Below are 50,173 nucleotides of genomic sequence, written 5' to 3'. Positions count from 1 at the left end.
GGCGGCCTGCGCGGCGGCGTCGGCGCTGTTGCTGCGTTCCGGCTGCGGCGCGGCGCTCGGCGCCGGCTTCTGGCCGGCCTGGGCCGTGGTGGCGGTGCTGCTGTTCTTGCTGCTGGTGCTGCTGTTCCTGGCACTGTTGGCGCTGTCGTTGTTGCTGCCGCTGCCGTTCGCCGGCTTGGCGGACGTGGCCGTGCTCTTGCCGCTGTTGGCGGCAACGGCGGACGCCGTCGTGTTGGCGGCCACCGGTGCGGTGAGTTCGGCTTGCGCGGCCTTGGCCGCGGCCGTAGCGCTGGAAAGTGTCATGGTCATGCTTGGATTCCGGTTATGCGTATTCGCTCTCGAGGGCGTAAGCCAGCCAGCCCTCTTGGTTTGCCTGCATTTGCTGCAACTTCTGCGCCAGCTCATCGGTGGCGAGGTTGCAGCGCTTGACGGCTTCTTCGTGCATCTGGCGCAGCGCCGCCAGGGCAGCCCATTCCGCGCTGTTCCATTTGCCCTGCGCCGCCATCTGCGGCAGCGCGGTGGCCAATAAAGTGTTAATCGCCGTCAGCGCCTGCCAGTCTGCGGCGGCGATGGCGGCGCTCATCTTCTGCGTCAGTTGCAGCAGGGTGCGGTGCCTATCCATTTTTTGCCTGGATCTCCTGGACGCCGAGCCAGCCTTTCTTGATCGTCGTCAGCAGGGTGGTGACCTCGTCGATGATGCTCGGGTCCAGGCTGACGCCGGCCGTGTACAGGCGGCCGGCGCAGTATTCGTAGAGGCGGCCGAGGTTCTGCACCACCTCGCCGCCGTTGTCGAAGTCCAGCGAGCTGGACAGACCGTTGATGATGTCGGTGCACTTGTTCAGGCTGTTGGCCTTGAGCTCGTAGCGCTTGCCGACGATATGGCCGCGTGCGCGCGCCAGCTCTTCGAGCAAGCCGTCGGTGAGCACCAGCACCAGCTCAATCGGCGAGGCCCGGGCAACCTGGGTGTCGAGATTGGTGGAGTGGTAACTGCTGTAGGCTTCCTGGTTCATCATGGTGTGCACCGCATTGTGTCAAAGTTGCTTGGTTATTAGCTGCTGCTGTCCGACGAGAACATCGCCGTGAACATATTCGAGGTGCTGGTCATCGACGATTGCAATTGCTGCAGGGCCGAGAACTGGGCCAGGAAGCGCTTGTAGGCGTTGGTGAACTGGTCCTTGACGGTGGCCTGGCGGTCGGCCAGGTCGCTCTGCAGCTTGTCGTTCTGGGTGGTGCGCTGCGAGATGAAGCCGCCGGCGCTGGTGGTCCACGAGGTGACCAGCTTGTTCATCGCGCCCAGCGCGCCCGAGTCGACGCCGATGCCGGCGCGGCCGAACAGCGTGTCCAGCCCGCTTGGATTGGCGGCGATGGCCTTGTTCAGCCGGCTCGAATCGAGGGTCAGCGAACCGTCCTTGGTGGCGGTGATGCCAAAGCTGATCAGCGACTGGCCGCCGGTCACGGAACGCAGGATCGAACCCAGGCGGTCGCGCAGGTTGGTGACGCCGGCGTCGTTGTAGAAGGCGGCGTCTTCCGCCGTCGCCGTCGGCGTGCCGTTGGCGTCGGTCGACTCGACCACGGTGTGGTCGCCGGGCGCGGTCAGCTTGTTGAGCGCGGCCAGCAGGGTGTTGTAGGCGTCGACAAACTTCTGCACATTGCTGGCGGTGCCGGAGCTGTCCGGGCCCACGGTCAGCGAGACGGCGGCGTCGTTGACGCCCTGCGCCTGGGTGACGGTGAACGAGACATCGTCGACGATGCTGAAGGTGTTGGAGGCCTGTTCGACCTTGGTGCCGTTCTTGCCGCCGGCCCAGACGATGGCGTTGCTGGCGTCGGTCAGCGTGTTGCCGGCGCCGAGGTCGCTGGTCAGCCCGGGGTCGGCCCCGCCGGCGGTGGTGATCGCCGCCACGGCGTTGTCCTTGCCGGTCTGGGTCGAGGTCAGCACCAGTTGCTGGACATTGTTGACGGTGATGGTCGAGGCGGTGATGCGCGATTTGTTGTCGGGCGAGGCGTTGATCGCCGCCGCCAGTTCCTTGGCGCTCAGGAAGCCGTCGTTGTTGCTGTCGGCGGTGGTCAGGTCGACCCCGATCGGGGCGCCGGTGTTGAGCGCGATCGACATGCTGCCGCCGGCGCTGGTGACGGTGGGGACGTTGTAAGCCATCTGGCCGGCCGTGGCCAGCTGCTGCACGTAGAACGAATAGGTGCCGGCGGCGGCGGTCGGCTTGGCGGTGGCGGTGGCCACGCTGGTGTTGCTGAACGTGGCCTTGGTCGCGCTCACCGACGAGGTGCTGCTGGCCAGGCCCTGCAGCGTGCCCTGGAAGGCGCTCAGCGCCGCGCTCAGCGTGGTCAGGCCGGTGCCCACGGCGGTGGCCTGGGTGGTCTGCTTGTCCAAGATGGCCTTGGTCGGCGCCACATAGGCGTTGGCCAGGTTGGTCGCGGTGGTGGTCGGATCGTAAGTTGGGCTACTGATGACTGCCATGGTTTTGCTCCTGGAAAGGATAATCAAGTGTACCCCGATATAGGGCGACCTTAATCGTTTCCGTATGAAAATATTCCGAACTTTTTTTTGTAACGGCGCTTACTTTTGGCCGCGCAGCCACAATTGTGTTGCCAGTTCGTCATGTTGTTTGCGTTCTTTGGCGTTTTGCTGCGCATTCACCACCTTTTGCGTCTTGTCCAGCACCTTGCCCATGACCTCGCGCTTGGCCCAGGCGGCGTTGAGCGCCTGTTGCGAAACCGCCATATCGGCCTCGTGCATGTGGAGGTCGAGCCGGTGGCTGTCGGCCAGCGCCATCACCGCCTGCTTGTAGTCGCCGCAGTTGCCGGCCAGGGCAGGGTGGAGGTTGCCGCTGGCGCCGCTGTTGGTGTACAGGCTGGTGAGGCGCTCCAGGTTCTTCTGGTAGCGGTCGCGCAGATTGGTCTTTTCCGCCATCTCGGTCTGCAGCCGCTCCACTTCCGTGTTGCGCAGCGCCACCAGGGTGGTCAGGTTACGGATTTTTTGTTGGCTCATGGTGTCATCAGCTTTTCAAGTTGCGTGACGCAGGGGCCGAAAGGCGCTTCTTCCTTGGTGCCCTGACAGAGGAAATCCTCGACCCTGGGGTGCAGCTGCACCGCCTTGTCGGTGACCGGGTCGGCGCCGGGCACGTAGGCGCCCAGCGGAATCAGGTCGCGCACGCGGTCGTGGCGCGCCATGCTGGCTTTCAGCGCGCGCGCCGCCATCATGTGGTCATGGTCGATCACCTGCGCCATGCAGCGGCTGATCGAGGCGGCGATGTCGATCGCCGGGTAGTGGCCGCGCTCGGCCAGTTCGCGGGTCATGACGATGTGGCCGTCGAGAATCGCGCGGGCGGTGTCGACCACCGGGTCCTGCTGGTCGTCGCCCTCGGCCAGCACGGTGTAGATGGCGCTCATGCTGCCGTTCTGGTTTTCGCCGTTGCCGGCCGATTCCACCAGCTGCGGCAGGTTGGAGAACACCGACGGCGGATAGCCCTTGGTGGCCGGCGGCTCGCCCAGCGCCAGCGCCACTTCGCGCAGCGCCATGGCGTAGCGGGTCAGCGAGTCGACCAGCAGCAGCACGTTCTTGCCCTGGTCGCGGTAGTGGGCGGCGATCGAGTGGCACAGTTCGGTGGCCATGACGCGCATCAGCGGGCTTTCATCGGCCGGCGCGATCACCAGCACGGCTTTCTGCAAGCCTTCCTTGCCCAGCGACATGTCGACAAACTCGCGCACCTCGCGCGAGCGCTCGCCGATCAGGCCGACCACCACCACGTCGGCCACGGTCTGGCGCGTCATCAGGCCCAGCAGCACGGACTTGCCGACGCCGGAACCGGCCATCAGGCCGACGCGCTGGCCCTTGCCCAGGGTCAGCATGGCGTTGATGGCGCGCACGCCGACGTCAAGCGGTTCGGTGACCGGTTTTTTCTTCAGCGGGTGGATGCGCGGCGGCTGGGTTTCAAGCGGGAAGTCGCCGCCCAGCTTGCCGAGGCCGTCGATCGGTTCGCCGAGGCCGTTGACCATGCGGCCCAGCCAGCTGGAACCGATCTGCAGGCTGACCTTTTCCGGCGAGGGCAGCACGCGCGCGCCGGTGGTCAGGCCCACGGCTTTCTTGAACGGCATCAGGAACGACAGCTTCTCGCGGAAACCGACCACCTGCGCGTCCAGCCATTCGCCGCTGACTGTCTCAATCTGGCAACGCTGGCCGGTGTGCAAAGGGCAACCTACGGCCTCAAGCAACAAACCGGACGCGCCCACCAGGCGGCCCGTCGGGGTCGCCATGGGCACCGAACCCAGTTCGAGATTGCGTAAGGCATCAGCGATCACTCTTCGACCTCCGGTTCATCGCCGCTGTCGGCGATCTGCAGTTGATTATCGACCTGTTCCATGACCGCCGCAAGACGTTGATGGCAACCGGCATCGACTTCATTATCGCCTGCCTTGATGCGACATTCCCCTACCTCAAGACGGGCATCGGGGATCAGATTCCAGCGTTTGGAGCGTTTCGGGTCGAGCTCGGCGATGCGTTTCAGCTCTTCCGGATTCAGGAACACATCGATTTCATCGCGGGTCGGCGGCATCGAGGCCAGGGTTTCCTCCACCAGCGCCATCAGCTGCACCGGCTGCAGCGCCAGTTCGGCGCGGATCACCTGGCGCGCCACCTTGGCCACCAGGTCGACCACTTCCTTGCGCTGGGCGGCGCGGTAGTCGGAGCGCAGTTTTTTCAAACTCTTGAGCATGGCGTCGACCGGGCGCGCCATCTGGTCGTAGGCGACCAGGGTTTCGTGGCGGCCTTCTTCGCGGCCCTGTTCCTGGCCCGACTGGCGGCCGGCTTCGAAGCCGTCCTCCTGGCCGCGCGCCAGGCCGATTTCGTAGCCGTCGCGCTGGCCCTGTTCAAAGCCCTCGCTGACCGAGGCGGCCCACTGGGCGCCGCCGTCGCCGCCATGGCCGCTGTGGCCATGGCCATGCGCGGCCGCCGCAGCGGCGCGCTGGGTGGTGAACTGCGCCAGCGGCGGGAAGCGGTAAGGACGGAACTGCTTCATTCCACCACCTGTTCAGCAAACAGCTGGATCTCGACTTCGCCGGCGTCGGCCAGCGCCTTGACGGTGGCCATGATTTCCTGGCGCGTCTGCTCGATGCGCGACATCGGCACCGGGCCGGCGCGGCGCATCATGTCCTCGAAGGCTTGCGCCTGGCGTTTCGGCATGGTTTTCAGCACGGCGTCGCGCACCGCGATGTCGGCGCCCTTGAGCGCGATCGCCCATTGTTCCAGCGGCACGTCTTCGAGGATGCGGGTGATCGCCTGTTCGGTCTGGTTGCCGAGGATGAAGAAGTCGTACATCGACAGCTCGATCTTCGACACCACGTCCGGATCGTGGGCGCGCAGCAGTTCGACCATCTGCGCGCGGTTGCTTGGCAGGCGGTTGAGGATCTCGGCGGTCTGGCGGATGCCCTCGACGCTGGTGCCCTGCGAATCGAAGGAGCTCAGGCAGCGGTCCACCAGCTCGTCGAGTTCCTGCAGCAGGTCGGCGTCGACTTCTTCCATGCGCGCCAGGTTCAGCAGCACCAGGTCGCGCGTGTCCTGCGGCAGGCCGTCGATGATCTGGCCGGCCAGCGCGGCCGGCAGGAAGGCCAGGAACACCGCCTGCATCTGCACGTGTTCGTTGGAGATGTATTCGGCCAGCCATTTCGGCGAGGCCCATTGCAGGCGCGCCATCTTCGGCCGCAGTTCGTCGCCGTAGATGTTGTTGAGCACCGTGTTGGCGAGGTCGCCGCCGAGCGCCAGGTCCAGCGAGCGCTTCAGGTAAGAGCGCGAGGCGCCGTGCACGCCCGACTGTTCGCGGTAATCGTCGAAGAACTTCTGCATCGCGTTCTTCACCGATTCGACCTTGATGCCGCTCATGCGCGACATCACCTGCGTGACTTCCAGCAATTCCTCGCGCGACAGGCAGCGCAGCACGGCCGCGGCCGGCTCTTCGCCGATGCTCAACAGCACAATGGCTGCCTGCTCCACCGGCGTCAGCTTGGTCGGCATGGCGTATTCGCCGCCGTCATCATCCATGTTATTGAGTTCGGCCATTTTTCTGCATCCATTGTTTGACGACTTCGGCTACGCGTTCCGGTTCTTTCGCGGCCAGCACTTTCAGGTGGTCGACCATGACGTCGACGGCCGAGCCTGGCGGCGGCAGATCGTAGTTTTCCAGCAGCGGCACCACCGGCATGCCGGTCTGGGCGCTGCCGCCCAGGGCCGGCGCGCCCGGCGCGGCGCCGTCGGCCAGCACCGCCTGTTCCTTGGCCGACGCTTCCTTGGCTTCCTTGGCGGCCGCCACGGCGGCCTGCTCGGCGGCGCGGCGTTCGGCGTTGATGCGGGCGGTCTCGCGCGGGTCCGGCGTGAAGCGCACGGTGACCAGGCGCATGATCGGCCGCAGCAGCAACAGATAGCCGAGCAGGGCGCCGACCGCGTAGATCGCGTACTTGCTGACGTCGACGATGTTGTCGCGCTCTTCCCACCAGGCCACCGGCGCCGCTTTCGGCGGGAAGTTCATGGCCGACACCACCAGCTGGTCGCCGCGCTCGGCGTTGATGCCCAGGCCGTTGCGCAGGATCTTGTCGATGTTGGCGATTTCGGCGGCGCTCCAGCCGGTTTTCGGCGTCGGCGCGGCGGCCTGCGCCAGCACCACGGCGACGCTGAGTTTCTCCAGGCGGCCACGGCTGCGCTTGGTCTGGACGATGCTGCGGTCGTAGGCGTACTGGCGGGTGGTGGCGTTCTTGCGCGCGGTGCCGTCGGCCGGGGCGGCGTTCGGATCGGCGGCGCCGCCGGCGGTCTGCTGGGCGGCGGCGGCCGGATTGGCGGCGGCCGGCGGCGGCCGGTTCGACAGCGTGCCCGGCACGCCCATCACCATGCGGTTGCGGTCCTGCTCTTCGCGCATGGCCTCGCTGGTGACTTTCGGATCGGCGCCGTATTTCTCGACGGTTTCCTCGACGCGGTCGTTGTCGACCGCGGCCGCCACCGACATGCGGTAGTTGTCGTCGCCGATGACCGGGCCGATCAGGCCCTTGATGTTGTTCTTGACGTCGTCCTGGTAGCGCTTGGCGGCGTCGTTGCCGCTGGTGCCGGCGTCGAAGCCGTCGGCCAGGTCGATGTGGGCCGACAGCAGGTTGCCGCTCTGGTCGACCAGGCTGACGCGCGACGGCGACAGGCTGGCGACGCTGCCGGCCACCATGTTGACGACGGCGGCGATCGCTTCAGGCGGCAGCGTGGCGCCCGGCTTCAGCGCCACCACCACCGAGGCCGACGATTTGTCGCCGTCCGCCGACACAAACGAGGTCGACTTGGCGATCGACAGGTGCACGCGCGCATGCGAGATGGCGTCCAGCGTCATGATCGATTGCGCCAGCTCGCCTTCCAGGCCGCGGCGGAAGCGCACGTCCTGGACGAACTGCGACACGCCCAGCGGGTCGTTCTTGTCCATCAGTTCCAGGCCGGCCGGCAGCTGCGCGGTGACGCCCTTGGCGGCCAGCAGCATGCGCACCTTGCCCAGCATCGATTCCGGCACCAGCACCTGGCCGCTTTCCGGGTGGATGCGGTAGGGGATGTGGTCGGTGTCGAGCACGGTCATCATGTCGGGCGCCGAGACTTTCTCGCGCGCGCCGAACACCGGCTTGTAGCTGGACTGGCTGCTCCACATGTACATCATCGCCAGCGCGGTCAGGCCGATGGCCAGGATCAGCAGCGGGTACAGGGTTTTCAGCAGGGCGGGCGACAGCGACGGCGCCGTCGGGTTGGCACGCCAGCGGTCGAAGGCGGACTTGATGGTGTTAATCACGTTGATTGCTTTCGCGGAGGCTTACAGCGGTAATTTGATCAGTTCGTCGAGGCCGCCCATGACTTTGTTGCGCACCTGCATCAACATCGAGAAGGACAGGCTGGCGTCCTGGCTGGACAGCATGGCGCCGACCAGGTCGTCGCTCTTGCCGGCATCGACATCGGCCATTTTCTGGCCGGCGTCGACATCCTGCTGGTTGACCGAGTCGATCGCGCCTTGCATCGACTGGGCGAAGGAGGAGGCATGCTGGGCGTCATGGGCGCCGAACTGGTTGGCGGCCGCGATGGTGGTGCTGCTGGTGGCCAGGTTGTGCGCCGCATTGGTCAGCGACGCCAGGTCGGCCTGTATCAGGCTGGAAAAATTACTCATCTTGCTACCCCCGTTTTTGCAGCGTTTTTTACCGCGTTGAATCCAGATGACTACCTTAGCGAGATTGCCGCGAAGCAGCAAGCCCATGTGACAGATATTGTCGTGTCCTATACCAAACGTGCTACACATCCGTTGTGCATGTCACAGTCTTGTAAGAAAGATAGTGTAGCCATGTCAGTCAAACTCGGACGCCGCAGGTGAGCGGATGCTCGGCGTCGCGGATGGGTGGCCAGGTTGGTCACTGCCGCATGCAAACCAACTGTAAATTTTCCGAACTGTAACATTTTGTAGTGCTTGAAACAGTTCCGAGAATACAAATACCGTTATAAATCATTCACTAAGCGCCAGTTGTTGATGTTTGTTGCAGAGCAGCGCAAAGGCTGACAAGCTGAAGTAAGCTTACCGGCTGGCAACTTCCTTGTAAAGGGATATTTGCCTGCAAGATAATTTTTCAGCCAAATATTGTATATTAGCAATAATGTGAATTATGATGTATGCTGCTACCGAGATCGTCCTACTTTACGTTACGATGAGAAGCCAGGCTAAAAAGTGCGCTGGAAGTAAGCAGTTTTTGGCTGGATAGTGCGATGATGGAGGAGTAGGAAAGAATTAACTGCCATGGACAATACATGACAACGACAAAACAGACGCAACATCAAGTCCTGGACCCCAGCCTGCTGGGCCGTCCGGTGCATTTGCTGCATATCTTTGCGGCCCAGTTGCGCGACGATCTGACGCAGTCCATGCGCCTGAACATGAACCGCCGCTACTGGGGCGGCTTCCAGGTGGACGACGTGGCGTTCACCCGCCTGGAGGGCAACGAGATCCGCAGCCGCTGGCTGAGCTTTGCCGCGCCGGCCGGGCAGATCGCCTTTGCGCTGGAGCGCAAGGTGCTGCTCAGCGTGCTCAATTTCCGCTACGGCAGCGGCGCCAAGGCCGACACCGCCGCGGTCGACGAGAACACGGTGCGCGTGACCGCCACCGAGGAACGCCTCGCTGTGGTGCTGGGGCAACAGTTGGCCGGCACCCTGGCCGGCCGCATCGAACTCAACCTGCCGGCCGGCGACAAGCCCGCCGGCGAGGCCGCCGACAATGAATTCAAGCCCGGTCCCGGCTCGCACCCGCCCAAGGGCAGCTGGGTGATCACCGTCACCGTGGCCGACGTCGCCAGCGGCGCCACCGGCCAGTTCTGGTTTGCGCTCGACAAGCAGCTGATGACCAGCGTGCTGCGCGGCCTGCTGCGCGACCGCGACGCCGGCAAGAAGGCCAAGGCCGCCGCGCCGCTGGCGCAGCGCCTGCAGGTGGGCCTGATCGGCCGCCTGGCCAGCAAGGAAGTGTCGCTGGGCGCCCTGTACGATTTGCAGGTGGGCGATGTGATCCCGATCAGCCTGGCCAGAGCGGACGTGCTGCTCGAAGAGTCGCGCCTGTTTACGGCCGCCGTGACCGAGCACAAAGGCAAACTCTGTTTAACCTCTTTTGAAGACGCCGAATAATGATGAACATGAACGTAGCCAACCCTAGCGACGCCCTGCTGGAAGACCTGTCGGAAGAGATGATCATCGATCAGCCGGGCGCCGAGCTGACCGACATCGCGCCGGCCGCGCCGCGCCGCGACCTGCCGGCCATGATGCGCAAGATCCCGGTCACGCTGACGCTGGAAGTGGGCTCGGCCCGCATCTCGCTCGAGGAGCTGATGAACATCGGCGCCGACAGCGTGGTGGAACTCGACGTGCTGGCCGGCGAGCCGCTGGTCATCAAGGTCAACGGCACCGCCATCGGCCGCGCCGAAGTGGTGGTGGCGGGCGAAAACTACGGCCTCAAAGTGATCGACCTCGACGGGCTGAATCTGGACATGATGACCCCATGACCTGGGGCTTGAACGCGCAGTGGCGCCGCCGCCTGCTGCTGGCCGCGCCGGCTGCCGCCTTGCTGGGCCTGGCCTGCGCGCCGGCCCAGGCGGTCGATCTGCTGGCCAATGTGGTGCCGGGCGCCAAGACCGAACTGACGGTCAAGATGCAGATCCTGATCATCATGACCTTGCTGGGCCTGCTCCCGGTGATGGTCATGATGATGACCAGCTTTACCCGCTTCGTGATCGTGCTGTCGCTGCTGCGCCAGGCCCTGGGCCTGCAGCAGGGCCTGCCCAACCGCATCATCACCGGCGTGGCGCTGATCCTGACCCTGCTGGTGATGCGCCCGATCGGCGACCAGATCTGGACCGAGGCCTTCGTGCCCTACGACCAGGACAAGATCGGCCTCGAGACCGCGCTGCAGATCGCCGAAAAGCCGGTGGCGCGCTTCATGCTGGCGCAGACCAGCAAGGCGGCGCTGCAGCAGATCGCCCACCTGGCCGGCGAGGACAAGATCACCGAGCCGGCGCAGCACGCGTTCACCGTCAAGCTGGCGGCGTTCGTGCTGTCCGAGCTGAAGACCGCGTTCCAGATCGGCTGCATGCTGTTCATCCCGTTCCTGGTGATCGACCTGGTGGTGTCCTCGGTGCTGATGGCGATGGGCATGATGATGCTGTCGCCGCTGGTGATCTCGCTGCCGTTCAAGCTGCTGCTGTTCGTGCTGGTGGACGGCTGGACCCTGACCGTCAACACGCTCGTGACGAGCATCCAGGCTTACTGATAGGGCGCATCCATGCTGACACCCGAAATTGCCGTCGACCTGGTGGTGGAGTCGCTGCACATCGTCATGCTGCTGGTGGTGATCCTGGTCGTGCCGGGCCTGATCACCGGCCTGCTGGTGGCGCTGTTCCAGGCCGCCACCCAGATCAACGAGCAGACCCTGAGTTTCCTGCCCAGGCTGCTCATCACGCTGCTGGCGGTGATCCTGGCCGGGCGCTGGATGTCGACCCTGCTGATGGACTTCTGCGTGTCCATCTTTACCCGCGCCGCCACCCTGGTCGGCTAGCCCGCCGCCCCCCCGCGCCCATGGAAGCCCTCTTCGCCCAGCTGCTGCCGATGCTGACCGCCCTGTGGTGGCCGTTCTGCCGCATCCTGGCGATGTTCATCGGCGCCCCGGTGCTGGGCGAGGCGGTGACGCCGACCACGGTGCGCGTCCTGATCGCGCTGGTGCTGGCCGTCATCATGATGCCGCTCACCGGCGGCGCCGACTGGGGCCCGGCGGCGATCAATCCGTTTTCCCTACACGGCGTGGTGGCCACCATCGAGCAGGGCCTGATCGGCTTCGTGCTGGGGCTGGCGTTCCACTTCGCGATGTCGGTCATCGGCGTGCTCGGCTTCATTGTCTCGTCGCAGATGGGCATGTCGATGGCGGTGATGAACGACCCGATGAACGGCCAGTCGTCGGACGTCACCTCGGGCCTGCTGTCGACGCTGGCCATCATCGTGTTCTTCGCGATCGACGGCCACCTGGTGATCGCCAACGTGATCGGCCAGAGCTTCCGCGCCTGGCCGCTGGGCCACGGCTTCGGCCCGCTGCTGATGCAGACGGTGGCCTACAACGTGGCCTGGATCTTCTCGGCCGCCATGCTGCTGGCGCTGCCGGTGGTGTTTTCCACCATGGTGGTGCAGATCGGCTTCGGCTTCCTGAACCGCGTGGCGCCGGCGCTGAACCTGTTCGCGCTGGGCTTTTCCGTGATCACCATCTTCGGCCTGCTGATGCTGGCCCAGGTGGTGCGCTTCATTCCCGAGCACTATGTGCGCATGACCAATATGGTGCTGGAGATGATACGCCAGCAGATGCAGGTGGCCATCCATGGCTGACGACAGCACCGGCGACAAAACAGAAAAGGCTTCACAGCAGAAGCTCAAGAAGTCGCGCCAGGAAGGGCAGGTGGTGCGTTCGCGCGACTTGTCGACCGCGATCGGCATCCTGGTCAGCCTGAAGCTGTTCGTCTACCTGCTGCCGTCCTACATGGCCGAGTTCAACGAGATCTTCCACCAGAGCTTTGCCCCGCTCGACAGCGACGGCGCCATCGACAACGCCATGTCGATCGTGTTCAGCAGCTCGATGTGGCTGCTGATCAAGATGCTGCTGCCGCTGTTCGTGGTGCCGTTCTTCATCGTGCTGGGGGCCATGGTGCCGGGCGGCTGGGTGATCTCGGTGAAGAACTGGGAGCCCAAGCTGTCGCGCATGAGCCCGATGAGCAATATCGGCCGCCTGTTTTCCGGCAAGCACGCCTTCGAGCTGCTGATTTCGATCGGCAAGGCGGCCGTGCTCATCGCCGTGCTCGTGCATGTGGCGCGCTCGACCGTGCCGCAGTACACCCAGCTGCAGATGATGCCGATGGGGCAGGCCATGATGGCCGGCTCCAACCTGATGCTCGACGGCCTGATGTCGATGGTGGCGGTGTTCATCATCTTCGCCCTGATCGACGTGCCGGCGCAGGCCTTCTTCTTTGCCAAGAACCAGCGCATGAGCAAGCAGGACCTGAAGGAAGAGCATAAGTCGAACGAGGGCCGGCCCGAGGTCAAGGGCCGCATCCGCCAGCTGCAGCGCGCCATGGCGCGGCGCAGCGCGCGCAAGACGGTGCCGACCGCCGACGTGGTGATCGTCAACCCGGAGCACTACGCGGTGGCGCTCAAGTACGACCTCGGCAAGGCCGAGGCGCCGTTCGTGGTGGCCAAGGGCGTCGACGAGATGGCGCTGTACCTGCGCCAGCTGGCGGCCGAGTTCAAGATCGAGGTGATGGAGCTGCCGCCGCTGGCGCGCGCCATCTACAACACCAGCCAGGTCAACCAGCAGATCCCGGTGCAGCTGTACCAGGCGGTGTCGCAGGTGCTGAATTACGTGCTGCAATTGCAGGCTTTCCGGGCCGGACGGCGTAACGCCGAGCCGGTGCGTCCACATGAACATGAAGTTGTTGTGCCCACATCCATGAGCGAGGTTAAGCAGTGAATTTTTTGAAGACGCTGATTGCGGAGGCACGTCGCCACAAGTTTGCCACCCCGGCATTCCTGTTGATGATACTGGCGATGATCATCCTGCCGCTGCCGCCGGTACTGCTGGACGTGATGTTCACGTTCAATATCGTGCTGGCGCTGATTGTGATCCTGGTGTCGGTGTCGGCGCGCCGGCCGCTGGACTTCTCGGTGTTCCCGACGGTGATCCTGGCCACCACCATGCTGCGGCTGACGCTGAACGTGGCGTCGACCCGGGTGGTGCTGCTGCACGGCCATGAGGGCACGGCCGCCGCCGGCCACGTGATCGAGGCCTTCGGCAACGTGGTGGTGGGCGGCAACTACGTGGTCGGCATCGTGGTGTTCGTGATCCTGATGATCATCAACTTCATGGTGGTGACCAAGGGCGCCGAGCGCATCTCGGAAGTGTCGGCGCGCTTCACGCTGGACGCGCTGCCGGGCAAGCAGATGGCGATCGACGCCGACCTCAACGCCGGCCTGATCAACCAGGAAAAAGCCCAGCAGCGCCGCATGGACGTCGCTTCGGAGGCCGACTTCTACGGCGCCATGGACGGCGCCTCCAAGTTCGTGCGCGGCGACGCCGTGGCCTCGATCCTGATCCTGATCATCAACATGGTCGGCGGCGTGGCCATCGGCGCGCTGATGCAGGACATGTCGTTCGGCGACGCCTTCAAGCAATACGCGCTGCTGACCATCGGTGACGGCCTGGTGGCGCAGATCCCGGCGCTGCTGCTGTCGGCCGCCGCCGCCATCCTGGTGACCCGTATCTCGGACTCCGGCGACTTCGAGCAGCAGGTCGGCAGCCAGGTGCTGACCTCGCCGCAGGTGATGCTGAGCGCGGCCGGCATGATGATGATCCTGGCGCTGGTGCCGGGCATGCCATGGCAGATGTTCGGGCCGTTCGCGCTGGTGCTGGCGTATGTCGGCTGGAAGCTGCTGGGCCGGGTCAAGGCGCCCGACACCAGCGATTTCGACGCCATCGAGGCGGCGCTGCGCGACGACCGCGTGCCCGAGCTCGACTGGGCCAACCTGCCGGCCGTGCAGCCGCTGCAGCTGGCGGTCGGCTACAAGCTGGTGGGCCTGATCGACAAGGCGCACGGCGAGCCGCTGACCAAGCGCATCCGCGGCGTGCGGCAGAGCATCTCGGAAGCCATGGGCCTGCTGCTGCCGCCGATCGGCGTGCGCGACGACCTGGGCCTGAAGCCGACCCAGTATTCGGTGATCCTGTCGGGCAGCGTGGTGTCGCAGGCCGAGGTGTTCGCCGACCGCCTGATGGCGATCCCGTCGCCCAATGTGTACGGCCAGATCGACGGCATCCCCGGCATCGAGCCGGCCTACGGCATGCCGGTGACCTGGATCGAAACCAGCGAGAAGGCCAATGCGCTGGGACTGGGCTACCAGGTGGTGGAGACGCCGAGCGCGATCGCCACCCACTTGTCCAAGCTGATCCGCGAATACCTGCCGGAGCTGTTCCGCCACGAGGACGTGCCGGCGATGATGGAGCGCCTGAGCGCGATCTCGCCCAAGCTGTCAAGCGCGCTCGACAAGGCGCTGACGCCGACCCAGCTGCTGCGCGTGTTCCGCGTGCTGCTGGCCGAGAACGTTTCGCTGAAGGACATCGTGCCGATCGCCACCACGCTGGTCGACAGCTCGGAAACCACCAAGGACCCGATCCTGCTGGCGGCCGAGGTGCGCTGCGCGCTGCGGCGCCAGATCGTCACCGGCCTGTTCGGCCAGAAGACCGAGATGCAGGCCTTCAACCTCGGCGGCGACCTCGAGAACATGCTGCTGGGATCGTTGAACCAGGCGCGCCAGAGCGGCAAGGTGGTGCTCGACAACTACCCGATCGACCCGCACCTGCTGGCGCAGCTGCAGGTCAACATGCCGGTGGCGCGCGAACAGATGCGGCAGCAGGCGACCCCGCCGCTGCTGCTGGTGCTGCCGCAGATCCGGCCGCTGCTGGCGCGCTATGCGCGCCTGTTCGCGCCCGGTCTGCATGTGCTGTCCTATAACGAGATTCCGGAAAACCGCGAAGTCAGCATCATCGGCACGGTCGGCTAGGTTTTCTGCGGCGCCAGCAGCTTGCTGGCCCAGTCCGGCAAGCGGTTGAACAGGCAGTGCGTGCCGGCATTGAAGCTGCCGTACTGCAGTCCGTGCTGCTTGGCCAGCTGCACCAGGCTTTGCCGCGAGAACAGGCTGATATGGCCGTTGCGCGGCGAGGCATACCACCACGTCAGCCGGGTATTCGGCTTGATGTTCCCATCCGTCAGCAAGGTCGAGAAGATCACCAGGCACTCGTCCTCCATCAGGGCGGTGATATTGCTCATCAGTTCGCTGACGTCGGGCACGTGCTCGAACACCTCGAACGCGCTGATCAGGTTGAATTTGCCGAGGTCGGCGAGACGCTGCTCGTTGCGCGGGAAGGGATCGTAGGTGGTCGAGTTCCAGCCCTGCGCGGTGAGCGCGTTGGACAGCACGCCGCTGCCGCCGCCGTAGTCGAGGTGGCGGATGTCCTGGCGCGCGCGGTCGAACAGCTGGCGCAGCAGGTTGGCGTTGAGCGTCGGCCGCTTGCTGACATAGTCCGGATCGATATCGATGTAGCGCTCGTTATAGATGTGCTCCTGGAACTGCTGGTCCGACCAGTGGCGGAACTCCGGCGCCAGCACAAAGGCGCATTCCGGGCAGCGGTGGTAGTACACCGGCCGGCCCGACAGCGGCAGGAAGTACTGGCGCGCCTCCTCGCAGCTCTTGTTGAAATCGACCACGTCGTGCATCACCGTCTCGGTGGCGCAGATCGGGCAGGGGACGGCGGCGGACGCGGGGACGTATTCTGGATAAGTAGGCATAGTCATGAGTCAAGGGTTCAGGTGTGCAGTTGGAACATGCTGGGCGGCGCCGGCGGCGGCACGTCCTTGAGGGCGGCGGCCACTTCGGCCACCACCGGTTCCCAGACGCCGATCTGCTCCTGGCGGAACACGGTGGCGCTCGGATACCACGGGTTGCTGCTGCCGTGTTCCAGCCAGCGCCATTCGAACGGCGTCGGCAGCATCACCCAGAACGGCTTGCCGAGCGCGCCGGCCAGGTGGGCCACGCTGGTGTCGACCGTGATCACCAGGTCCATCAGGTCGCACAGCGCGGCGGTGTCGCCGAAGTCTTTCAGCAGATGGCTGACCTGGCGCACCGGCAGGGTGTCGAGCAGCGCCTTGTCGTCGGGCCGGATGTCCTTCTGCAGGCAGATGAATTCGTAGTCCTCGCTGAACAGCGGCGCCAGCAGCGACAGCGGCAGGGTGCGGTTGTGGTCGTTGCCGTGGGTCATGCTGCCGCTCCACACGACGCCGACGCGCAGCCGGGTTTGCGCGCCAAGCTCGCCATTCCATTGGTCGCGCTTGGCCGGGTCGCTGCGCAGGTAGGCGGCTTCGACCGGGATGGTGTCGAGCCGGGTGTTGAGCGCCAGCGGCAGACTCAGCAGCGGAATGTGGTAGTCGAACGCCGGCCGCTCGCTGCCGGTCTCGATCACCTGGTCGACGTGCTCCAGGGTCTGCATCAGCGCCACCAGCGGCGTCCACACCTCCAGCAGCACGCGGGCGCCGCGTTGCTTGACCAGCTTGGCGTAGCGGCAGAACTGCATGGCGTCGCCATAGCCCTGCTCGGCGTGCAACAGGATGGTCTTGCCCTTGAGCGGCTCGCTGCCGGTCCATTGCGGCTTGAGGAAATGCCGTTTGGAGCGCGACAGCGGCAGGTCCTTGGCGATCCAGCGGTACTCGTAGCCTTGCCAGCCCCGTTCATAATCGCCGCGCGCCAGCAGCAGCAGGGCGCGGTTCCACATGGCCAGCGGGAAGCCCGGCTCCAGCGCCAGCGCGCGGTCGTAGCTGGCCAGCGCCTGGTCGTTGAAGCCCAGCTTGTTCAAGATGCTGCCGAGGTTGATGTAGGCGCGCGGATTGTTGGGCGCCATCTTCAGCAGCTTTTCCAGCGCCACGCGGGCCTTTTCGTATTCCTGCTGTGGATCGCGCGGGAAGATCATGGCGTCCGGCGCATGACGCACCACGCGCTCCACGCGCAACGCCAGCGCGTGGCGCAGGCTGGCCAGCACGTCTTCGTGCTGCTTGCTGTTGTCGAGCGCCTCGGCATGCAACTGGCGCAGTTCGGCATTGTCGCTGTCCAGTTCCAGCGCCGCCGCATACAGGGCGGCGGCCGATTCGTGATAGGTCAGTTGCGCCAGCTGCAGGCCGCGCTGGCGGTAGGCGGCGATCAGCTGGCCTTGCAGCGCCTGGGCGTCGTCGTCGGCGTGCCGGGCTTCCTCGGTGCGGTTCAGCTGGTGCAAGGCCAGCGCGCGCTGGCGGCGCGCGGCAAGCAGCTGCGGCTGCAGGCGGACCGCCTCGTCCAGCGCCTGCAGCGCTTCCTCGTGGCGGCCTTCGGCCAGCAGCAGCCGGCCCAGGTCGTAATGGGCGTCGGCGTAGTCCGGCGCCAGCGCCAGCGCCTGGCGGTAGCTTTCCTCGGCGCTGACCGGGCGTCCGCTGTCGCGCAGGATGTTGCCGCGGTTATTGTGGGCTTCGAGGTTGTGCGGGTTCAGCGCCAGCGCCTGCTCGGCGTTGAGCAGCGCCAGGTCGTACTGGCCGGTCTGCCAGAGCAGCGTGGCGCGGTTGTTCCAGGCCTGGTCGTCGTTCGGATCGAGCGCCAGCACCTGGTCGTAGGCGAGCAGCGCGTCGTCGGTGCGCAGCAGCGATTGCAGCGTGACGGCGCGGTTGAAATGGGTGTTGGCGTCGTCGCCGGCCAGCGCCAGCGCGCGGTCGTAGCTGCGCAGCGCATCTTCCATGAATTGCAGTTCGCGCAGGGCATTGCCGAGATTGCTGTGGGCCGGCGCATGCTCGGGATCGACCGCCAGGGCGGACCGGATGAAACTGGCTGCGGCGTCGAAATTGCCGCTCTGGAAGGCGGCGATGCCGGTGTGGTGCAGCGCGTCGAAATGATCGGGAGCGAGGCGCAGCACCTGCTCATAGGCTTGCAGCGCCTGGGGCAAATTGCCGTCGCTGTGGTACTGGACAGCTTGCGTGAACAACTGGTCGACGTGGGATGTATTTGCCATGGAAAGAAAAAAGAATGGAAAGGAGGGTGTTAATCATTGCACGTCGTCGGGCAGGGCGGGCTGCGACAGCAGGGTCGCCACCGCCGCCGTCGCGTGGAAAATCGCCGCCGTCAGGGCGGCGGTTTGCATGCGGCTCGGATAGGGATGGTCGCTGCTGGGCGGCGGCAGTTCGCGGCGCAGGCGGCAGCGCACGATGGTCAGGCCCAGGCGGCTGACGCTGGCCGCCAGCTGCGGCAGCACTTCGCGCATGTGCTGCATGGCGGCGGTCTGCGGGGCGCCCACTTCCATCACCACGCCGTAGCCGCCGGCCGGCTCGAGCTGGATCACCACCCGGCCCACCGCCGGCAGCATCAGTTCCAGCCGCAGCGCGGCGCGGGCGCGCTTGCGGCGCAGACGGTCGTATTCGTCGTCGTCGATCACCACCACCTTCAGCACCAGGCGCTTGTCGCCCCAGGCGTAGACGGCGAAGCGCCACGGTTCCATCTCGGTCACCATCGGCAGGCCCGGGCGGCCGTCGCGGCTGCCGGCGGGGATTTGCTCGCTCAGGAACAGGCTGGCCGGCAGGTGCTGGCCGGTGGTTTGCTCCAGCCAGGCGGCGCGCTGCTCGCTGTAGGTGCGCACCATCACTTGCCAGGAGGCGGCCATCATGGCGGTATCGGGCGGTTGCCAGATCAGCTGGCGCGACAAAAATACCTGGTTGGGGCGCATCGCGGCCGGATCGGCCGCGTTCGGCATGTCGGCCAGCGCGTCGGCCAGCGCTTCCAGGCCGCCCGGCGGCAAGGGATGGGCTTCGGCCGCTTCCGGGATGGCGCCGATCGGCGCGGCGCCGGTGGCGCTGCCGGCGTTGCCGGGCGCCAGCGGACCGAGGGGAAACTCGGTATCGGCCACCGGCGCCGCATCCGGCGCGCGCGTGACCTGACCTGGCTGCACCGGCTGCCGGTTCGGGACGCCCTGCGGGCGAAGGAGAGGTCCGATGCGTTCTAAAGCCATCAGGCGGATTATCCAGTGTTGCGGGTATAAAAAAAGCCAACCGAAAAGTATCCGGTTGGCCCTTGATGACCCGGATACTGCCGTATCCGGATACTACTACGATATTACTGCAGCAGGGACATAACCAGCGACGAGGTGCTGTTCGACTGTTTCAGCATCGCGGTGCCGGCTTGCAGCAGCATCTGCTGCGAAGTCATGTTCGACGATTCAGCGGCGAAGTCGGTATCCATGATGCGGCCTTCCGCAGCCTTGGTGTTGGTCGAGACGTTGGCCAAGTTGTTGTACACGTGCTCCAGGCGGTTCGAAGTCGCACCCAGGTTGGAACGGACCACCGACACCGAGTCGATCGCGCTGGCCAGCAGGTCGATGGCGCTGTTGGCGGTTGCTGCCGAGGTGGCCAGTTCGGTGCCGGTGGCGGTCGAAGCGGTGCCCGACGAGTTGAAGCCGGCGGTGGCGCTGGTCAGTGCGGTCTGCATGGCGCTGACCTGGGTGGTCAGGTCGAACTTCAGCGTCTCATTGGTCGAGGCGCCGATCTGGAAGGTCAGGCCGGTGTTCTGGAAGGTGGCGGTCGAGCTGGACATGTCGGCATTGAACAGTTTCTGGCCGCCGAAGGTGGTGTTACCCACGATGTTGGTCAGTTCGTTGGTCAGTGCATCGAATTCAGCTTGCATCGAGGTGCGGTCGGCGTCGTTCGACGAACCGTCGGCAGCCTGGGTGGCCAGATCCTTCATGCGCACCAGGATGGTGGTGGTCTCGTCCAGCGCGCCTTCGGCGGTTTGCATCAGCGAGATCGAGTTTTGGGTGTTGCGCATTGCAACGGTCATGCCGCTGGTCTGGTATTTCAGACGGGTTGCAATTTGCAGGCCTGCAGCGTCATCCATTGCCGAGTTGACACGGAAGCCGGTGCTCAGGCGGGTCTGCGAAGTCGACAGCGACGACTGGGTGCGGGAAATCGAGTTCTGTGCGGCAAGGGCTGCAGAATTGGTGTGAAGGCTCAGCATGAAATAACTCCTGGTAGGTGGATTCAGTTCGGAGCAACGAATCTTTTGCGCTCTCCCAAGTACAAGACGACCGTAGATGAGAGGACATTAAATGCTGCATGGAAATTTCTTGAAAATAATTTGTAACCGCGCTGAAAACCGCTGTTTACCGTCGTTTCCACCGGCCGATTATGTTCCGATTGTTGGCCTGGATCAATGAAAAACAGCGCGACCGGGCGGTCGCGCTGTGCTGGAAGTGTTGCTTTTTTACATATTCGGATAGTTCGGCCCGCCGCCGCCTTCCGGCGTCACCCAGACGATGTTCTGGGTCGGGTCCTTGATATCGCAGGTTTTGCAGTGCACGCAGTTCTGGGCGTTGATCTGCAGGCGGTCGGCGCCGTCGTCGGTCTTGACGAATTCGTACACGCCGGCCGGGCAGTAGCGCGCCTCCGGTCCCGCGTACTGGGCCAGGTTGACGTCCACCGGCACGCTCGGGTTCTTCAGCGTCAGGTGGATCGGCTGGTCTTCCGCATGGTTGGTGTTCGAGATGAACACCGACGACAGGCGGTCGAAAGTCAGCTTGCCGTCCGGTTTCGGGTAGGCGATCGGCTGGAACTGCGCGGCCGGCTTCAGGCATTCATGGTCGGCGTGCGAGTGGCGCAAGGTCCACGGCGCCTTGCCGCGGAACACGATCTGGTCGATGCCGGTCATCAGCGAGCCGATATACAGGCCCTTGTTCAGCCATGGCTTGACGTTGCGCGCCACGTGCAGTTCCTCGTGCAGCCACGATTTCTCGAAGGCGCTCGGGTAGCTGGCCAGTTCGTCGGCCTGGCGGCCGGCGCCCAGCGCCTCGAACACCGATTCGGCCGCCAGCATGCCGGACTTGATGGCCGCGTGGCTGCCCTTGATGCGGCTCATGTTGAGGAAGCCGGCGTCGCAGCCGATCAGCGCGCCGCCCGGGAACACCAGCTTCGGCAGCGATTGCAGGCCGCCGGCGGTGATCGCGCGGGCGCCGTAGGAGATGCGCTTGCCGCCTTCGAGGAAGGTGCGGATTTCCGGGTGGGTCTTGTAGCGCTGGAATTCCTCGTAGGGCGACAGGTAGGGGTTTTCATAGTTGAGGCCGACCACGTAGCCGATCATCACCTGGTTGTTTTCCAGGTGGTACAGGAAGGAGCCGCCATAGGTCTTGCTGTCGAGCGGCCAGCCGGTGGTGTGGATCACCAGGCCGGGCTGGTGCTTGGCCGGGTCGATTTCCCACAGTTCCTTGATGCCGATGCCGTAGGACTGCGGGTCCTTGCCCTTGTTCAGGTCGTACTTGGCCATCAGCTGCTTGCCCAGGTGGCCGCGCGCGCCTTCGGCAAACAGCGTGTATTTGCCGTGCAGTTCCATGCCCAGCTGGAATTCCGGACCGGCTTCGCCGTCGCGCTTGACGCCCATGTTGCCGGTGGCGATGCCCTTGACCGAGCCGTCGTCGTTGTACAGCACTTCGGCGGCGGCGAAGCCGGGGAAGATTTCCACGCCCAGCGCCTCGGCCTGCTGGCCCAGCCAGCGCACCACGTTGCCCAGCGAGATGACGTAGTTGCCGTGGTTCTCGAAGCAGGCCGGCAGCAGCATGTTCGGCGTCTTGTAGGCCTTGGTCTCGGTCAGGAACAGCACGCGGTCTTCGGTGACGGCGGTGTTGAGCGGCGCGCCTTTTTCCTTCCAGTCAGGGATCAGTTCGGTCAGCGCTTTCGGGTCCATCACGGCGCCGGACAGGATGTGGGCGCCCAGCTCGCCGCCTTTTTCCAGCACGACGACCGACACTTCCTGGCCTTTTTCAGCGGCCAGCTGTTTGATTTTGATTGCTGCCGACAAGCCTGCCGGGCCGCCGCCGACGATCACGACGTCATACTCCATCGCATCGCGCGGGCCGTACTGTTCTACAAGATTTTGAGGCTGTGTCATGGTCTGTTGTTATAGTGGTTTTGATGAATGTAAAAATTTTAGCACGAGTGTGCTTCTTTTTCCGTTGGATTGCTGCCATTTTCCGCGACATTATTAGACACCGCAATCTAATACTGGCGATTTGTGTAATGATATTGCTTAGACATTCGCCAAACATAGAGGAGCAACCGTGGGCATAGAAGTTAACTTTGAGGGAAAAATTGCGCTGATCACCGGCGCCTCCAGCGGTCTGGGAGCCCGGTTTGCCAAAGTGCTGGCCCAGGCGGGGGCGCAGGTGGTGCTGGCCTCGCGCCGCACCGAGCGCCTGAAGGAGCTGCGCGCCGAGATCGAGGCCGACGGCGGCGCCGCCCACGTGGTCAGCCTGGACGTCACCGACTACGCCAGCATCAAGTCGGCCATCGCCCACGCCGAGACCGAGGCCGGCCCGATCGACATCCTGGTCAACAACTCGGGCGTGTCGACCACGCAGCGGCTGGTGGATGTGACGCCGGAGGATTACGCCTTCGTGATGGACACCAACCTGCGCGGCGGCTTTTTCGTGGCGCAGGAGACGGCCAAGCGCATGATCGCGCGCGCCAAGGGCGACCCGAGCAAGAAGCACCGCATCATCAATATCGCCTCGGTGGCCGGGCTGCGCGTGATGCCGCAGATCGGCGTGTACTGCATGAGCAAGGCCGGCGTGGTGCAGATGACCAAGGCCATGGCGGTGGAGTGGGGCAAGTACGGCATCAACACCAACGCCATCTGCCCCGGCTATATTTCCACCGAGATCAACGAGGATTATTTCGCCAGCGAGCAGGGCCAGAAGCTGATCGAGATGCTGCCGCGCAAGCGCCCGGGCAAGCCGGAAGACCTCGATGGCCTGCTGTTGCTGCTGGCCGGCGAGGATTCCAACTTCATCAACGGTGCGATCATCTCGGCCGACGACGGCATGACGGCCACCTGACGGCCGTTATTAAAGCTGGACGCCGATCAGCTTGTGCACCAGCTCGGAGGACGTGGCGGCGGAGAATTTGCGCATCAGCTTGGCGCGGTGCATTTCCACCGTGCGCGGGCTGAGGTCGACCTGGCGGGCGATGGTCTTGCTGGTCTTGCCTTCGACCAGCAGGGCGGCGATTTCCCGCTCGCGCGGCGTCAGTTCGGCCGTGACCGGGCGCTTTTCGCTGACGTCCTCGAAAGTCCAGATGCCGGGGCCGAGCGGGGCGCTGGACTGCATCGCATGGCCGGTGACGTGACACCAGAACAGCTCGCCGTCGGCGCGGCGCATGATGCGCTCATCGGAATAGCGGCCCTTGGCGTTCATGATGGGGATGATGCGGTCGCCGGTGCGCAGGAATTCGTCCATGGTGGGATACAGCGCCAGGAAGGACAGGCCTTCGAGCTGCTGGCGGGTATAGCCGAACATGGCGGCCAGCGCCTCGTTGCAGGTCTGGATGGTGCGGTTTTCCGAAATGCACATGCCTACCGGCGCATGGAGGAAAATCGATTCGTAATCAATGATCGGCTGAGCGTGCATGGGTACAGGTAGTTCTACGGTATTGTGCTTTTAATGTGCGTATTCTATGCTGGATCGCCGCATCGCTAAGGTATTTAACAACGTTGGCAAGGCACACGCAACATAAATCATAAGGGACATATATGAACAAGATCTATCCGGACGCTGCTTCCGCCCTGGCAGGCGTGGTGCAGAACGGGCAAACCATCGCGGTCGGCGGCTTCGGCCTGTGCGGCATCCCGGAGGCGCTGATCGGCGCGCTGCGCGATTCCGGCGTCACCGGCCTGACGGCCATTTCCAACAACGCCGGCGTTGACGGCTTCGGCCTCGGCCAGTTGCTGGAAACCCGCCAGATCAAGAAGATGATCGCCTCCTACGTGGGCGAAAACAAGGAGTTCGCGCGCCAGTACCTGGCCGGCGAACTGGAGCTGGAATTCACGCCGCAGGGCACGCTGGCCGAGAAGCTGCGCGCCGGCGGCGCCGGCATTCCCGCCTTCTTCACCAAGACCGGCGTCGGCACCATCGTCGCCGACGGCAAGGAAATCCGCGAGTTCGACGGCGAACAGTACGTCATGGAGCGCAGCCTGGTGGCCGACGTGGCGCTGGTCAAGGCCTGGAAGGCCGACAAGGCCGGCAACCTGGTGTTCCGCAAGACCGCGCGCAACTTCAATCCGAACGCGGCCATGGCCGGCAAGGTCTGCATCGTCGAGGTCGAGCAGCTGGTGGAAACCGGCGAGATCGATCCGGACCAGGTGCACCTGCCGAGCATCTATGTCAACCGCATCGTGGTCAACGCCACGCCGGAAAAACGCATCGAGCAGCGCACCGTGCGCGCCGCCAACTAAAAGAATCGGAGACTTACTATGGCATGGACTCGTGATGAAATGGCCGCGCGCGCGGCCAAGGAACTGCAGGACGGTTTCTACGTCAACCTCGGCATCGGCTTGCCGACCCTGGTGGCCAACTATGTGCCGACCGGCATCGAAGTGTTCCTGCAATCGGAAAACGGCCTGCTGGGCATCGGCCCGTTCCCGACCGAAGAGGAAATCGACGCCGACCTGATCAACGCCGGCAAGCAGACCGTGACGGCGCTGCCGGGCTCGGCCTACTTCAGCTCGGCCGATTCCTTCGGCATGATCCGCGGCGGCAAGATCAACCTGGCCATCCTCGGCGCCATGCAGGTGTCGGAACACGGCGACCTGGCCAACTGGATGATTCCGGGCAAAATGGTCAAGGGCATGGGCGGCGCGATGGACCTGGTGGCCGGCGTCAAGAAAGTGGTGGTGCTGATGGAGCACGTGGCCACCGCCAAGGACGGCTCGACCTCGCACAAGCTGCTGCCGAAATGCGACCTGCCGCTGACCGGCGTCGGCGTGGTGGACCTGGTCATCACCGACCTCGGCGTGCTGGAAGTAACGGACAGCGGCCTGAAAGTGACCGAACTGGCGCCCGGCGTCAGCAAGGACCAGATCCAGGCCGCCACCGGCGTCAAGCTGGACTTCTCGGCGCTGTAAACTTTTAGCCGCGAACACAACGGCACGCTGCGGCGTGCCGTTTTTGTTTGCTTAACAGAAACTGTCGGTCTACACTGTTGAGATATTTGCTACTTAATTTCTCAACGGGTCAGACATGCGTGGTGTGCTGTTGGTGCTGGGATGGATGTGGGCGTGCGCCGCTGGCGCGCAGGCATATAAAACCGGCGCGGCGCCGGCCTGGGTGCTGCCGGTGGCGGCCGAGGCGGCGGCCGATCCGGCATGGCAGCCGCAGCGCGGCAGCGTCGCCTATCTGCTGCGCGATACGCAGACCCGGGTCGATGCGCGCGGCAAGGTCACCTTCATGCACCTGGCCACCAAGGCGCTGGACGGCAGCGGGGTGGAGAAGGCCGCCAATCTCAGCATCAATTTCGATCCCACCTACCAGCGCCTGACGATCCACACCATCAACGTGATCCGCGACGGCAAGGTGATCCCGAGGCTGGCCGGCGCCCGCGTCAAGCTGTTGCAGCGCGAGACCGAGCTCGATTACCTGATCTACGACGGCAGCCAGACCGCCAGCGTGCTGCTCGATGATATCCGCATCGGCGACATCGTCGACTATTCGTTCAGCCTGGACGGCGCCAACCCGGTATTCAAGGGCAAGGTCTCCAGCCGCGTCGATATCGCATGGGCGGTGCCGATGGACCGTTCCTTCGTGCGCCTGCTGATGCCGCTCAACCGGCCGCTGCGCGTGACCACCCACAACAGCACGCTGCAGCCGGCGATCAGCGAGGCCGACGGCTACCGCGACTACCGCTGGGACCAGCGCAATATCGCCGCCGTCAAGGTCGACAAGGGCGCGCCGGAGTGGTTCAATCCGTATGCCGCCGTACAGTGGACCGAGTTTGCCGACTGGGCGTCGGTGGTGGCCTGGTCGCTGCCGCTGTACCAGCCGCCGGCCAGGCCGGGGCCGGCGCTGCGCGCGGAACTGGAGCGCATCGCGCGCGAAAACAGCGGCGCCGAAAGCCGCACGGCCGCCGTGCTGCGCCTGGTGCAGCGTGAGGTCCGCTACATGGGCATCGAAGTCGGCCCCGGCTCGCATGCGCCCAGCGCGCCGGACCAGGTCTGGCTGCGCCGCTTCGGCGACTGCAAGGACAAGACGCTGCTGACCGTCACCTTGCTGCGCGCGCTGGGCATCGATGCGGCGCCGGCGCTGGTCAACACCGAATTCACCCGGGACGTCGAGCACTGGGCGCCGACGCCGCTGGCCTTCAATCACGTGCTGGTGCGCGTGCTATTGGAGGGCAAGGTTTACTGGCTCGACCCCACCCGCAGCATGCAGCAGGGCGAACTGGCGCACCTGGCGCAGGCGGACTACGGCTATGCGCTGGTGCTGGACCCGGTCAGCACGGCGCTGACGCGCATGGCGCCCAGCGCCATCAGCCTGAAGACCATCCGCGCCGTGTTCGATTCCACGGCCGGCGTGGGCAAACCGGTCGACTACACCGTCAGCACCACCATGCGCGGCGAGCGCGCCGACAATCTGCGCCGCCAGCTGCGCTACAACCGCGCCGAGATGGAAACGCAATACCAGAATTTTTACGCGCGCAGCTATGAAGGCACGCACAGCAACGGCGCCATGAAAATCGAGGACGACGAAGCGCGCAACGAGCTGACCACCGTCGAGTCCTACCGCGTGCCCAGTTTCTGGGTCCGCAACGACAAGCGCGGCCGCGATGAGGCGCAGGTGGAGGCGTCCGAGATCGACGAGCCGCTGAAGGCGCCCGAGGCCATCGGTCGCAACGCGCCGCTGCGCCTGGACTTTCCGCGCGAGATCATCGAGGTGACCGAGGTGCGCCTGCCGGCCTTGTGGAACATCAAGACCAGCGACGCCAAGGTGGCCGATCCGGCCTTCGAATTTTCCTACAAGGTGGCCAGGGGCGCCGACGGCAAAAGCGTCCTCATCACCGCGCACTACAAGGCCCTGCGCGACCACATCGAGCCCGGCGACATGGGGCGCTACGCGGGGCATCTGAAGCAGGCGCGCGACGCCATCGGCTACAGCCTCTACAGCACGCCGGACGCGGCGGCGGCGCTGGAGGAGGAGGAGACGCCCGCGCGCGATCGCGGCTGGCTGCTGCCGGCCGTGGCGCTGCTGTTGCTGGCGGCACTGGTGAGCGTGGCGCAGCGCATGCAGCGCGCGCCGCCGGCGCATGCCGAAGTCAACCGCCGGCTGCTGCTGGTGCTGGTGGCCGGCAGCGGGTTCGCCACGCTGTGCTGGATGTTGCCGGTGTGGCCGGCAGTGATGCCGGAGATCGCCATGGTGCTGGTGGCAACCATGGGCGGCTATCTGCTGCGCACCGTGCCGCAGGTGCCGGCCACCCACCTGGCCTATCCGCTGGCGCTGCGCCTGTACCACGCGCGCGACCGTGCGCTGCCGAAGGCGCTGCGCTACTTCCGGCGCCGGCTGCTGCCCTTGCTGGGCTGGTGCGCGGTCGGCGCGGCGCTGGCCAAGCTGCTGTCGCTGGCCGCCTAGACCGCCGAGCGCAGGGCGATGCCGCGGTAGCGTCGGCGGTACAGCATCAGTCCGGTCGCCACGGTCAACACGAGGATGATGGCGCCCATGAAATCCTGGGCGCCGTGCGTGACCACCGCCGGCTGGCTGGACACCATGGTCGAGGCGGTGAACTTCTTGCCGATGTAGGTGGCGCCGATCACCAGTTCCTGGTTGTTGATGGTGTTCACCAGATACAGGCCGTAGCCGCCCGGATGCACGGTCATCTTGCCGTCGCGGTAGACGAAGGAGCGGCGCTCGTCGCCGATGCGGATGCTGCCGACCACATGGCCGGCCTGGTTGACCGAGGTGGCGAAGCTGTCGCCGTAGCCGATCAGCGCGCCGAGGTCGACCATGCGGCCCTTGTCCCACATGAACGCATGCCAGCGCCGGCCCGGCGTTTCCGAGGCGCCGACCACCACACCGTTGTCGCTGACCGCGCTGGCGCTGCTGGAGCGGCCGCCCAGCGTGCCGAGATCCTGCATGGCGCCGCCCGGCTGGGCCAGGAAGGCATGGCGGTAGCCGTCGGGCAGGGCGGCGGTGCCGACCACCGCGCCGTTGTTGTTGATGCCGGCCGCGTAGCTGATGCGGCCGCCCAGCGTGCCGAGGTCGACCGGTTCGCCGTCGGCGTCGCTGACGAAGGCGCGGTAATAGCCGTCGCTGGTGTCGGCAAAGCCGGCCACCTGGCCCTGGTTGTTGATGGCGGCGCCGTAGCTGCTGTTGCCGCCCAGCGTGCCGATATCGCGCATGGCCCGGCCGTGCGGGACCACGAAGGCGCGCCAGTAGCCGGCGCCGTTCTGCGCCGTGCCGACCACGTCGCCGCCGGCGTTGATGCCGCGCGTATAGCTGTCGCTGCCGCCCAGCGTGCCCAGCTCGATCGGGCGGCGGTCGTACAGGATGGCGCGCTGGCGGCCGTCCTCTTCCTCGATGATGCCGACCATCTGGCCGCGGGCGTTGATGTCGACGGCGATGCTGGCCTCTTTGCCGCGCGCGCCCAGTGTCAGTTCGTGCATGGTGTCTCCTGGTTTGTCATTACAACAATCTCAGCAACTCCCGTGCCATGTCCGCGCTACACCCGCACGACGCGGACCACCGGGGTCTGACCCCGTACGGGGTCAGACCCCTCTGACGGTGGCGGGTTGAAGTGTTCGGAGATGAACACTTTGAATGTCCGTAAATGGACAAAAAGCCCCGGCATTGCTGCACGGGGCTTTTTGGGGGGAGGGCGTCGGGCTTAGTGGCCTGGGACCGGCTCCAGCAGTTCAGGCTCTTTGATCGTCGAACCTGGATTGGCCAGTTCGGCTTTCAGCGTGTCGTGGTTCAGTTCCTTTTCCCAGTTCGACACCACCAGAGCGGCCACGCCGTTGCCGACGAAGTTGGTCAGCGCGCGGCATTCGCTCATGAAGCGGTCGATGCCCAGGATCAGCGCCATGCCGGCCACAGGAATGTCCGGCACCACGTGCAGCGTCGCCGCCAGCGTGATGAAGCCGGCGCCGGTGATGCCCGATGCGCCTTTGGAGGTCAGCATCGCCACGCCCAGGATGGTCAGTTCCTGCAGCAGGGTCAGGTCGGTGTTGGTGGCTTGCGCAACGAACAGGGCGGCCATGGTCATGTAGATGTTGGTGCCGTCCAGGTTGAACGAGTAACCGGTCGGGACCACCAGGCCCACCACCGATTTAGGGCAGCCCAGGCGTTCCAGCTTGACCATCAGCGACGGCAGCGCCGATTCCGACGAGCTGGTGCCCAGCACGATCAGCAGTTCTTCCTTGATGTACAGGATGAAGCGGCCGATCGAGAAGCCGGTCAGGCGCGCCACGGTGCCCAGCACCACGATCACGAAGATCGCGCAGGTGGCGTAGAAGCAGCCCATCAGGGTGGCCAGCGGCAGCAGCGATTTGATGCCGTATTTGCCGATGGTGAAGGCCATCGCGCCGAAGGCGCCGATCGGGGCGACTTTCATGATGATGTTGACGACGCCGAAGATGGCGTGCGAGGCTTCATCGATCAGCTTGACCAGCGGTTTGCCGCGCTCGCCGAGCAGCGAGATCGAGAAGCCGAACAGGATGGCGATCAGCAGCACTTGCAGGATGTCGCCCTTGGCGAAGGCATCGATCACCGTGTTCGGGATGATGTTCATCAGGAAGTCGGTGGTGGTCAGCGGGTGCGCCTTGGAGGTGTACTGCTCGATCGACTTGGCGTCCAGGGTGGCGGCGGTGGCGTTGAAGCCGGCGCCTGGCTTGACGATATTGGCCACGAACAGGCCGATCACCAGCGCGAAGGTCGAGATCACTTCGAAGTACAGCAGGGCTTTGCCGCCGACGCGGCCGATTTTCTTAATGTCCTGCATGCCGGCGATGCCGGACACCACGGTGCAGAAGATCACCGGGGCAATGATCATTTTGATCAGCTTGATGAAGCCATCGCCGAAAGGCTTCATGGCAACACCGCTGTCGGGATACAAGGCGCCTAGCAGGATACCGCAGGCGATGGCGAAAAGTACCTGTACGTACAGCACTTTATAGAATGGTTTTTTCACGGGGTCTCCTCGTGTGTTTCTGTGAGGAGTGCATGATGGCCCAGTGCGACAGATATCACTATTGTGGAAACCCGCAAATACGCGCCAGTGATATCTGTCTTTGGTAAGGGATAGTACTTAGGAGGTTGCTTCAAAATGGCCGCAGCGAGGCGCGGCGCCGAAGGCAGTGCGTTAGCACGGCGAGGCGTCGCAACGAAGCTGTGGCCTTTTTTAAGCGACCTCCTATTGGGCGACCCAGCCGCCGTCCATATTCCATGCCACGCCACGCACCTGTTTGGCGGCGTCGGAGCACAGGAACACGGCCAGCGCGCCCAGTTCTTCCGGCGTGACAAACTCGCCAGAAGGTTGCTTATCCGCCAATAGCGCCTTTTTGGCCGCATCGTTGCTGATGCCGTCCTTGGTGGCGCGGTCGTCCACCTGCTTCTGCACCAGCGGCGTCAGCACGAAGCCGGGGCAGATGGCGTTGACGGTCACGCCGGTGGCGGCGGTCTCCAGCGCATTGGCCTTGGTCAGGCCGATCAGGCCGTGCTTGGCTGCCACGTAGGCCGACTTGCCGGCCGACGCCACCAGGCCGTGGGTCGAGGCCAGGTTGATGATGCGGCCCCAGTTCTGCTCGCGCATGCGCGGCAGCACCAGGCGCGAGGTGTGGAAGGCCGAGGTCAGGTTGATGGCGATGATGGCATCCCATTTCTCGACCGGGAAATCCTCGACATTGGCGACGAACTGGATGCCGGCGTTATTCACCAGCACATCGACGCCGCCGAACTTATCACCGGCAAACTTGATCATGGCCTCGATTTCGGCCGGCTTGGTCATGTCGGCGTTGTGATAGGCGACCTGCACGTCGAATTCCTTGGCCAGGTCGGCCTGCAATTGGTCGATCTCCCTGGCGTCGCCGAAACCGTTGAGCAGCACATTAGCGCCCTCGGCCGCCAGCGAGCGTGCGATGCCCAGGCCAATGCCGGAAGTGGAGCCGGTAACCAATGCTGTTTTGCCGCTTAAAGTCTTGTTTGCCATACTGTCCTCGATAGGGTTGGTGGTTGAAGGCGCGCTGCGCTACACTTCGCTAAGATTTTAACCACAACGCGGTAAAATGGTGTTTCTCACCATATAAATAATAATTTAAAGGTCCATTAAGGAATCCGCATGCTCGAAGCGAAAATAAAGTCTGTTCAATGCCTGTCCCTGGCCGGCCTGCACCGCATGTCCTACAAGGAGTGGGGCGATGAGACTAACCCTAATGTCCTGCTGTGCGTTCACGGCGTGACCCGTGTCGGCGACGACTTCGATTACATGGCGCGCGCGCTGGCCAGCGATTACCGCGTGATCTGCCCGGATATCGTCGGCCGCGGCCGCTCCGACTGGCTGAAAAATCCGCAGCTCTACGTCATCCCGCAATATGTCAGCGACATCGTAACCCTGCTGGCGCGCGTGCTGCCAGATGGCGAAAGGCAGAGCGTCGACTGGTTCGGCACCTCGATGGGCGGCCTGATCGGCATGGGCCTGGCCTCGCTGCCGGGCAATCCCATCCGCAAGCTGATATTGAACGACATCGGCCCGGTGCTGGCGCCGATGGCCCTGCAGCGCATTGGCGACTACGTCGGCCAGGACCTGCGCTTCGACAGCTTTGACGCCGGCGCCAAGTTCGTGCGCGACGTCTCGCTGTCCTTCGGCGAGCACAGCGAGGAAGAATGGCTGAAACTGGCGACCGATGTTTTGCGCCAGGACAAGGACGGCAAGTGGGTGCGTCATTACGATATGGGGCTGGCATTGCCGTTCCGTTCGGCCACGCCGGAATCGGCCGAAGCCGACCAGGCCATGCTGTGGGCCGCGTATGACGCCATCACCTGTCCAACGCTGCTGGTGCGCGGCGCCGATTCCGATTTGCTGTCGCCGGAAACGGCCAAGCTGATGAGCGAGCGCGGTCCCAAAGCGCAACTGGTGGAAATTCCGAACGTCGGCCATGCGCCAACCTTCATCCACGACGATCAGATTCAAATAGCAAAGAAATTCCTGTTAGGCTAAGTTAGGTTAAGTTAGGTTAAAAAGTATTATGGAAATCAAACGACTGTATGTAGGCAAGCGCCTGTCCGAAGTAGCGATCCACAACAGCACCGTCTATCTGGCGGGGCAGATCGCGGAAGACACTTCGGCCGACATCCAGGGCCAGACCCGCGAAGTGCTGGGTCATATCGACCGTCTGCTGGGTGAATCCGGCAGCGACAAGACCTGCATCCTCAGCTGCCAGATCTACACCCGCGACATGGCCGACTTTCCGGGCATGAACGAGGAGTGGGACGCCTGGGTGCCACAAGGCCACACGCCGCCGCGCGCCACCGTCGAAGCCAAGCTGGCCGATCCGAAAGTGCTGGTCGAAATCATCGTCATCGCCGCACAGCGTTAGGAGCACCATGGTTTCCACCACTGCGCTTAACAGCGTCACGTCGGAGCAGCTGGTCCAGGGCCTGACGCCGGACGAGAGCGCCCGCATGCTGGCGGCGCTGGAATTCGCCGGCACCGCCTACGGCGACAAACTGTGCAGCAGCGGCCAGCCGGCGATCGACTTCGCGGTCGGCGTGGCCGGCACGCTGGCCTTTCTCAGCACCGACATCGAAACCCGCATCGCCGGCCTGCTGTTCGAACTGACCCTGCTCGATACCGAGCAGGCCGCCATCATCGAACCGCGCTTCGGCCAGGAGACCAATGAACTGGTGTCCGGCGTGCGCCAGCTGATCCGCCTGCGCGAACTGACGCAAAACCAGAACACCGGCGGCATCGGCCGCGGCCGCAACGCCGCGCAACTGGCGGTGGCGCAGGTGGAAACGCTGCGCAAGATGCTGCTGGCGATGGCGTCCGACATGCGCGTGGTGCTGGTGCGGCTGGCTTCGTGCGTCACCACGCTGCGCTACTTTGCCGACATCAAGCTGTTCAACGACATGACCTGCGCCTACGGGCGCGAAACGCTGGACCTGTACGCGCCGCTGGCCAACCGCCTCGGGATCTGGCAGCTGAAGTGGGAGCTGGAGGATCTGTCGTTCCGCTTCATCGAGCCGGAAACGTACAAGCGCATCGCCAAGATGCTGGAAGAAAAGCGCATGATGCGCGAAGGCTTCGTCACCAACGCGATTGCCCGCTTGCAGTCGGAAATGGCGGCGGCCGGCATCCAGGCCGAAGTGTTCGGGCGGCCGAAGCACATCTACTCCATCTGGAGCAAGATGAAGGGCAAGGAGCTGGACTTCACCGACCTGTACGATGTGCGCGCCTTTCGCGTGATCGTGGCCGACGTCAAGACCTGCTACACCGTGCTGGGCGTGGTGCACAACATCTGGACGCCGATCCCGAAAGAATTCGACGACTACATCTCGCGGCCTAAGCCGAACGGCTACCAGTCGCTGCACACGGTGGTGACGGCGGAAGACGGCCGGCCGCTGGAAGTGCAGATCCGCACCCAGGAAATGCACAGCTTCGCCGAGTACGGCGTGGCGGCGCACTGGCGCTACAAGGAATCGGGCGGCTCGAATTTCTCGGGCCAGAAGTACGACGAGAAAATCGCCTGGCTGCGCCAGCTGCTGGCGTGGAAAACCGACGTGGCCGACGCCGTGGTCGGCCAGGAAGAACAGCAGCGCGAATGGGTCGAGAAACTCAAGGCCGCCGCGCTGGACGACCGCATTTTCGTGCTGACGCCGCAGGCGCGCGTGATCGAACTGCCGGTCGGCGCCACGCCGGTCGACTTTGCGTACCATCTGCACAGCGACGTCGGCCACCGCTGCCGCGGCGCGCGCGTGGATGGCGTCATGGTGCCGCTGAACACGCCGCTGAAAAACGGCCAGACCTGCGAAATTATCACCGCCAAAGGTGCGCCGGGCACGGCCGGCCCGTCGCGCGACTGGTTGAGCGACGAATACACCGTTGCCACCCGCACGCGTTCCAAGATCCGCGCCTGGTTCCACGCCATCGACATGCAGGAAACGTTGTCGCACGGTCGCGCCATGGTCGAGAAAACGCTGCAGCGCGAAGGCAAGACGGCGGTCAATCTGGAAGCCTTGGCCAACAAGCTGGGCTTCGCCAAGGTGGACGATCTGTTCCTGTCGGTGGGCAAGGATGAATTCAGCCTGCGCCACATCGAGCAGGCGCTGCACGACAGCGGCGAGCCGGCCGAACCGGTGGACGAAGTCTTCCTCGGCAAGAGCAAGGCATCCAGCGTGGAGCAGGGCGCCAAGTCGGGCGTGCTGGTGGTCGGCACGGATGGCCTGATGACGCAGCTGGCCAAGTGCTGCAAGCCGGCGCCGCCGGACGGCATCGTTGGCTTCGTCACGCGCGGCAAGGGCGTATCGATCCACCGCGCAACGTGCAAGAACTTTGCCGAAATGCGCGCCAAGGCGCCGGAGCGGGTGATTGTGACCGAGTGGGGACGTGCCGGATCGGACACCGTCTACCCGGTCGACATCTTCATCCTGGCGAACGACCGCCAGGGCCTGCTGCGCGATATTTCCGAGATTTTCTCGCGTGAGAAAATCAACGTTATCGGCGTCAACACGCAAAGTGCGAAAGGCTTTGCGCGCATGACCTTCACGGCCGAAATCGGCGCCACGGCGCAACTGCAAAAAGCCCTGAGCGCCATCACCGAAGTCACCGGCGTCCAGGAAGCCCGCCGCGCTTAAATGTGCGCTTGCATCGCGGCCTGCACCGAGGGGCGGGCCGCGATGCGTTTTTCATAGGCTGCAACGGCCGGCCATTGGCTCAGTTCGATGGCGAAGAATTTGAACCACCCCAGGATCGTGTACAGATAGGCGTCCGCTACCGTGAAAGCGTTGCCGGTCAGGTGGTTGCGCTGGCTGAGCGCCTGCTCCAGTACGGCCATGCGGCGCAACAGGCGTTCGCGGAAGATTGTCCGCGCCGCATCCGGCAACTCCGGATTGAACAGGGGCGCGATGCCGGCGTGGATTTCGCTGGTGATGAAATTCAGCATCTCCTGCAGCCGCACGCGCGGCCAGCTGCCGGGCGGCGGCGCCAGCTTCGCTTCCGGCTTGAGGTCGGCCAGGTATTGGATGATGGCCGGACCTTCGGTCAGCACCTCGCCATTGTCCAGTTCCAGCGCGGCGACGTAGCCTTTCGGATTGATGGCGCGGAAATCGCGGCCGTCGGCGGTGCGCTTGGTCTGGTTATCGACCTTGATCAGTTCATGCGGCAAGCCCAATTCGTTCAGCACGATCAGCGGCGACAGCGAGCAGGTATGCGGGGCGTAATACAGCTTCATTGAGGACTCCTTAAAGATGAGTCGCCACTGTATGCGCCGCTTCGTATCGCTGTAAAATTAATGCTTCAGAAACAAGCTATCAGTTTTTCTAATGATGAATTTGTCCCATTGGCGCTTGCTGGTTGCGGTGGCCGACACGCGCCATATTTCGCGCGCGGCGCAGCAGGTCGGCATTTCGCAGTCCGGCGCCAGTCAGGCGATTGCGCAGATTGAAGCGGCGCTCGGCGCCAAGCTGTTTGTGCGCGAGCGGCGCGAGGTGGCCGCCACCGCGCTGGGTGAGCAGGTCATGCGGCACGCCCGCGCCATGCTGGCGCAGTTCGATGCGATCCGTGCGCTCGGTGATGCGGCGCAGGGTTTGAACGCTGGCCGCATCCGGCTGGCGACTTTTCCTTCGGTGCTGGCGACGGTGCTGCCCGGCTTGCTGTCCGCCTTCAAGCGGCGCCATCCCGGCATCGACGTGGTGGCGCTGGAAGGCTCGGATGAGGAAGTGGAGGCCTGGCTGGCCGAAGAAACGATCGAGCTGGGCGTGGTATTGAATCCGGCGGCGCAGCGACAGGCGGTGATCATCGGCCGCGATGCATGGGTGGCGCTGCTGCCGGCGCATCATCCGCTGGGGCGGCGTTCGAGCGAGCAGGGCGTGGCGTTGAGCGAACTGGCGGACGAGCCGTTTGTGCTGGCCACCGGCGGCTGCAACGTCCACGCGCAAAGCCTGGCAATGCAGGCTGGCGTGACGTTGTCCGATATCCGCGTAACGGTGCGCGATCTGGCCAGCGCGGCGGTGCTGGTGCGTGAAGGTCTGGGTGTGTCGGTGGTGCCGGAATCGGCGCTGCCGCCGGACCAGCGCGGTGTGCGCGTAATGCAGTTGCAGCCGCGCGCCTATCGCGAATTCGGCCTGGTGTGCTCCCAGGCCGGGCGTGAATCGGCGGCGGTGCAGGCCTTCCTGCGCGAGCTATGACGCCATCGTTTGTGCGATGCGCGCGCCGATCGATTCGGCCAGCAGATGCACGTGGTAGCCATCAACGAAGCCGTGGTGCGCCTGCACCGCCATCGTCATGGTGAGCTTGCCATCATCGCGCGGCGGGCTGTAGCGGCCCCAGGCCAGTGACGGAATGTCGTAGCTCTTGTGCTCGTAGATCGGATGTTCAATCGCGGACAAGTTCAGCCACGGCATGCAGGTGATGTGGACGTTGCGGCGCTGGTCATATTCGCTGAGCGCCTCGGACGTGTTGATTAGTTTGGTGCTGGCCTCGGCTTCCTGCGATGCGGCGACGCTGCGGGCGACGAATTCCTTCAAATCCTCCGTCATCACAAAGCGCGCGAAGTTCAGATTCTTGTCCTGATTGAGCACGGTGTACGAGGCCCAGAAGTCCTCGATCCGGATCACTTCGCCTTTGTGGACGCGGTACATGAAGTTTTCGATGCCCTTGATCGCATGCAGCACGTGGTACAGGAAGAAGTGGAACGTCGGCAGGCCGTTCTGTTTGCAGAAAGGCCGGAAATCCGGCACTTCCAGCTGAAAGCTCAGGTTGACGAGTGGGTTTTCGAACGACGCAAAAGCATTGTATCGGTCGCGGCGTTTTTCAAAATTCTGCATAAAAAGTAGGTTTGCTAAAGAGGCGCCAGCATTATAGCGCTCTCGCCATTTTCACCACTGTTAGGCGTTGCTGGCGCCCAGCAGGCTGTAGGCGAATTCATCCAGGGTCTTTTGCGACATGGCGGTGTTGTTCAGGATGATCACCGTGTCTTCGCCGTCGAGACGATGGCCGAGGACGGAGCGGAAGCCGGCGGTGCGCATCACCACGCCGTAGAAAGGCTGGGCCGCAGCAAACGCTTCGGCCACCGGGTTGTCGGCGAAGGCGCCGGCGCTCAGCAGGGTGGCAGCGCCGCCGCCGATGAAGTTGCGGCGCGTCCAATAGTTCATGGTGATGTAACTTCCGCCTGCAAGGTGATGTGATCGATGCCATGCTTTTCCAGCAGCATGGCTTTGATGGCGTGCAGGATTTCCGGCCAGCGTTCCAGGTCGGTGATTTCAACGTGGCCGATCAGCGCTGGCTGGCCGGGTGACATGTCCCACACGTGCAGGTCGTGCACCGAGCAGATGCCGTCCAGTTGTTCCATGTCGGCGCCGACCTTGACGTAGTCGATCTGCTCCGGCACGCCGCCCATCAGGAAGTGGTACGACTCGCGCAGCACGCCAAGGGTGGAGCGCAGGATCAGCAGCGCCACGAACAGCGACAGCAGCGGATCGATCTGCATCCAGCCGGTGTAATAGATCACCGCGCCGGAGGCCAGCGCGGCCACGGAGCCCAGCAGGTCGCCCAGCACATTCACCAGCGCCGCGCGGGTATTCATATTACTGTCGCCGCGCGACAGCATCCACGCCAGCAGCAGGTTGATCACCAGGCCGATGCCGGCGACGATGAAGACGGTGGCGCCATGCACTTCTTCCGGATGCGAGAAACGGCTGATGGCTTCGTAGCCGATCCACAGCACCAGCACCATCAGCACCAGGCTGTTGACGAACGCGGCCAGCGCCTCGGCGCGGCCGAAGCCGAACGAATGGCGCGCCGACGGCGGCCGCTTGGCGATCAGCTGCGCCAGCAGCGCCAGGCCCAGCGCGGCGGCGTCGGTCACCATATGGCCGGCGTCGGAAATCAGCGCCAGCGAGTTGGACATGAAGCCGGTCACGACTTCGACCACCGCAAAGCCCAGCGTCAGCACCAGCGACCAGGCCAGCACCGACTGGCTGCGCTGCACGGTGTAGTGTTGATAGTGGGCGTCGCCGTCACGGTGTTCGTGCAGGTGGGCGGAGGGCGAGGAGGGCGTGGTGTCAGCTTGCATAGGCTTGTTGTGGGCTATCAATCACCACAGTTTAATGTAAGCCGGACATCAGTGCTTCTGGGCTTCATAGGGAAAAGAGAAATGTTTCCTCTGATGGCCCTTGTTTTTCTTCGGATCGCTCTCTATAATGCTGGTCTTCGGGCGGTTAGTTCAGCTGGTTAGAATACTTGGTCGACATCCAAGGGGTCGGGGATTCGAATTCCTCACCGCCCACCAGATTTCGTAGTAAAGCAGTAAAATGGCAGTACCAACGGGCGGTTAGTTCAGCTGGTTAGAATACTTGGTCGACATCCAAGGGGTCGGGGATTCGAATTCCTCACCGCCCACCAGAATATATGTAAGAGCGAGAAAGGCAATCACGGTTATGACACCGCGAACTACTACCAAGCTTTGGGAGTGACGCTAGTCAACGGGATTCTTTTGCTTGAAAAAAAGAGAAAACGCGGCTAGCCCGCGTTTTTTTTCGTCTGTATTTTTTAACACCGGCCTGCGCGCCGACATTGGAGATCACAATGATTTCAGTTCGCCTTCCTGATGGTTCTGCCCGTGAATTCGACGGCCCAGTCACCGTTGCACAAGTGGCGTCCAGTATTGCTACCAGCCTCGGCAAAGCCGCGCTGGCCGGCAAGGTCGACGGCAAAGTGGTGGATACCTCGTACCTGATCGATAAAAATGTCGATCTGGCCATCGTGACCGATAAAGATCCGGAAGGCCTGGATGTGATCCGTCACTCGACCGCCCACTTGCTGGCCTACGCCGTCAAGGAGCTGTTCCCGGACGCGCAGGTCACCATCGGCCCGGTCATCGAAAACGGCTTCTACTACGACTTCTCGTACAAGCGTCCATTCACGCCGGACGACCTGGTCGCGATCGAAAAGAAAATGGCCGAGCTGGCCAAAAAAGACGAGCCGGTCACCCGCAAGGTGCTGCCGCGCGATGAGGCCGTGGCCTACTTCAAGTCGATCGGCGAAGCCTACAAGGCCGAGATCATCGAGTCGATTCCAGCCGACCAGGATGTCTCGCTGTACAGCGAAGGCAGCTTCACCGACCTGTGCCGCGGCCCGCACGTGCCGTCGACCGGCAAGCTGAAAGTCTTCAAGCTGATGAAGCTGGCCGGCGCCTACTGGCGCGGCGACAGCAAGAACGAGATGCTGCAGCGTGTCTACGGCACCGCCTGGGCGAAAAAAGAAGACCAGGAGCAGTACCTGTTCCAGCTGGAAGAGGCGGAGAAGCGCGACCACCGCAAGCTGGGCAAGCAGCTGGACTTCTTCCACTTCCAGGACGAGGCGCCGGGCCTGGTGTTCTGGCATCCGAAGGGCTGGACCATCTGGCAGCAGGTGGAGCAGTACATGCGCAACAAGTACCAGGTCAACGGCTATCAGGAAGTGAAGGCGCCGCAGATCCTGGACGCCAGCCTGTGGGGCAAGACCGGCCACTGGGACAACTACCGCGAAAACATGTTCGTCACCGAGTCGGAAAACCGCTCGTACGCGCTGAAGCCGATGAACTGCCCGGGTCACGTGCAGATCTTCAACAGCAATATGCGCTCGTACCGCGACCTGCCGCTGCGCTACGGCGAGTTCGGCCAGTGCCACCGCAACGAGCCGTCCGGCGCGCTGCACGGCATCATGCGCGTGCGCGGCTTTACCCAGGATGACGGCCACATCTTCTGCACCCACGAGCAGATCGAGCCGGAAGTGGTGTCTTTCCATACGCAAGCGATGGAAGTGTATTCGGATTTCCACTTCCACAATATCGACGTCAAGCTGGCGCTGCGTCCGGACAACCGCATCGGTTCCGATGAGATCTGGGATGAGGCCGAAGAGGCGCTGCGTTCGGGCCTGCGCGCCTGCGGCGTGACCTGGACCGAGCTGCCGGGCGAGGGCGCGTTCTACGGTCCGAAGATCGAGTATCACCTGAAGGATTCGCTGGGTCGCCCATGGCAGGTCGGCACCATGCAGGTCGACTTCTTCATGCCGGAGCGCCTGGGCGCCGAGTACGTGGCGGCCGACAACAGCCGCCAGGTGCCGGTCATGCTGCACCGCGCGATCGTCGGTTCGATGGAGCGCTTCATCGGCATCCTGATTGAAAACTACGCCGGCGCGCTGCCGGCATGGCTGGCGCCGGTGCAGGTTTCGGTGCTGAATATCTCGGACGCGCAGGCCGAATACGTGCAGCAAGTGGCTGAAAAGCTGCGTCGCAGCGGGTTCCGCGTACAGACCGATTTGCGCAACGAGAAAATAAACTATAAAATACGTGAACATTCCGTCCAAAAACTGCCGTACATCCTTGTGGTGGGCGACAAAGAACGGGATGCCAACACCGTCGCCGTGCGGGCACGGGGCAATGTCGATCTGGGCGTCATGTCCGTCGACGCCCTGATAGAGCGACTTCAGCATGATGTCGCCACCAAGGCCTGATCGCACTGGCAATTCATTAGATTTTAAAAGGAATCACCATAGCTACTGACAAGTCGCATCGCATCAATGGCGAAATCACTGCCCCTGAAATGCGTTTAAGTGGGGTCGATAACGAGCCGCTCGGTATCGTGACTTTGGCCGAAGCCTTCCGCCTGGCGGAAGAGGCAAACGTCGACCTGGTCGAGATCGCGCCAACCGCGGTCCCGCCGGTCTGCCGTTTGATGGACTACGGCAAATTCAAGTATTCGGAGCAGAAGAAGGCTCACGAAGCGAAATTGAAGCAGAAAATCATCGCCGTGAAGGAAGTCAAATTCCGTCCGGGCACCGATGATGGCGACTACAATATCAAGCTGCGTAACCTGATCAAGTTCCTGGAAGAGGGTGACAAGACCAAAATCACCCTGCGCTTCCGTGGTCGCGAGATGGCCCACCAGGATATTGGTTTCCGTATGCTGGAACGCCTGAAAGCCGATCTGGAGCCGCATGGCCAGGTCGAGCAGTTCCCGAAAATGGAAGGCCGCCAGATGATCATGGTCCTGGCACCGAAGAAAAAGAAGTAATCTTGCTGTCATGGCAGGGAAAAAAAGGGCACGGGTAGTGCCCTTTTTCATTTTCTAGGCTATAATTGTCGGCTGTAGTAAATGTAGTGGACTCGCATCCGCTGCACAAACAAGTGAGAGCAGGCATCTAAGAGCGACGTAGTGTTGCCACCTGTAATCCTGTTTAATAGGAGCTGTCCGAGAGGGCAGAATATCTATGCCAAAAATGAAAACCAAGAGCTCCGCGAAAAAACGTTTTCGCGTGCGTCCAGGTGGTACCGTTAAATCGGGTATGGCTTTCAAACGCCACATCCTGACCAAGAAGACGACGAAGAACAAGCGTCAACTGCGCGGCACCCGTAACATCAATGCGTCCGACGTCCAGCGCGTCTACGCGATGATGCCATCCGCTTAATCTCACCACTCATTTAAGGAGCTAATATGCCTCGAGTAAAACGTGGGGTTACTGCGCGTGCCCGTCATAAAAAAGTACTGAATCTTGCCAAAGGCTACCGCGGTCGTCGTAGCAAGGTATACCGTATTGCCAAGCAAGCAGTGATGCGTGCTGGCCAGTACGCATACCGTGACCGTCGTAACAAGAAGCGCGTCTTCCGCCGCCTGTGGATCGCTCGTATCAACGCTGCTTCCCGTGAGCATGGCGTTACCTACAGCGTATTCATGAACGGTCTGAAGAAAGCTGCAATCGAACTGGACCGTAAAGTCCTGGCCGATATGGCAGTGATGGACAAACCAGCGTTCGCTGCGATTGTTAACGTCGTTAAAGCTAAAATCGCTGCTTAATTTCAAGCGCTGATTTACGCAAGAGAACGGGGCAAGGGTCATACCTGTGCCCCGTTTTTTGATTCAAGGATAAGAAAAACGCATGGACTCCCTGGAACAACTCGTCGCCTCAGCAGTGCAGGATTTCGACGCGGCCAAAGATGATGCCGCCGCACTGGAAAACGCCAAAGCCAAATACCTGGGCAAGACCGGCCAGATTACCGAATTGATGAAGGGCCTGGGCAAGCTCGATCCTGACGCCAAGAAGGCGCAGGGCGCGCTGATCAACGCCGCCAAGCAGCAGATCGAAGCCGCGCTGACCGCGCGCCGTGACGCGCTGGCCGAAGCCCAGCTGCAAGCCCGTTTGAACGCCGAGGCGATCGACGTCTCGCTGCCAGGCCGCGGCCGCGCCGGCGGCGGCATCCACCCGGTGATGCGCACCTGGGAGCGGGTGGAAGAGATCTTCCGCTCGATCGGTTTCGATGTGGCCGACGGCCCCGAAATCGAAAACGACTGGACCAACTTCACGGCGCTGAACAGCCCGGAAAACCATCCTGCGCGCTCGATGCAGGACACCTTCTACATCGAAGGCAACGACAGCGAAGGCAAGCCGCTGCTGCTGCGCACCCACACCTCGCCGATGCAGGTGCGCTACGCCCGCAGCCACACGCCGCCGATCAAGGTGATCGCGCCGGGTCGCACCTACCGCGTCGACAGCGACGCCACCCACTCGCCGATGTTCCACCAGGTCGAAGGCCTGTGGATCGCCGAGAACATCAGCTTTGCCGACCTGAAGGGCGTGTACCTGAACTTCGTCAAGGCCTTCTTCGAGACCGACGACCTGCAGGTGCGTTTCCGTCCATCGTATTTCCCGTTTACCGAACCGTCGGCCGAGATCGACATCGCGTTTGGTTCCGGTCCGTTGAAGGGCCGCTGGCTGGAAGTGTCCGGCTCGGGCCAGGTGCACCCGTCGGTGGTGCGCAATTTCGGCCTGGACCCCGAGAAGTACATCGGTTTCGCGTTCGGCTCCGGCCTGGAGCGCCTGACCATGCTGCGTTACGGGATCAACGACCTGCGCCTGTTCTACGAAGGCGACCTGCGTTTCCTGAAGCAGTTCAATTAATCCGGCCCTCGACCCAGATCACAAGAAAGTTCAACGAATATGCAATTCTCCGAAAACTGGCTCCGTACCATGGTCGATCCGAAGATGACTTCGGACGAACTGGCCCATCTGTTGACGATGTCCGGCCTGGAAGTGGAAGAAGTGGAACCTGTCGCGCCGCCGTTCTCCAACGTGGTGGTCGGCTACGTGCGCGAGATGGCCAAGCATCCGAACGCCGACCGCCTGAACGTCTGCCAGGTCGATGTCGGCACCGGCACCTTGCTCAACATCGTCTGCGGCGCGCCGAACGTGCGCCCGGGCCTGAAAGTCGTGTGCGCCATGGCCGGCGCCGTGCTGCCGCCTGGCGCCGATGGCAAGCCGTTTGAAATCAAGGTCGGCCAGCTGCGCGGCGTCGAGTCGCAAGGCATGCTGTGCTCGGCCAAGGAACTGAAACTGTCGGAAGAGGGCAGCGGCCTGCTGGAACTGCCGGACGACGCGCCGATCGGCCAGAACTTCCGCGACTACTACGCGCTGAACGACCTGAAATTCACCATCAAGCTGACCCCGAACAAGGCCGACTGCCTGTCGGTGCTGGGCGTGGCGCGCGAAGTGTCGGCGCTGACCGGCGTGGCGCTGACCGTGCCGGCTTACCGCGCGGTGGCCGTCAACAGCGACGAAAAACTGCCGGTGAAAATCTCGGCGCCGGACCTGTGCGGCCGTTTCTCGGGCCGCGTGATCCGCAACCTGAACGCCAAGGCCGCCACGCCGGACTGGATGAAGCAGCGCCTGGAGCGCAGCGGCCAGCGCTCGGTGTCGGCGCTGGTGGACATCTCCAACTACGTGATGCTGGAGCTGGGCCGTCCGACCCACGTGTTCGACCTGAACAAGATCCACGGCGGCCTGGATGTGCGCTGGGGCCGCCAGGGCGAATCGCTGAAGCTGCTGAACGGTAACACCGTCGCGGTCGACGAATGGGTGGGCGTGATCGCCGACGACCAGGAAATCGAATCGCTGGCCGGCATCATGGGCGGCGACGCCACCGCGGTCTCGCTGGACACCGAAAACATCTACCTGGAAGCCGCATTCTGGTGGCCGAACGCCATCCAGGGCCGCGCCCGCAAGTACAACTTCTCGACCGATGCGGCGCACCGCTTCGAGCGCGGCGTCGACTACGCCACCACCGTCGAGCACATCGAGCGCATCACCTCGCTGCTGATCGAGATCTGCGGCACCGCCACCACGCAAGTGGGGCCGGTGGACGACCAGATCGTCAACCTGCCGCGGCGTGAGCCGGTGAAAATGCGCACCGCGCGCGCGCAGAAGGTCATCGGCGTGGCGCTGGACGACCAGGTCATCGCCGACATCTTCACCCGCCTGGCGCTGCCGTTCACGCTGGAAGACGGCGTGTTCTCGGTGACTTCGCCGAGCTACCGCTTCGACATCGAAATCGAGGAAGACCTGATCGAGGAAGTGGCGCGCGTCTACGGCTTCGAGAACATCCCGACCGTGGCGCCGGTGGCGGCCAACACCATGATCATCGCGCCGGAAAACACCCGCTCGCTGTTCGCGGTGCGCCACCAGCTGGCCGACCTGGGTTACCAGGAAGTGGTCAACATGAGCTTCGTGGAGGCCCAGTGGGAGCAGGACTTCGGCGGCAACAGCAATCCGATCAAGCTGCAGAATCCGATCGCCAGCCAGCTGAGCGTGATGCGTTCGACGCTGATCGGCAGCCTGGTCGCCAACGTGCGCTACAACCTGAACCGCAAGACCAACCGCGTGCGCGCGTTTGAAATCGGCGCCGTCTACCAGCGCGACGCCGGCGTGGCCGACGGCCCGCTGACCGTGGGCGGCTATCACCAGCCAAAACGCGTGGCCGGCATCGCCTACGGCGGCGTGGCCGACGAGCAGTGGGGCCAGGATAACCGCGCGGTCGACTTCTTCGACGTCAAGGCCGACCTGGAGCACCTGTTCGCGCCGCTGTCGCTGCGTTTCGTCAAGGCGGAACACCCGGCGCTGCATCCGGGCCGCTCGGCGCATGTGTTGCTGGACGGCAAAGTGATCGGCTTCATCGGCGAGCTGCACCCGCGCTGGCTGCAGAAATACGAGCTGCCGCACGCCCCGGTGGTGTTCGAGGTCGAGGCGATTGCTTTGCAGCAACGACCTGTGCCAAAATATGATGAGATTTCCAAGTTCCCGGGCGCCACCCGCGACCTGGCCGTGGTTGTCAAGCAAGATGTGCCGGCGCAGGATTTGTTGGATGCATTTAATGCTGCTGTGCAAGAGAGTCCGCAGGGCAAGATTTTGCAAGCCATTGTTTTGTTTGATGAATATCGTGGCAAAGGTTTGGAAGCCGACGAAAAATCACTTGCTTTCCGCTTTAGCTTGCAAGATACTCAAAACACGCTGCAAGACGACGTGGTGGAGGCTATCATGGCCGCTGCCGGCGACGCCGCCAAGCAAAAACACGGCGCGCGTCTGCGTTCGTAAGCGTTGTATTTTTGACCAATCGGGAGTCCGGCTTGTGCCGGACTCAGTCATTTCTATATAAGGCAGGGCTGGAAAATTAATAACAACGACGTTGATTCCGCCGTACTCCAATCCGCATTGGCTGCCGATTTACATCGCGCCATGCAGGTTGCCAAGGTGCGCCAGGATGCGGAAAAGGATTTGCCCACGCTGACCAAGGCGGAACTGGCCGAACTGCTGTTCGAACAGGTCGGCCTGAACAAGCGCGAGGCCAAGGACATGGTGGAGACCTTCTTTGACGAGATTCGCAACGCGCTGGAGCGCGGCGAAGCCGTCAAGCTGTCCGGTTTCGGCAACTTCCAGCTGCGCGACAAGCCGCAGCGGCCTGGCCGCAACCCGAAGACCGGCGAGGAAATCCCGATCACGGCGCGCCGCGTCGTGACTTTCCACGCCAGCCAGAAGCTCAAGGGCATGGTCGAAGAGAGCAATCCGATGGCGCGCGCCGCCTGAACGGGAGCTGAGTTGCAATGAACGATCGTCTCGCCAAGTCCGAACTGGTCGTCCTGCCGCCGATCCCGGCCAAGCGCTACTTCACCATCGGCGAAGTCAGCGAGCTGTGCGGCGTAAAGCCGCACGTGCTGCGCTACTGGGAGCAGGAATTTACCCAGCTCAAGCCGGTCAAGCGCCGCGGCAACCGCCGCTATTACCAGCACCACGAGGTGCTGTTGATACGCCGTATCCGCGAGCTGTTGTATGAACAGGGTTTCACGATCAGCGGGGCGCGCAATAAACTCGATAGCCGCGCCGCCGGCAGCGCGGCCACGGAGTATGATGGTGAAGCGGCTGTCAACGGCGTGCACCCGGCAGCCGTTATTCCGCCGTTGGACCGCGACTTGATCCGCAGCGAGTTGCTGGCGGTTCTCAGCTTGCTTAAGGAAGGCTGAAGACCCCGCGCACCGCAGGCGCAAGACGCGGCAGGCAGTTGATTACTGCTATACTTTCAATATTATTCTAATATCAGTTGACGCTGATGCACGGTGGCGGATAGTCCGGACCAGAGCCGGACACGACGAGAGGAAACAATGATACGCGTTGCCATTTGTGACGACCATCAAATTGTAAGAGCAGGCTTTAAACAGATTTTTTCATCGTCGGACGATTTCGACGTGGTGGCGGAAGCCGGGACCGGCCGCGAAGCGCTGGATATCGCCCGCCGCGAAATTTGCGATGTGCTGTTGCTCGATATTGCCATGCCTGATCAGAGCGGTATCGATACGTTGCGCACCATCCGCCAGGGCCAGCCGGATCTGCCGGTGCTGATCCTGTCCGGCTATCCGGCGCAGCAGTACGCGCTCAACCTGTTCAAAATGGGCGCCAACGGCTACCTGAACAAGGAGTGCGAGGCGGACGAGCTGATCACGGCGGTGCGCACGGTGTACCAGGGGCGCCGCTACGTCAGTTCGCAGGTGGGCGAGCTGCTGGCGCAGAGCTTCGACCGCGACCCCAACACGGCGCTGCATACCGAGCTGTCGGACCGCGAGTTCCAGGTGTTCCTGCGCCTGGCGCGTGGCGCCACCGTGTCGGACATCGGCGTGGCGCTGTCGTTGAGCATTAAAACCGTCAGCACCTACCGCACCCGCATCATGGAAAAAATGGGCATGCAGTCCAACTCGGACCTGACCTACTACGCCATGAAGAACAATCTTTTGGATTAGCAATATGTGCGCACTGTTGGCGTGCGCACAGACACATCAAATTTTCTTCCAGTCTATAATTGGAGAGCATGGCGTATCTGCGCCGTGCCCCAATTTAGTGAAGGAAACGGATGTATTTCACCGTCGAAACAGCGCCGCATCACCGCATGCCGCTGTACAAGACCATCTTGTGCGTGACGTGCGCATTGCTGCTGATCGTCAACGGTTTCAGCCTGTTCCACAATTTGCAAGCCCTGCGCGGTGCGCAAGTCCTGCTGAGCCAGACTGCGCGTGTCGCCGACCGGCTGCAATACCTGAACGTGCTGGTGCTGGATGCCGAGAGCAGCATGCGCAGCTATTTCCTGTCCGACCGCGATTCCTACCTGGGGCCGACGCGCACCGCGCTGGCCGACAGCGAGGCGGAATTCCGCGAGCTGGAAAAACTGCTGGCCGATAATCCTTCCCAACTGAAAAACCTGACCCAGCTGCATACGCTGGTGCGCCGCCGCCTGAGCATCATGAGCCAGGCCATCGACGTCTACCGCGACGGCGGCCTGCAGGAAATCGTCAACATCGCCAAGCTCAGCGACGACCGCGCCAGCATGGACGAGATCCGCCTGCAGGTGGTCATCATGGAGCAGGAACAGAACGAAACGCTGACCACGCGCAGCGCCATGTTCTACAAGGAGTACCAGAAAGCGGTGTGGCTGGGGGTCAGCATCAATGCGCTGGCGATCCTGGTGCTGGTGATGTTCTACCAGCTGGTGCGGCGCAGCTTTGCGCACCGCGCGGCGGTGGAGCACGCGCTGCAAAGCGCCAACGAGAACCTGGAATCGACCGTGCAGCAGCGGACCGAGCAGCTCTCGGTGCTGTCGCGCCACCTGATCACCATCAGCGAGGAGGAGAAGGCCCGCCTGTCGCGCGAACTGCACGACGAACTGGGCGCGAACCTGACCTCGATCAGCATGGATATCGCCGCCGTCACGCAGCAGCTGCGCAGCACGCACCCGGAACTGGCCGAGCAGCTCAAGCGCGCCCGCGGCACGCTGGTGGAAACGGTGGAGATGAAGCGCCGCATCGTCGAGAATCTGCGCCCGAGCCTGCTGGACAACCTCGGCCTGTGCGCGGCCATCGAAAGCTATTGCGAGGAATTCAGCCGCCTGGCGCAAGTGCGCTGCGACTGCAATGTGGCGGCCGACATGGAAAGCCTGACGCGCGATGCCGGCGACCTGTCGATCGCGCTGTTCCGCATCGTGCAGGAGTCGCTGACCAATATCCGCAAATACGCCAAGGCCAGCCGCGTGACCGTCACGCTGAACCGCAGCGGCGACGGCCTGATGCTGCGGATTATCGACGACGGCATCGGCATCGCCTCCGACACCATCATCAAGCCGATGTCGCACGGCCTGCTGGGCATGCGCGAGCGCGCCTTGCTGCTGGGGGGGAATTTGAATATTCGCCGGGGCCGCAATGAAACGGGCACCTGCATTGAAGTGGCGATTCCGCTGCGTCCGCAGCGCGACGGCGCGGCGCCGCCGGTGCGGGTGGCAACGCCGATGCCGACGCTGCCGCCGGCCATCAGCGACGTGCTTAACAGCGTGCTACATCCAGTCGCAGACGATCAAACTCCGTCTTCGCCACCTTATAGCACTCGCCCGCATACGCCTCCAAGCCTGAGCGATCAAGCACGGTGATGTTGCCGCGGCGGTAGGTGATCAGGCCTTCGTCCTGCAGCTTGCCGGCGGCGGCTGTGATGCTTTCGCGGCGCACGCCCAGCATGATGGAAATCATTTCCTGCGTCACCTTAAGCGAGTTCGATGGCGAGCGGTCGAGGCGGTCCAGCAGCCAGCGGCACAGCTTTTGTTCGATCGAGCTGTGGCGGCCGCCGACGGCGTTCTGCGCCATCTGCGCGAACAGCGCGGTGTTGTAGCGCATCAGCAGGGCCGGCAGGGCGCCGCCGCGGGCGAAGGCGGCGCGCAGGTGCTCGGTCTTCATGCGGTAGCCGTAACCGGCCGCCTGCACCACGGCGCTGCACATGGCGCGCTCGCCGTCGAACAGCGACACGCCGGCCACGCCTTCATGGCCGATCACGGCGATCTCGGTGGTGGCGCCGTCTTCCATGACGTACAGCAGCGAGATGATGGCGGTGGTCGGAAAGTGGACATATTCCATGGTCTTGCCGAATTCGAAGACTTCCTTGCCGAACGGCAGTTGCACCATTTCCAGATGCTCGAACAGGGATTCCAGCACCTCGCGCGGCAACGCTGCCAGCAGTTCGTTCTGCTGGGCGCCGGTGTAGGTGACCGCAGGCCGGGACGCAACCTTGAGCGCTTTGGTGGCGACCGGCAGCGCGCGGGCCGGCTTGGTGGTGGCGTTGACTTGGGTGTTGTTCATGGTGATCCTCACAAGCTAGTTACGTGTTGGTGTAACTTTATGAGGATTGTTAATTGGCGAACATAAGAGCAGGGGACGCACAAATGTAGGCATAGGACATGCAGGGTTGTAGTCCTGCTCCTACAGAGGCTACTGTCTTTCTGAGATGGGCAGCGGCATAATGGCACACATCCGAAACAGGTGGCGCACGAATATGCAGGTACTGGTGGTGGAAGACGATGCGGTGTTGGCGGACGGTCTGAGCCGCGTGCTCGGCGGCCATGGCATGGCGGTCGAGGTCATCGGCAATGGCGCGCAGGCCGATCAGGTCCTGCAACGCGCCGCCGTGGCCGAGGTGGTGGTGCTCGACATCGGCCTGCCCGGCATGGACGGGTTCGAGGTGGTGCGGCGCCTGCGCGCGCGCGGCAGCGCCGTGCCGGTGCTGCTGCTGACGGCGCGCGACGCCATCGAGGACCGCGTGCGCGGCCTGGAGCAGGGCGCCGACGACTACCTGGTCAAACCGTTCGCCACCGCCGAGCTGGTGGCGCGGGTCAAGGCGCTGGCGCGCCGCCACG

Annotated in this window: 49 protein-coding genes, 2 tRNA genes and 1 pseudogene; 28 read left to right on the top strand and 24 right to left on the bottom strand. The window is 63.5% G+C overall.

Going from position 1 to position 50,173, the window contains the following annotated elements; all coding sequences use genetic code 11:
• The 10 genes and pseudogenes from GJ695_RS26035 to fliE all read right to left on the bottom strand — a co-directional run.
• A pseudogene (locus GJ695_RS26035) lies at window positions 1-309 on the bottom strand (hypothetical protein); the annotation flags it as partial.
• 13 nt (window positions 310-322) lie between these two features.
• Window positions 323-622, bottom strand: a complete 300-nt coding sequence (locus tag GJ695_RS26030) for a hypothetical protein (RefSeq protein ID WP_229260517.1) — start codon at window positions 620-622, stop codon at window positions 323-325.
• Window positions 615-1,013 (bottom strand): flagellar export chaperone FliS, encoded by a 399-nt coding sequence (fliS, locus tag GJ695_RS26025; protein WP_154369940.1) that lies wholly within the window; start codon window positions 1,011-1,013, stop codon window positions 615-617. The genes GJ695_RS26030 and fliS overlap by 8 nt, the downstream gene beginning before the upstream one ends.
• 35 nt (window positions 1,014-1,048) lie before the next feature.
• On the bottom strand, window positions 1,049-2,470 hold the full coding sequence (gene fliD, locus GJ695_RS26020) for a flagellar filament capping protein FliD (protein ID WP_154369938.1): 1,422 nt from the start codon (window positions 2,468-2,470) through the stop codon (window positions 1,049-1,051).
• 99 nt (window positions 2,471-2,569) lie between these two features.
• Window positions 2,570-3,001, bottom strand: coding sequence for a flagellar export protein FliJ (gene fliJ / locus GJ695_RS26015; protein ID WP_154369936.1), 432 nt, complete (start codon window positions 2,999-3,001; stop codon window positions 2,570-2,572).
• Window positions 2,998-4,311: a flagellar protein export ATPase FliI gene (fliI, locus tag GJ695_RS26010; RefSeq protein ID WP_166455211.1), complete on the bottom strand. Its 1,314-nt coding sequence runs from the start codon at window positions 4,309-4,311 to the stop codon at window positions 2,998-3,000. The genes fliJ and fliI overlap by 4 nt, the downstream gene beginning before the upstream one ends.
• Window positions 4,308-5,027 carry a flagellar assembly protein FliH gene (fliH, locus tag GJ695_RS26005; RefSeq protein WP_154369932.1) on the bottom strand — a complete coding sequence of 240 codons (720 nt, stop codon included), beginning with the start codon at window positions 5,025-5,027 and terminating at the stop codon, window positions 4,308-4,310. Before fliH ends, fliI begins: the two co-directional genes overlap by 4 nt.
• Window positions 5,024-6,064: a flagellar motor switch protein FliG gene (locus GJ695_RS26000; RefSeq protein ID WP_154355561.1), complete on the bottom strand. Its 1,041-nt coding sequence runs from the start codon at window positions 6,062-6,064 to the stop codon at window positions 5,024-5,026. The genes fliH and GJ695_RS26000 overlap by 4 nt, the downstream gene beginning before the upstream one ends.
• Window positions 6,048-7,811 carry a flagellar basal-body MS-ring/collar protein FliF gene (fliF, locus tag GJ695_RS25995; RefSeq protein WP_166455210.1) on the bottom strand — a complete coding sequence of 588 codons (1,764 nt, stop codon included), beginning with the start codon at window positions 7,809-7,811 and terminating at the stop codon, window positions 6,048-6,050. Before fliF ends, GJ695_RS26000 begins: the two co-directional genes overlap by 17 nt.
• Window positions 7,812-7,832: 21 nt before the next feature.
• Window positions 7,833-8,180 carry a flagellar hook-basal body complex protein FliE gene (gene fliE, locus GJ695_RS25990; protein ID WP_154369930.1) on the bottom strand — a complete coding sequence of 116 codons (348 nt, stop codon included), beginning with the start codon at window positions 8,178-8,180 and terminating at the stop codon, window positions 7,833-7,835.
• A gap of 629 nt (window positions 8,181-8,809) precedes the next feature.
• On the opposite strand from fliE, the gene GJ695_RS25985 reads away from it, so the two are divergent.
• From GJ695_RS25985 to GJ695_RS25955, 7 genes are read left to right on the top strand one after another with little or no spacing between them, the layout of a single operon-like run.
• A complete protein-coding gene (locus tag GJ695_RS25985; RefSeq protein ID WP_154369928.1) occupies window positions 8,810-9,673 on the top strand; it encodes a FliM/FliN family flagellar motor switch protein in 864 nt (287 codons plus the stop codon).
• Window positions 9,674-9,675: 2 nt separating this feature from the next.
• Entirely contained in the window at window positions 9,676-10,047 is a 372-nt protein-coding gene (locus tag GJ695_RS25980) for a FliM/FliN family flagellar motor switch protein (protein WP_208023419.1), read from the top strand.
• A complete protein-coding gene (fliP, locus tag GJ695_RS25975) occupies window positions 10,044-10,811 on the top strand; it encodes a flagellar type III secretion system pore protein FliP (RefSeq protein ID WP_154355565.1) in 768 nt (255 codons plus the stop codon). The genes GJ695_RS25980 and fliP overlap by 4 nt, the downstream gene beginning before the upstream one ends.
• 12 nt (window positions 10,812-10,823) lie before the next feature.
• Window positions 10,824-11,096 carry a flagellar biosynthesis protein FliQ gene (fliQ, locus tag GJ695_RS25970; protein ID WP_154355566.1) on the top strand — a complete coding sequence of 91 codons (273 nt, stop codon included), beginning with the start codon at window positions 10,824-10,826 and terminating at the stop codon, window positions 11,094-11,096.
• Between the two features lie 20 nt (window positions 11,097-11,116).
• Window positions 11,117-11,911 (top strand): flagellar biosynthetic protein FliR, encoded by a 795-nt coding sequence (locus tag GJ695_RS25965; RefSeq protein WP_154369925.1) that lies wholly within the window; start codon window positions 11,117-11,119, stop codon window positions 11,909-11,911.
• Entirely contained in the window at window positions 11,904-13,046 is a 1,143-nt protein-coding gene (locus tag GJ695_RS25960; RefSeq protein ID WP_154369922.1) for an EscU/YscU/HrcU family type III secretion system export apparatus switch protein, read from the top strand. Before GJ695_RS25965 ends, GJ695_RS25960 begins: the two co-directional genes overlap by 8 nt.
• The gene (locus tag GJ695_RS25955) at window positions 13,043-15,130 is read left to right on the top strand and encodes a flagellar biosynthesis protein FlhA (protein WP_166455209.1); all 2,088 of its coding nucleotides are present in this window, start codon (window positions 13,043-13,045) and stop codon (window positions 15,128-15,130) included. Before GJ695_RS25960 ends, GJ695_RS25955 begins: the two co-directional genes overlap by 4 nt.
• On the opposite strand, the gene GJ695_RS25950 is transcribed toward GJ695_RS25955, so the two are convergent.
• From GJ695_RS25950 to GJ695_RS25930, 5 genes are all read right to left on the bottom strand, one after another.
• Window positions 15,127-15,915, bottom strand: a complete 789-nt coding sequence (locus GJ695_RS25950) for a class I SAM-dependent methyltransferase (RefSeq protein WP_208023418.1) — start codon at window positions 15,913-15,915, stop codon at window positions 15,127-15,129. The two genes, GJ695_RS25955 and GJ695_RS25950, sit on opposite strands and share 4 nt — an antisense overlap.
• 17 nt (window positions 15,916-15,932) lie before the next feature.
• Entirely contained in the window at window positions 15,933-18,152 is a 2,220-nt protein-coding gene (locus GJ695_RS25945; protein ID WP_154369920.1) for a tetratricopeptide repeat protein, read from the bottom strand.
• Window positions 18,153-18,185: 33 nt separating this feature from the next.
• Window positions 18,186-19,142, bottom strand: coding sequence for a hypothetical protein (locus tag GJ695_RS25940; protein WP_154369919.1), 957 nt, complete (start codon window positions 19,140-19,142; stop codon window positions 18,186-18,188).
• Window positions 19,143-19,246: 104 nt separating this feature from the next.
• The gene (locus tag GJ695_RS25935) at window positions 19,247-20,143 is read right to left on the bottom strand and encodes a flagellin N-terminal helical domain-containing protein (protein ID WP_154369917.1); all 897 of its coding nucleotides are present in this window, start codon (window positions 20,141-20,143) and stop codon (window positions 19,247-19,249) included.
• A 246-nt stretch (window positions 20,144-20,389) separates the two neighbouring features.
• Entirely contained in the window at window positions 20,390-22,066 is a 1,677-nt protein-coding gene (locus tag GJ695_RS25930; RefSeq protein WP_208023417.1) for an electron transfer flavoprotein-ubiquinone oxidoreductase, read from the bottom strand.
• Window positions 22,067-22,235: 169 nt separating this feature from the next.
• Here GJ695_RS25930 and GJ695_RS25925 point away from each other — a divergent pair, with 169 nt between their 5' ends.
• Window positions 22,236-23,012 carry an SDR family oxidoreductase gene (locus tag GJ695_RS25925; RefSeq protein ID WP_166455208.1) on the top strand — a complete coding sequence of 259 codons (777 nt, stop codon included), beginning with the start codon at window positions 22,236-22,238 and terminating at the stop codon, window positions 23,010-23,012.
• Between the two features lie 9 nt (window positions 23,013-23,021).
• Here GJ695_RS25925 and GJ695_RS25920 read toward each other — a convergent pair whose 3' ends face one another.
• Window positions 23,022-23,582, bottom strand: coding sequence for a LuxR C-terminal-related transcriptional regulator (locus GJ695_RS25920; protein ID WP_154369915.1), 561 nt, complete (start codon window positions 23,580-23,582; stop codon window positions 23,022-23,024).
• 122 nt (window positions 23,583-23,704) lie between these two features.
• Here GJ695_RS25920 and GJ695_RS25915 point away from each other — a divergent pair, with 122 nt between their 5' ends.
• From GJ695_RS25915 to GJ695_RS25905, 3 genes are all read left to right on the top strand, one after another.
• The gene (locus tag GJ695_RS25915) at window positions 23,705-24,406 is read left to right on the top strand and encodes a CoA transferase subunit A (RefSeq protein ID WP_154355575.1); all 702 of its coding nucleotides are present in this window, start codon (window positions 23,705-23,707) and stop codon (window positions 24,404-24,406) included.
• A gap of 18 nt (window positions 24,407-24,424) precedes the next feature.
• On the top strand, window positions 24,425-25,075 hold the full coding sequence (locus GJ695_RS25910) for a CoA transferase subunit B (protein ID WP_154355576.1): 651 nt from the start codon (window positions 24,425-24,427) through the stop codon (window positions 25,073-25,075).
• A 115-nt stretch (window positions 25,076-25,190) separates the two neighbouring features.
• Window positions 25,191-27,572 carry a DUF3857 domain-containing transglutaminase family protein gene (locus tag GJ695_RS25905; RefSeq protein WP_154369913.1) on the top strand — a complete coding sequence of 794 codons (2,382 nt, stop codon included), beginning with the start codon at window positions 25,191-25,193 and terminating at the stop codon, window positions 27,570-27,572.
• On the opposite strand, the gene GJ695_RS25900 is transcribed toward GJ695_RS25905, so the two are convergent.
• The 3 genes from GJ695_RS25900 to GJ695_RS25890 form a co-directional block, all read right to left on the bottom strand.
• A complete protein-coding gene (locus GJ695_RS25900; RefSeq protein ID WP_154369911.1) occupies window positions 27,569-28,603 on the bottom strand; it encodes an HAF repeat-containing protein in 1,035 nt (344 codons plus the stop codon). The genes GJ695_RS25905 and GJ695_RS25900 overlap by 4 nt on opposite strands.
• A 221-nt stretch (window positions 28,604-28,824) precedes the next feature.
• Window positions 28,825-30,126 carry a dicarboxylate/amino acid:cation symporter gene (locus GJ695_RS25895; RefSeq protein ID WP_166455207.1) on the bottom strand — a complete coding sequence of 434 codons (1,302 nt, stop codon included), beginning with the start codon at window positions 30,124-30,126 and terminating at the stop codon, window positions 28,825-28,827.
• A 222-nt stretch (window positions 30,127-30,348) separates the two neighbouring features.
• Window positions 30,349-31,143 carry a 3-hydroxybutyrate dehydrogenase gene (locus GJ695_RS25890; RefSeq protein ID WP_154369909.1) on the bottom strand — a complete coding sequence of 265 codons (795 nt, stop codon included), beginning with the start codon at window positions 31,141-31,143 and terminating at the stop codon, window positions 30,349-30,351.
• Between the two features lie 129 nt (window positions 31,144-31,272).
• Here GJ695_RS25890 and GJ695_RS25885 point away from each other — a divergent pair, with 129 nt between their 5' ends.
• From GJ695_RS25885 to GJ695_RS25875, 3 genes are read left to right on the top strand one after another with little or no spacing between them, the layout of a single operon-like run.
• Window positions 31,273-32,151, top strand: coding sequence for an alpha/beta fold hydrolase (locus tag GJ695_RS25885; protein WP_154369907.1), 879 nt, complete (start codon window positions 31,273-31,275; stop codon window positions 32,149-32,151).
• A 28-nt stretch (window positions 32,152-32,179) separates the two neighbouring features.
• The gene (locus GJ695_RS25880; RefSeq protein ID WP_154369905.1) at window positions 32,180-32,530 is read left to right on the top strand and encodes a RidA family protein; all 351 of its coding nucleotides are present in this window, start codon (window positions 32,180-32,182) and stop codon (window positions 32,528-32,530) included.
• 7 nt (window positions 32,531-32,537) lie between these two features.
• Window positions 32,538-34,787, top strand: coding sequence for a RelA/SpoT family protein (locus GJ695_RS25875; RefSeq protein ID WP_154369903.1), 2,250 nt, complete (start codon window positions 32,538-32,540; stop codon window positions 34,785-34,787).
• On the opposite strand, the gene gstA is transcribed toward GJ695_RS25875, so the two are convergent.
• On the bottom strand, window positions 34,784-35,383 hold the full coding sequence (gene gstA / locus GJ695_RS25870; RefSeq protein ID WP_154369902.1) for a glutathione transferase GstA: 600 nt from the start codon (window positions 35,381-35,383) through the stop codon (window positions 34,784-34,786). The two genes, GJ695_RS25875 and gstA, sit on opposite strands and share 4 nt — an antisense overlap.
• A 91-nt stretch (window positions 35,384-35,474) precedes the next feature.
• Between gstA and GJ695_RS25865 the strand changes: the two genes are divergently transcribed.
• Window positions 35,475-36,338 carry a LysR family transcriptional regulator gene (locus GJ695_RS25865; RefSeq protein WP_154369900.1) on the top strand — a complete coding sequence of 288 codons (864 nt, stop codon included), beginning with the start codon at window positions 35,475-35,477 and terminating at the stop codon, window positions 36,336-36,338.
• Here GJ695_RS25865 and GJ695_RS25860 read toward each other — a convergent pair.
• Genes GJ695_RS25860 through GJ695_RS25850 form a run of 3 tightly spaced genes read right to left on the bottom strand, consistent with a single transcriptional unit; the run spans window position 36,333 to window position 38,224 of the window.
• Window positions 36,333-36,977: a CatA-like O-acetyltransferase gene (locus tag GJ695_RS25860; protein WP_154369898.1), complete on the bottom strand. Its 645-nt coding sequence runs from the start codon at window positions 36,975-36,977 to the stop codon at window positions 36,333-36,335. The genes GJ695_RS25865 and GJ695_RS25860 overlap by 6 nt on opposite strands.
• Before the next feature lie 60 nt (window positions 36,978-37,037).
• Complete coding sequence (locus tag GJ695_RS29880) at window positions 37,038-37,304, bottom strand: hypothetical protein (protein ID WP_208023416.1); 267 nt, start codon at window positions 37,302-37,304, stop codon at window positions 37,038-37,040.
• Window positions 37,301-38,224: a cation diffusion facilitator family transporter gene (locus tag GJ695_RS25850; protein WP_154369896.1), complete on the bottom strand. Its 924-nt coding sequence runs from the start codon at window positions 38,222-38,224 to the stop codon at window positions 37,301-37,303. The genes GJ695_RS29880 and GJ695_RS25850 overlap by 4 nt, the downstream gene beginning before the upstream one ends.
• Before the next feature lie 139 nt (window positions 38,225-38,363).
• Between GJ695_RS25850 and GJ695_RS25845 the strand changes: the two genes are divergently transcribed.
• From GJ695_RS25845 to GJ695_RS25790, 12 genes are all read left to right on the top strand, one after another.
• Window positions 38,364-38,440 (top strand) — tRNA-Val (locus GJ695_RS25845).
• A gap of 36 nt (window positions 38,441-38,476) precedes the next feature.
• Window positions 38,477-38,553, top strand: a tRNA-Val gene (locus GJ695_RS25840).
• A 183-nt stretch (window positions 38,554-38,736) separates the two neighbouring features.
• Window positions 38,737-40,644, top strand: a complete 1,908-nt coding sequence (thrS, locus tag GJ695_RS25835; RefSeq protein WP_154369894.1) for a threonine--tRNA ligase — start codon at window positions 38,737-38,739, stop codon at window positions 40,642-40,644.
• A gap of 20 nt (window positions 40,645-40,664) precedes the next feature.
• Complete coding sequence (infC, locus tag GJ695_RS25830) at window positions 40,665-41,204, top strand: translation initiation factor IF-3 (RefSeq protein ID WP_371866606.1); 540 nt, start codon at window positions 40,665-40,667, stop codon at window positions 41,202-41,204.
• A gap of 196 nt (window positions 41,205-41,400) precedes the next feature.
• The gene (gene rpmI / locus GJ695_RS25825) at window positions 41,401-41,598 is read left to right on the top strand and encodes a 50S ribosomal protein L35 (protein ID WP_110849662.1); all 198 of its coding nucleotides are present in this window, start codon (window positions 41,401-41,403) and stop codon (window positions 41,596-41,598) included.
• A 26-nt stretch (window positions 41,599-41,624) separates the two neighbouring features.
• Complete coding sequence (gene rplT, locus GJ695_RS25820) at window positions 41,625-41,984, top strand: 50S ribosomal protein L20 (RefSeq protein ID WP_056156032.1); 360 nt, start codon at window positions 41,625-41,627, stop codon at window positions 41,982-41,984.
• An 82-nt stretch (window positions 41,985-42,066) separates the two neighbouring features.
• Window positions 42,067-43,086 (top strand): phenylalanine--tRNA ligase subunit alpha, encoded by a 1,020-nt coding sequence (pheS, locus tag GJ695_RS25815; protein WP_154355590.1) that lies wholly within the window; start codon window positions 42,067-42,069, stop codon window positions 43,084-43,086.
• A gap of 39 nt (window positions 43,087-43,125) precedes the next feature.
• Window positions 43,126-45,552 (top strand): phenylalanine--tRNA ligase subunit beta, encoded by a 2,427-nt coding sequence (gene pheT, locus GJ695_RS25810; protein ID WP_154369890.1) that lies wholly within the window; start codon window positions 43,126-43,128, stop codon window positions 45,550-45,552.
• Between the two features lie 141 nt (window positions 45,553-45,693).
• Complete coding sequence (locus GJ695_RS25805) at window positions 45,694-46,041, top strand: integration host factor subunit alpha (RefSeq protein WP_019919772.1); 348 nt, start codon at window positions 45,694-45,696, stop codon at window positions 46,039-46,041.
• Between the two features lie 17 nt (window positions 46,042-46,058).
• Complete coding sequence (locus GJ695_RS25800) at window positions 46,059-46,475, top strand: MerR family transcriptional regulator (RefSeq protein WP_154369888.1); 417 nt, start codon at window positions 46,059-46,061, stop codon at window positions 46,473-46,475.
• Window positions 46,476-46,613: 138 nt separating this feature from the next.
• Entirely contained in the window at window positions 46,614-47,246 is a 633-nt protein-coding gene (locus tag GJ695_RS25795) for a response regulator (RefSeq protein ID WP_154355593.1), read from the top strand.
• A 110-nt stretch (window positions 47,247-47,356) separates the two neighbouring features.
• Window positions 47,357-48,919 carry a CHASE3 domain-containing protein gene (locus GJ695_RS25790; RefSeq protein WP_154369886.1) on the top strand — a complete coding sequence of 521 codons (1,563 nt, stop codon included), beginning with the start codon at window positions 47,357-47,359 and terminating at the stop codon, window positions 48,917-48,919.
• Here GJ695_RS25790 and GJ695_RS25785 read toward each other — a convergent pair.
• Window positions 48,816-49,619: a Crp/Fnr family transcriptional regulator gene (locus GJ695_RS25785; protein WP_154369884.1), complete on the bottom strand. Its 804-nt coding sequence runs from the start codon at window positions 49,617-49,619 to the stop codon at window positions 48,816-48,818. The two genes, GJ695_RS25790 and GJ695_RS25785, sit on opposite strands and share 104 nt — an antisense overlap.
• A gap of 193 nt (window positions 49,620-49,812) precedes the next feature.
• Here GJ695_RS25785 and GJ695_RS25780 point away from each other — a divergent pair.
• Window positions 49,813-50,173 (top strand): response regulator (locus GJ695_RS25780; protein ID WP_154369882.1); only part of this gene is annotated, 361 nt, incomplete at its 3' end.

It is taken from the genome of Duganella alba (assembly GCF_009674495.1).
Lineage (GTDB): Bacteria > Pseudomonadota > Gammaproteobacteria > Burkholderiales > Burkholderiaceae_D > Rugamonas > Rugamonas alba.
This window is presented reverse-complemented; position numbering and strand designations above follow the sequence as displayed.

Bases quoted from the DNA above. Each gene is read 5' to 3' on its own strand.
- GJ695_RS26030 (WP_229260517.1), bottom strand. From the start codon at position 622: ATGGATAGGCACCGCACCCTGCTGCAACTGACGCAGAAGATGAGCGCC.
- fliS (WP_154369940.1), bottom strand. From the start codon at position 1,013: ATGATGAACCAGGAAGCCTACAGCAGTTACCACTCCACCAATCTCGAC.
- fliD (WP_154369938.1), bottom strand. From the start codon at position 2,470: ATGGCAGTCATCAGTAGCCCAACTTACGATCCGACCACCACCGCGACC.
- fliJ (WP_154369936.1), bottom strand. From the start codon at position 3,001: ATGAGCCAACAAAAAATCCGTAACCTGACCACCCTGGTGGCGCTGCGC.
- fliH (WP_154369932.1), bottom strand. From the start codon at position 5,027: ATGAAGCAGTTCCGTCCTTACCGCTTCCCGCCGCTGGCGCAGTTCACC.
- GJ695_RS26000 (WP_154355561.1), bottom strand. From the start codon at position 6,064: ATGGCCGAACTCAATAACATGGATGATGACGGCGGCGAATACGCCATG.
- fliE (WP_154369930.1), bottom strand. From the start codon at position 8,180: ATGAGTAATTTTTCCAGCCTGATACAGGCCGACCTGGCGTCGCTGACC.
- GJ695_RS25985 (WP_154369928.1), top strand. From the start codon at position 8,810: ATGACAACGACAAAACAGACGCAACATCAAGTCCTGGACCCCAGCCTG.
- GJ695_RS25980 (WP_208023419.1), top strand. From the start codon at position 9,676: ATGAACATGAACGTAGCCAACCCTAGCGACGCCCTGCTGGAAGACCTG.
- fliP (WP_154355565.1), top strand. From the start codon at position 10,044: ATGACCTGGGGCTTGAACGCGCAGTGGCGCCGCCGCCTGCTGCTGGCC.
- fliQ (WP_154355566.1), top strand. From the start codon at position 10,824: ATGCTGACACCCGAAATTGCCGTCGACCTGGTGGTGGAGTCGCTGCAC.
- GJ695_RS25965 (WP_154369925.1), top strand. From the start codon at position 11,117: ATGGAAGCCCTCTTCGCCCAGCTGCTGCCGATGCTGACCGCCCTGTGG.
- GJ695_RS25960 (WP_154369922.1), top strand. From the start codon at position 11,904: ATGGCTGACGACAGCACCGGCGACAAAACAGAAAAGGCTTCACAGCAG.
- GJ695_RS25950 (WP_208023418.1), bottom strand. From the start codon at position 15,915: ATGCCTACTTATCCAGAATACGTCCCCGCGTCCGCCGCCGTCCCCTGC.
- GJ695_RS25945 (WP_154369920.1), bottom strand. From the start codon at position 18,152: ATGGCAAATACATCCCACGTCGACCAGTTGTTCACGCAAGCTGTCCAG.
- GJ695_RS25940 (WP_154369919.1), bottom strand. From the start codon at position 19,142: ATGGCTTTAGAACGCATCGGACCTCTCCTTCGCCCGCAGGGCGTCCCG.
- GJ695_RS25935 (WP_154369917.1), bottom strand. From the start codon at position 20,143: ATGCTGAGCCTTCACACCAATTCTGCAGCCCTTGCCGCACAGAACTCG.
- GJ695_RS25930 (WP_208023417.1), bottom strand. From the start codon at position 22,066: ATGACACAGCCTCAAAATCTTGTAGAACAGTACGGCCCGCGCGATGCG.
- GJ695_RS25920 (WP_154369915.1), bottom strand. From the start codon at position 23,582: ATGCACGCTCAGCCGATCATTGATTACGAATCGATTTTCCTCCATGCG.
- GJ695_RS25915 (WP_154355575.1), top strand. From the start codon at position 23,705: ATGAACAAGATCTATCCGGACGCTGCTTCCGCCCTGGCAGGCGTGGTG.
- GJ695_RS25910 (WP_154355576.1), top strand. From the start codon at position 24,425: ATGGCATGGACTCGTGATGAAATGGCCGCGCGCGCGGCCAAGGAACTG.
- GJ695_RS25905 (WP_154369913.1), top strand. From the start codon at position 25,191: ATGCGTGGTGTGCTGTTGGTGCTGGGATGGATGTGGGCGTGCGCCGCT.
- GJ695_RS25900 (WP_154369911.1), bottom strand. From the start codon at position 28,603: ATGCACGAACTGACACTGGGCGCGCGCGGCAAAGAGGCCAGCATCGCC.
- GJ695_RS25890 (WP_154369909.1), bottom strand. From the start codon at position 31,143: ATGGCAAACAAGACTTTAAGCGGCAAAACAGCATTGGTTACCGGCTCC.
- GJ695_RS25885 (WP_154369907.1), top strand. From the start codon at position 31,273: ATGCTCGAAGCGAAAATAAAGTCTGTTCAATGCCTGTCCCTGGCCGGC.
- GJ695_RS25880 (WP_154369905.1), top strand. From the start codon at position 32,180: ATGGAAATCAAACGACTGTATGTAGGCAAGCGCCTGTCCGAAGTAGCG.
- GJ695_RS25875 (WP_154369903.1), top strand. From the start codon at position 32,538: ATGGTTTCCACCACTGCGCTTAACAGCGTCACGTCGGAGCAGCTGGTC.
- gstA (WP_154369902.1), bottom strand. From the start codon at position 35,383: ATGAAGCTGTATTACGCCCCGCATACCTGCTCGCTGTCGCCGCTGATC.
- GJ695_RS25865 (WP_154369900.1), top strand. From the start codon at position 35,475: ATGATGAATTTGTCCCATTGGCGCTTGCTGGTTGCGGTGGCCGACACG.
- GJ695_RS25860 (WP_154369898.1), bottom strand. From the start codon at position 36,977: ATGCAGAATTTTGAAAAACGCCGCGACCGATACAATGCTTTTGCGTCG.
- GJ695_RS29880 (WP_208023416.1), bottom strand. From the start codon at position 37,304: ATGAACTATTGGACGCGCCGCAACTTCATCGGCGGCGGCGCTGCCACC.
- GJ695_RS25850 (WP_154369896.1), bottom strand. From the start codon at position 38,224: ATGCAAGCTGACACCACGCCCTCCTCGCCCTCCGCCCACCTGCACGAA.
- thrS (WP_154369894.1), top strand. From the start codon at position 38,737: ATGATTTCAGTTCGCCTTCCTGATGGTTCTGCCCGTGAATTCGACGGC.
- rpmI (WP_110849662.1), top strand. From the start codon at position 41,401: ATGCCAAAAATGAAAACCAAGAGCTCCGCGAAAAAACGTTTTCGCGTG.
- rplT (WP_056156032.1), top strand. From the start codon at position 41,625: ATGCCTCGAGTAAAACGTGGGGTTACTGCGCGTGCCCGTCATAAAAAA.
- pheS (WP_154355590.1), top strand. From the start codon at position 42,067: ATGGACTCCCTGGAACAACTCGTCGCCTCAGCAGTGCAGGATTTCGAC.
- pheT (WP_154369890.1), top strand. From the start codon at position 43,126: ATGCAATTCTCCGAAAACTGGCTCCGTACCATGGTCGATCCGAAGATG.
- GJ695_RS25805 (WP_019919772.1), top strand. From the start codon at position 45,694: ATGCAGGTTGCCAAGGTGCGCCAGGATGCGGAAAAGGATTTGCCCACG.
- GJ695_RS25800 (WP_154369888.1), top strand. From the start codon at position 46,059: ATGAACGATCGTCTCGCCAAGTCCGAACTGGTCGTCCTGCCGCCGATC.
- GJ695_RS25795 (WP_154355593.1), top strand. From the start codon at position 46,614: ATGATACGCGTTGCCATTTGTGACGACCATCAAATTGTAAGAGCAGGC.
- GJ695_RS25790 (WP_154369886.1), top strand. From the start codon at position 47,357: ATGTATTTCACCGTCGAAACAGCGCCGCATCACCGCATGCCGCTGTAC.
- GJ695_RS25785 (WP_154369884.1), bottom strand. From the start codon at position 49,619: ATGAACAACACCCAAGTCAACGCCACCACCAAGCCGGCCCGCGCGCTG.